The organism is Phormidesmis sp. 146-33, from assembly GCF_052939515.1.
This window is the reverse complement of the sequence record NZ_JBJPHU010000001.1, coordinates 115,344-170,433: the sequence shown is the minus strand read 5'-3', so window position 1 is coordinate 170,433 and position 55,090 is coordinate 115,344. Positions and strand designations below refer to the sequence as shown.

Annotated in this window: 65 protein-coding genes (2 of these 65 only partly in view); 39 read left to right on the top strand and 26 right to left on the bottom strand. The window is 48.2% G+C overall.

The window, feature by feature from the left end; all coding sequences use genetic code 11:
- Positions 1-694: the 3' portion of a diaminopimelate epimerase gene (gene dapF / locus ACJ2PR_RS00800; RefSeq protein ID WP_446875567.1), read on the top strand. The gene continues 149 nt to the left of window position 1, outside the view; only the last 694 of its 843 coding nucleotides appear in the window; its start codon lies beyond the left edge, outside the window; its stop codon occupies positions 692-694.
- 69 nt (positions 695-763) lie between these two features.
- Here the strand turns inward: dapF and ACJ2PR_RS00795 are convergent, their stop codons facing one another.
- Positions 764-985, bottom strand: a complete 222-nt coding sequence (locus tag ACJ2PR_RS00795) for a DUF4327 family protein (RefSeq protein WP_446858809.1) — start codon at positions 983-985, stop codon at positions 764-766.
- A gap of 275 nt (positions 986-1,260) precedes the next feature.
- Positions 1,261-2,304, bottom strand: a complete 1,044-nt coding sequence (pdxA, locus tag ACJ2PR_RS00790) for a 4-hydroxythreonine-4-phosphate dehydrogenase PdxA (RefSeq protein ID WP_446875566.1) — start codon at positions 2,302-2,304, stop codon at positions 1,261-1,263.
- Between the two features lie 222 nt (positions 2,305-2,526).
- Between pdxA and petM the strand changes: the two genes are divergently transcribed.
- Positions 2,527-2,631: a cytochrome b6-f complex subunit PetM gene (petM, locus tag ACJ2PR_RS00785; RefSeq protein WP_446858807.1), complete on the top strand. Its 105-nt coding sequence runs from the start codon at positions 2,527-2,529 to the stop codon at positions 2,629-2,631.
- Between the two features lie 36 nt (positions 2,632-2,667).
- Here the strand turns inward: petM and ACJ2PR_RS00780 are convergent, their stop codons facing one another.
- A complete protein-coding gene (locus tag ACJ2PR_RS00780) occupies positions 2,668-3,084 on the bottom strand; it encodes an ArsR/SmtB family transcription factor (protein ID WP_446858806.1) in 417 nt (138 codons plus the stop codon).
- A gap of 245 nt (positions 3,085-3,329) precedes the next feature.
- Between ACJ2PR_RS00780 and ACJ2PR_RS00775 the strand changes: the two genes are divergently transcribed.
- From ACJ2PR_RS00775 to ACJ2PR_RS00720, 12 genes are all read left to right on the top strand, one after another.
- Positions 3,330-4,322, top strand: coding sequence for an SDR family oxidoreductase (locus ACJ2PR_RS00775; protein WP_446875565.1), 993 nt, complete (start codon positions 3,330-3,332; stop codon positions 4,320-4,322).
- 117 nt (positions 4,323-4,439) lie between these two features.
- Complete coding sequence (locus ACJ2PR_RS00770) at positions 4,440-5,342, top strand: NAD(+) kinase (protein ID WP_446866263.1); 903 nt, start codon at positions 4,440-4,442, stop codon at positions 5,340-5,342.
- Between the two features lie 156 nt (positions 5,343-5,498).
- Positions 5,499-6,191 (top strand): response regulator transcription factor NblR, encoded by a 693-nt coding sequence (gene nblR, locus ACJ2PR_RS00765; protein ID WP_446858803.1) that lies wholly within the window; start codon positions 5,499-5,501, stop codon positions 6,189-6,191.
- A 9-nt stretch (positions 6,192-6,200) separates the two neighbouring features.
- Positions 6,201-6,737: a DUF192 domain-containing protein gene (locus tag ACJ2PR_RS00760; protein ID WP_446875564.1), complete on the top strand. Its 537-nt coding sequence runs from the start codon at positions 6,201-6,203 to the stop codon at positions 6,735-6,737.
- A 382-nt stretch (positions 6,738-7,119) separates the two neighbouring features.
- The gene (locus tag ACJ2PR_RS00755) at positions 7,120-7,317 is read left to right on the top strand and encodes a DUF2949 domain-containing protein (RefSeq protein WP_446858801.1); all 198 of its coding nucleotides are present in this window, start codon (positions 7,120-7,122) and stop codon (positions 7,315-7,317) included.
- Positions 7,318-7,372: 55 nt separating this feature from the next.
- Complete coding sequence (locus ACJ2PR_RS00750; protein WP_446875563.1) at positions 7,373-8,527, top strand: glycosyltransferase; 1,155 nt, start codon at positions 7,373-7,375, stop codon at positions 8,525-8,527.
- A 199-nt stretch (positions 8,528-8,726) separates the two neighbouring features.
- Positions 8,727-9,878 (top strand): glycosyltransferase, encoded by a 1,152-nt coding sequence (locus ACJ2PR_RS00745; RefSeq protein ID WP_446875562.1) that lies wholly within the window; start codon positions 8,727-8,729, stop codon positions 9,876-9,878.
- Positions 9,878-10,972 carry a glycosyltransferase family 4 protein gene (locus ACJ2PR_RS00740; protein WP_446875561.1) on the top strand — a complete coding sequence of 365 codons (1,095 nt, stop codon included), beginning with the start codon at positions 9,878-9,880 and terminating at the stop codon, positions 10,970-10,972. Before ACJ2PR_RS00745 ends, ACJ2PR_RS00740 begins: the two co-directional genes overlap by 1 nt.
- Positions 10,969-12,378 carry an SLBB domain-containing protein gene (locus ACJ2PR_RS00735; protein ID WP_446875560.1) on the top strand — a complete coding sequence of 470 codons (1,410 nt, stop codon included), beginning with the start codon at positions 10,969-10,971 and terminating at the stop codon, positions 12,376-12,378. The genes ACJ2PR_RS00740 and ACJ2PR_RS00735 overlap by 4 nt, the downstream gene beginning before the upstream one ends.
- A gap of 544 nt (positions 12,379-12,922) precedes the next feature.
- Positions 12,923-13,087 carry a hypothetical protein gene (locus tag ACJ2PR_RS00730; protein WP_446875559.1) on the top strand — a complete coding sequence of 55 codons (165 nt, stop codon included), beginning with the start codon at positions 12,923-12,925 and terminating at the stop codon, positions 13,085-13,087.
- A gap of 29 nt (positions 13,088-13,116) precedes the next feature.
- Positions 13,117-14,094 (top strand): pentapeptide repeat-containing protein, encoded by a 978-nt coding sequence (locus ACJ2PR_RS00725; protein ID WP_446875558.1) that lies wholly within the window; start codon positions 13,117-13,119, stop codon positions 14,092-14,094.
- A 291-nt stretch (positions 14,095-14,385) separates the two neighbouring features.
- Positions 14,386-15,750 carry a hypothetical protein gene (locus ACJ2PR_RS00720; RefSeq protein WP_446875557.1) on the top strand — a complete coding sequence of 455 codons (1,365 nt, stop codon included), beginning with the start codon at positions 14,386-14,388 and terminating at the stop codon, positions 15,748-15,750.
- A gap of 176 nt (positions 15,751-15,926) precedes the next feature.
- Here the strand turns inward: ACJ2PR_RS00720 and ureE are convergent, their stop codons facing one another.
- Positions 15,927-16,385 (bottom strand): urease accessory protein UreE, encoded by a 459-nt coding sequence (ureE, locus tag ACJ2PR_RS00715; protein ID WP_446875556.1) that lies wholly within the window; start codon positions 16,383-16,385, stop codon positions 15,927-15,929.
- 104 nt (positions 16,386-16,489) lie between these two features.
- Between ureE and ACJ2PR_RS00710 the strand changes: the two genes are divergently transcribed.
- Together ACJ2PR_RS00710 and ACJ2PR_RS00705 are read left to right on the top strand one after the other, a co-directional pair.
- A complete protein-coding gene (locus tag ACJ2PR_RS00710) occupies positions 16,490-17,158 on the top strand; it encodes a TVP38/TMEM64 family protein (RefSeq protein WP_446866255.1) in 669 nt (222 codons plus the stop codon).
- Positions 17,151-18,680 (top strand): mercuric reductase, encoded by a 1,530-nt coding sequence (locus tag ACJ2PR_RS00705; protein WP_446875555.1) that lies wholly within the window; start codon positions 17,151-17,153, stop codon positions 18,678-18,680. Before ACJ2PR_RS00710 ends, ACJ2PR_RS00705 begins: the two co-directional genes overlap by 8 nt.
- 2 nt (positions 18,681-18,682) lie before the next feature.
- Here ACJ2PR_RS00705 and ACJ2PR_RS00700 read toward each other — a convergent pair whose 3' ends face one another.
- The gene (locus tag ACJ2PR_RS00700) at positions 18,683-19,552 is read right to left on the bottom strand and encodes a DUF6671 family protein (protein ID WP_446875554.1); all 870 of its coding nucleotides are present in this window, start codon (positions 19,550-19,552) and stop codon (positions 18,683-18,685) included.
- Positions 19,553-19,699: 147 nt separating this feature from the next.
- Here ACJ2PR_RS00700 and ACJ2PR_RS00695 point away from each other — a divergent pair, with 147 nt between their 5' ends.
- The 3 genes from ACJ2PR_RS00695 to ACJ2PR_RS00685 are packed head-to-tail and all read left to right on the top strand — an operon-like array spanning position 19,700 to position 21,048.
- On the top strand, positions 19,700-20,593 hold the full coding sequence (locus ACJ2PR_RS00695; RefSeq protein ID WP_446875553.1) for an MBL fold metallo-hydrolase: 894 nt from the start codon (positions 19,700-19,702) through the stop codon (positions 20,591-20,593).
- A gap of 21 nt (positions 20,594-20,614) precedes the next feature.
- Entirely contained in the window at positions 20,615-20,893 is a 279-nt protein-coding gene (locus tag ACJ2PR_RS00690) for a DUF2358 domain-containing protein (RefSeq protein ID WP_446875552.1), read from the top strand.
- Positions 20,878-21,048, top strand: a complete 171-nt coding sequence (locus ACJ2PR_RS00685) for a hypothetical protein (protein WP_446875551.1) — start codon at positions 20,878-20,880, stop codon at positions 21,046-21,048. The genes ACJ2PR_RS00690 and ACJ2PR_RS00685 overlap by 16 nt, the downstream gene beginning before the upstream one ends.
- On the opposite strand, the gene ACJ2PR_RS00680 is transcribed toward ACJ2PR_RS00685, so the two are convergent.
- Positions 21,037-21,309, bottom strand: coding sequence for a hypothetical protein (locus ACJ2PR_RS00680; RefSeq protein WP_446866249.1), 273 nt, complete (start codon positions 21,307-21,309; stop codon positions 21,037-21,039). The genes ACJ2PR_RS00685 and ACJ2PR_RS00680 overlap by 12 nt on opposite strands.
- A 63-nt stretch (positions 21,310-21,372) precedes the next feature.
- Between ACJ2PR_RS00680 and ACJ2PR_RS00675 the strand changes: the two genes are divergently transcribed.
- The gene (locus ACJ2PR_RS00675; RefSeq protein WP_446866248.1) at positions 21,373-22,158 is read left to right on the top strand and encodes an SAM hydrolase/SAM-dependent halogenase family protein; all 786 of its coding nucleotides are present in this window, start codon (positions 21,373-21,375) and stop codon (positions 22,156-22,158) included.
- 271 nt (positions 22,159-22,429) lie between these two features.
- Here ACJ2PR_RS00675 and ACJ2PR_RS00670 read toward each other — a convergent pair whose 3' ends face one another.
- The 3 genes from ACJ2PR_RS00670 to ACJ2PR_RS00660 all read right to left on the bottom strand — a co-directional run bounded on the left by ACJ2PR_RS00670 (position 22,430) and on the right by ACJ2PR_RS00660 (position 25,212).
- The gene (locus ACJ2PR_RS00670; RefSeq protein ID WP_446875550.1) at positions 22,430-22,636 is read right to left on the bottom strand and encodes a hypothetical protein; all 207 of its coding nucleotides are present in this window, start codon (positions 22,634-22,636) and stop codon (positions 22,430-22,432) included.
- 514 nt (positions 22,637-23,150) lie between these two features.
- Positions 23,151-24,365 carry an AAA family ATPase gene (locus ACJ2PR_RS00665; RefSeq protein ID WP_446866245.1) on the bottom strand — a complete coding sequence of 405 codons (1,215 nt, stop codon included), beginning with the start codon at positions 24,363-24,365 and terminating at the stop codon, positions 23,151-23,153.
- A 304-nt stretch (positions 24,366-24,669) separates the two neighbouring features.
- Positions 24,670-25,212, bottom strand: a complete 543-nt coding sequence (locus ACJ2PR_RS00660) for a cyclic nucleotide-binding domain-containing protein (RefSeq protein ID WP_446875549.1) — start codon at positions 25,210-25,212, stop codon at positions 24,670-24,672.
- 184 nt (positions 25,213-25,396) lie between these two features.
- On the opposite strand from ACJ2PR_RS00660, the gene ACJ2PR_RS00655 reads away from it, so the two are divergent.
- Positions 25,397-27,085: an ABC transporter substrate-binding protein gene (locus ACJ2PR_RS00655; protein ID WP_446875548.1), complete on the top strand. Its 1,689-nt coding sequence runs from the start codon at positions 25,397-25,399 to the stop codon at positions 27,083-27,085.
- Positions 27,086-27,377: 292 nt separating this feature from the next.
- Here the strand turns inward: ACJ2PR_RS00655 and ACJ2PR_RS00650 are convergent, their stop codons facing one another.
- Together ACJ2PR_RS00650 and ACJ2PR_RS00645 are read right to left on the bottom strand one after the other, a co-directional pair.
- Positions 27,378-27,548, bottom strand: coding sequence for a hypothetical protein (locus ACJ2PR_RS00650; protein ID WP_446875547.1), 171 nt, complete (start codon positions 27,546-27,548; stop codon positions 27,378-27,380).
- A gap of 159 nt (positions 27,549-27,707) precedes the next feature.
- Entirely contained in the window at positions 27,708-28,244 is a 537-nt protein-coding gene (locus ACJ2PR_RS00645) for a GNAT family N-acetyltransferase (RefSeq protein ID WP_446866242.1), read from the bottom strand.
- A gap of 388 nt (positions 28,245-28,632) precedes the next feature.
- Between ACJ2PR_RS00645 and ACJ2PR_RS00640 the strand changes: the two genes are divergently transcribed.
- Positions 28,633-29,673, top strand: coding sequence for a serine hydrolase domain-containing protein (locus tag ACJ2PR_RS00640; protein WP_446875546.1), 1,041 nt, complete (start codon positions 28,633-28,635; stop codon positions 29,671-29,673).
- A 119-nt stretch (positions 29,674-29,792) separates the two neighbouring features.
- On the opposite strand, the gene ACJ2PR_RS00635 is transcribed toward ACJ2PR_RS00640, so the two are convergent.
- The 5 genes from ACJ2PR_RS00635 to ACJ2PR_RS00615 form a co-directional block, all read right to left on the bottom strand.
- Positions 29,793-30,896, bottom strand: a complete 1,104-nt coding sequence (locus tag ACJ2PR_RS00635) for a serine hydrolase domain-containing protein (RefSeq protein WP_446875545.1) — start codon at positions 30,894-30,896, stop codon at positions 29,793-29,795.
- Positions 30,897-31,209: 313 nt separating this feature from the next.
- Positions 31,210-31,431, bottom strand: coding sequence for a hypothetical protein (locus tag ACJ2PR_RS00630; RefSeq protein ID WP_446862325.1), 222 nt, complete (start codon positions 31,429-31,431; stop codon positions 31,210-31,212).
- 182 nt (positions 31,432-31,613) lie between these two features.
- Positions 31,614-32,438 (bottom strand): class I SAM-dependent methyltransferase, encoded by an 825-nt coding sequence (locus ACJ2PR_RS00625; RefSeq protein ID WP_446875544.1) that lies wholly within the window; start codon positions 32,436-32,438, stop codon positions 31,614-31,616.
- Positions 32,439-32,648: 210 nt separating this feature from the next.
- On the bottom strand, positions 32,649-33,968 hold the full coding sequence (locus ACJ2PR_RS00620) for a GUN4 domain-containing protein (protein ID WP_446875543.1): 1,320 nt from the start codon (positions 33,966-33,968) through the stop codon (positions 32,649-32,651).
- 122 nt (positions 33,969-34,090) lie between these two features.
- On the bottom strand, positions 34,091-34,345 hold the full coding sequence (locus tag ACJ2PR_RS00615; protein ID WP_446875542.1) for a hypothetical protein: 255 nt from the start codon (positions 34,343-34,345) through the stop codon (positions 34,091-34,093).
- 563 nt (positions 34,346-34,908) lie between these two features.
- Here ACJ2PR_RS00615 and ACJ2PR_RS00610 point away from each other — a divergent pair.
- Both ACJ2PR_RS00610 and ACJ2PR_RS00605 read left to right on the top strand, forming a co-directional pair.
- Positions 34,909-35,133 (top strand): phage integrase N-terminal SAM-like domain-containing protein, encoded by a 225-nt coding sequence (locus tag ACJ2PR_RS00610; RefSeq protein WP_446875617.1) that lies wholly within the window; start codon positions 34,909-34,911, stop codon positions 35,131-35,133.
- 197 nt (positions 35,134-35,330) lie between these two features.
- Positions 35,331-35,702: a hypothetical protein gene (locus ACJ2PR_RS00605; protein WP_446875541.1), complete on the top strand. Its 372-nt coding sequence runs from the start codon at positions 35,331-35,333 to the stop codon at positions 35,700-35,702.
- Positions 35,703-35,874: 172 nt separating this feature from the next.
- Here ACJ2PR_RS00605 and ACJ2PR_RS00600 read toward each other — a convergent pair whose 3' ends face one another.
- From ACJ2PR_RS00600 to ACJ2PR_RS00570, 7 genes are all read right to left on the bottom strand, one after another.
- Positions 35,875-37,128, bottom strand: coding sequence for an MFS transporter (locus tag ACJ2PR_RS00600; protein ID WP_446875540.1), 1,254 nt, complete (start codon positions 37,126-37,128; stop codon positions 35,875-35,877).
- 230 nt (positions 37,129-37,358) lie between these two features.
- Positions 37,359-37,781, bottom strand: a complete 423-nt coding sequence (locus ACJ2PR_RS00595; RefSeq protein ID WP_446866234.1) for a fasciclin domain-containing protein — start codon at positions 37,779-37,781, stop codon at positions 37,359-37,361.
- Positions 37,782-37,978: 197 nt separating this feature from the next.
- Entirely contained in the window at positions 37,979-38,746 is a 768-nt protein-coding gene (locus ACJ2PR_RS00590) for an Rpn family recombination-promoting nuclease/putative transposase (RefSeq protein WP_446875539.1), read from the bottom strand.
- 119 nt (positions 38,747-38,865) lie between these two features.
- A complete protein-coding gene (locus ACJ2PR_RS00585) occupies positions 38,866-39,429 on the bottom strand; it encodes a GNAT family N-acetyltransferase (protein ID WP_446875538.1) in 564 nt (187 codons plus the stop codon).
- Positions 39,430-39,508: 79 nt separating this feature from the next.
- Positions 39,509-40,489 (bottom strand): ABC transporter ATP-binding protein, encoded by a 981-nt coding sequence (locus tag ACJ2PR_RS00580; RefSeq protein ID WP_446875537.1) that lies wholly within the window; start codon positions 40,487-40,489, stop codon positions 39,509-39,511.
- An 86-nt stretch (positions 40,490-40,575) separates the two neighbouring features.
- The gene (locus ACJ2PR_RS00575; protein WP_446875536.1) at positions 40,576-41,460 is read right to left on the bottom strand and encodes a Uma2 family endonuclease; all 885 of its coding nucleotides are present in this window, start codon (positions 41,458-41,460) and stop codon (positions 40,576-40,578) included.
- A 98-nt stretch (positions 41,461-41,558) separates the two neighbouring features.
- Entirely contained in the window at positions 41,559-42,392 is an 834-nt protein-coding gene (locus ACJ2PR_RS00570) for a Uma2 family endonuclease (protein ID WP_446875535.1), read from the bottom strand.
- Positions 42,393-42,460: 68 nt separating this feature from the next.
- Here ACJ2PR_RS00570 and ACJ2PR_RS00565 point away from each other — a divergent pair, with 68 nt between their 5' ends.
- Positions 42,461-42,658, top strand: coding sequence for a hypothetical protein (locus ACJ2PR_RS00565; RefSeq protein ID WP_446858536.1), 198 nt, complete (start codon positions 42,461-42,463; stop codon positions 42,656-42,658).
- Here ACJ2PR_RS00565 and ACJ2PR_RS00560 read toward each other — a convergent pair.
- On the bottom strand, positions 42,587-44,185 hold the full coding sequence (locus tag ACJ2PR_RS00560) for a YcjF family protein (RefSeq protein WP_446875534.1): 1,599 nt from the start codon (positions 44,183-44,185) through the stop codon (positions 42,587-42,589). The genes ACJ2PR_RS00565 and ACJ2PR_RS00560 overlap by 72 nt on opposite strands.
- A 302-nt stretch (positions 44,186-44,487) precedes the next feature.
- On the opposite strand from ACJ2PR_RS00560, the gene ACJ2PR_RS00555 reads away from it, so the two are divergent.
- From ACJ2PR_RS00555 to ACJ2PR_RS00520, 8 genes are all read left to right on the top strand, one after another.
- On the top strand, positions 44,488-44,859 hold the full coding sequence (locus tag ACJ2PR_RS00555; RefSeq protein ID WP_446875533.1) for a hypothetical protein: 372 nt from the start codon (positions 44,488-44,490) through the stop codon (positions 44,857-44,859).
- Positions 44,860-44,929: 70 nt separating this feature from the next.
- Entirely contained in the window at positions 44,930-45,673 is a 744-nt protein-coding gene (locus ACJ2PR_RS00550; protein WP_446875532.1) for a GUN4 domain-containing protein, read from the top strand.
- 45 nt (positions 45,674-45,718) lie between these two features.
- Positions 45,719-45,868 carry a hypothetical protein gene (locus tag ACJ2PR_RS00545; RefSeq protein ID WP_446866225.1) on the top strand — a complete coding sequence of 50 codons (150 nt, stop codon included), beginning with the start codon at positions 45,719-45,721 and terminating at the stop codon, positions 45,866-45,868.
- Between the two features lie 4 nt (positions 45,869-45,872).
- The gene (locus tag ACJ2PR_RS00540; RefSeq protein ID WP_446866224.1) at positions 45,873-46,079 is read left to right on the top strand and encodes a hypothetical protein; all 207 of its coding nucleotides are present in this window, start codon (positions 45,873-45,875) and stop codon (positions 46,077-46,079) included.
- 168 nt (positions 46,080-46,247) lie between these two features.
- The gene (locus ACJ2PR_RS00535) at positions 46,248-46,568 is read left to right on the top strand and encodes a hypothetical protein (RefSeq protein WP_446875531.1); all 321 of its coding nucleotides are present in this window, start codon (positions 46,248-46,250) and stop codon (positions 46,566-46,568) included.
- Positions 46,569-46,643: 75 nt separating this feature from the next.
- Positions 46,644-46,871 carry a DUF433 domain-containing protein gene (locus ACJ2PR_RS00530; protein ID WP_446866223.1) on the top strand — a complete coding sequence of 76 codons (228 nt, stop codon included), beginning with the start codon at positions 46,644-46,646 and terminating at the stop codon, positions 46,869-46,871.
- A 4-nt stretch (positions 46,872-46,875) separates the two neighbouring features.
- Positions 46,876-47,175 carry a hypothetical protein gene (locus ACJ2PR_RS00525; protein WP_446875530.1) on the top strand — a complete coding sequence of 100 codons (300 nt, stop codon included), beginning with the start codon at positions 46,876-46,878 and terminating at the stop codon, positions 47,173-47,175.
- A gap of 232 nt (positions 47,176-47,407) precedes the next feature.
- A complete protein-coding gene (locus tag ACJ2PR_RS00520; RefSeq protein WP_446875529.1) occupies positions 47,408-47,932 on the top strand; it encodes a DUF937 domain-containing protein in 525 nt (174 codons plus the stop codon).
- Between the two features lie 58 nt (positions 47,933-47,990).
- Here the strand turns inward: ACJ2PR_RS00520 and ACJ2PR_RS00515 are convergent, their stop codons facing one another.
- Positions 47,991-48,287 (bottom strand): RNA recognition motif domain-containing protein, encoded by a 297-nt coding sequence (locus tag ACJ2PR_RS00515; RefSeq protein WP_446858521.1) that lies wholly within the window; start codon positions 48,285-48,287, stop codon positions 47,991-47,993.
- Between the two features lie 591 nt (positions 48,288-48,878).
- Between ACJ2PR_RS00515 and pstS the strand changes: the two genes are divergently transcribed.
- The 5 genes from pstS to psb27 all read left to right on the top strand — a co-directional run bounded on the left by pstS (position 48,879) and on the right by psb27 (position 53,400).
- Entirely contained in the window at positions 48,879-49,958 is a 1,080-nt protein-coding gene (gene pstS, locus ACJ2PR_RS00510; protein ID WP_446875528.1) for a phosphate ABC transporter substrate-binding protein PstS, read from the top strand.
- 84 nt (positions 49,959-50,042) lie between these two features.
- A complete protein-coding gene (gene pstC, locus ACJ2PR_RS00505; protein WP_446858519.1) occupies positions 50,043-50,993 on the top strand; it encodes a phosphate ABC transporter permease subunit PstC in 951 nt (316 codons plus the stop codon).
- Between the two features lie 53 nt (positions 50,994-51,046).
- Complete coding sequence (gene pstA / locus ACJ2PR_RS00500) at positions 51,047-51,922, top strand: phosphate ABC transporter permease PstA (RefSeq protein WP_446858518.1); 876 nt, start codon at positions 51,047-51,049, stop codon at positions 51,920-51,922.
- 66 nt (positions 51,923-51,988) lie between these two features.
- The gene (pstB, locus tag ACJ2PR_RS00495; RefSeq protein ID WP_446858517.1) at positions 51,989-52,795 is read left to right on the top strand and encodes a phosphate ABC transporter ATP-binding protein PstB; all 807 of its coding nucleotides are present in this window, start codon (positions 51,989-51,991) and stop codon (positions 52,793-52,795) included.
- A gap of 203 nt (positions 52,796-52,998) precedes the next feature.
- Entirely contained in the window at positions 52,999-53,400 is a 402-nt protein-coding gene (gene psb27, locus ACJ2PR_RS00490; protein WP_446875527.1) for a photosystem II protein Psb27, read from the top strand.
- Between the two features lie 142 nt (positions 53,401-53,542).
- Here the strand turns inward: psb27 and ACJ2PR_RS00485 are convergent, their stop codons facing one another.
- Positions 53,543-54,565 carry an adenosine deaminase gene (locus ACJ2PR_RS00485; RefSeq protein ID WP_446858515.1) on the bottom strand — a complete coding sequence of 341 codons (1,023 nt, stop codon included), beginning with the start codon at positions 54,563-54,565 and terminating at the stop codon, positions 53,543-53,545.
- A 238-nt stretch (positions 54,566-54,803) separates the two neighbouring features.
- Here ACJ2PR_RS00485 and ccsB point away from each other — a divergent pair, with 238 nt between their 5' ends.
- On the top strand, positions 54,804-55,090 hold the start of the coding sequence (gene ccsB, locus ACJ2PR_RS00480; RefSeq protein ID WP_446875526.1) for a c-type cytochrome biogenesis protein CcsB. It continues 703 nt past the right edge of the window; only the first 287 of its 990 coding nucleotides appear in the window; it begins with the start codon at positions 54,804-54,806; the stop codon falls past the right edge of the window.

The following is a 55,090-nucleotide window of genomic DNA, read 5'->3' as shown; positions in this document are numbered from 1 at the left end:
TGCGCTTCCGGGGCAGGATGGCACCGATTACAGCATGAGAATTTTTAACTCTGACGGTTCAGAACCAGAAATGTGCGGCAATGGAATTCGCTGTCTGGGCCAATTTTTAGCAGATTTGGAAACCTCAGACCACGGAACCGCCCGCGCAGAATATCGCATTCAGACGCTGGCAGGCGTGATGACACCCAAGCTAGAAGCCAACGGTCAAGTGACCGTGGATATGGGAGTGCCTCACCTTTTGGCCGCAGAAATCCCCACCACGATCGTCGCCCCTGACCAAACTGCAATCGATCAACCCTTAGAAGTCGCAGGTCAAACTTGGCGCGTTACTTGTGTGAGCATGGGCAATCCGCACTGCATCACTTTTGTAGACGATGTAGCAGAAATTCCTTTAGAGCAAATTGGCCCAAAATTTGAGCATCATCCAGCGTTTCCACAACGGACAAACACCGAATTTATTGAAGTGGTGCGATCGGACTATCTTAAGATGCGCGTGTGGGAAAGAGGCGCTGGAATCACGCTGGCCTGTGGCACAGGGGCTTGTGCGTCCCTGGTTGCTGGAGTGCTTAACAAACGCTGCGATCGCCGAGTAACAATCGAACTGCCCGGTGGATGCTTAGACATCGAATGGGCAGTCAATGACCGCCTCTACATGACCGGGCCAGCAGAGCGAGTGTTTGTGGGCAAGCTTTGAGCCTGTTTCAGAGCTTTGGATCGATGGGGCTGCAAAACTCAGAACTGAAAACTTCCCCACACAGCCCGTTTAATCGTTATCCCAAAGCTCGCTGCCCATCAAGTCACCAATGCGATCGCGCAGCAAAAAATCACACTTTTCTAGCTCACACTCAATGCAGACCCATTCGCGGGCAGGAATATGCTTGCAGAGTGTATAAATCGGTTGCTGACGATTCACCACTCCCTTTTCGACCAGTTGACGTACTTCGTCTTGAATCATGGTCAGGGAGTATTGGATTGTCTGAATCATGTCACCCTCCTGGGAGTCCTTAAAATTGTGCGCGTTAAGAATTAAAAGATTTTGCAAAAAGCATTTTGTTCGTGCCTCGAAGAAAACAGCTTTGTAGTCAGATATACTGAATGTTTTCTATTCTCAGGCTACTCCTTTAGGAATTATATTAAGAAGTGTTGCTTTTGTCAGCAAGGCTTGACATTGTTTCCATTCCTGGTTCGCCCCAAAATTCAAAGTGAGTCAGGTTTGTGGTCTGGATCACATTGTAAAAGTTTGTAATAGTGCAAGTTTGTCTAGCAAACCGATGAGGCCGCAAGTTGATGTTCTGATAGTTCGATCGCTAGATCGATCGCCGCTTTCAAACTAGTCGCCTCTGCAACTCCTCGCCCTGCGATGTCGAAGGCCGTTCCGTGGTCAGGAGAAGTCCGAATAAAGGGCAGCCCGATCGACGTATTTACGGCTCGATCAAATGCCATCAGCTTCACCGGAATTAAGCCCTGGTCATGGTAGAGCGCCAAGTAGCCATCGTGAGCCATTCCCTGACTGCCATACCAACATTGTCCCGGCTTCACCCAGAGCGTATCCGGCGGAATTAAGCCATCTAGCTGAGTGTTGGGAAAGCGAACACACATTTCTTCTAACCACGTTACCATCCAATCCTGTTCTTCGCGACCGAGTTGTCCCTGTTCTCCACTGTGCGGATTCAGGCCCGCGATCGCGATTTTCGGACGGTTGAGGCCAAAATCTCGCTGCAAGCAGTCGATCAGTAATTCTAGTTTGAGGGTCAACAACTCTGGAGTCAGTGCGTCGGCCACCTGGCGTAGAGGAATGTGAGTCGTCGCTAACAGGGTTCTCAACATCCAACCAGTGTGAGGCGATCGAGCGACAAACAACATGCCAAATCGAGTTACACCAGCCCGCTCTGCCAGCAGTTCGGTTTGCCCTGGGTAAAAGTGTCCGGCCGCTTTCCAGGCAGATTTGGCGATCGGCGCGGTGACAATTCCCTCAAAGTTGCCTGCCAAGGTTTGAGTGATCGCCGTTTCTAAATATTGAAAGCTCGCTTCGCCACTGGCCGCATTACCCTCGCCTGGGATAATTTGCGACTCTAATGCTGCTGTTAGCGGCACCTCCAACACATTTAAGCGATCGGGATGCGCCAGCAAACAAACAGAATGAAGGCGATCGTAGGTTTTTTGAAGTTGAGACCGGGTGCCCACGATCGTGACAGACGCTTTTTGGGCAACCGTATCGTCGGCCAGCGCCTTTAACACAACTTCAGCACCAATTCCAGCAGGGTCGCCAACCGGGATTACCAGACGAGAGCGTTTCAGAACCATAAAAAATTAGAAACTAAAAAACAAGCCCCAGGAAAATGTCTATTCTCACCTTCGACAGCGTGGCGCAAAGACGACCTTTATTCCTGAGAAGGCACTACTCAACTGGTTTACAATACTTTTGTAGGGATTTAGATATTACTAGGTAACCATACTCATTTGACAAGAGTAAAGTCTTCCCGGTGACAATCGTCCCGTCCCCATCAATTTAGGAGAATTGAATTCATGGCTGGAGAAATTTTTACAACGGCTTTCTTCGCATTTACGCTAATTTTAGTCGGTCTGAGCCTGGGCTTTTTACTGCTCAAAATTCAAGGCGGCGAAGAGTAGCCAATAGGGGACTGAAGAATCTGGACATTCTAGCCTTCAGTCTTCTTCATCTAGATGCTCGGCGACTTCTCGATACAGATTAAACACATGGCTGTCTTTGAGGTAGTAAAAAACGTTGCGCCCTTGCTTGCGGTAGCCGACCAGACGCATCGATCGCAGGGCCCGAAGTTGGTGAGACACGGCAGACTCACTCATTTTGACAGCCGTTGCCAGATCACACACGCAAAGCTCATGAGTTGCCAGCGCTGAGAGAATTCTCAACCGATTGGCATCTCCCAACAGCGCAAAAAACTCTGCCATTCGCTGGGCTTTTTCGACACTGACAATGCTGCGATTGAGTTGGCGAACATGGCTCAGATCTACCGGGTGCTGGACTTCACAATTCAACCTTTCTGTCGCCTTTGGTTGGTCTTTGTCAGGCGCACCCATCGAAAGGGAGTTGAGATTCGACATAACATTCAACCCAAATCGCTCAACAACTTAGTCCTATTCCAGGGTAGCGTAATTGACCTCGAAACAACTTAGAGCAGAGCGGCTTTGGACTCAGCGGCTTTGGATTCAGCGAGTGACCCTGCAACAGATCGGGTAGGATTGTAAACACTTACCTGAGAATCTAATCTGCTTTGGGAAAAAACCAATTTTGACGATAATTTCTGATAAGATTTGACAAAAAGTTAACAATTCGTCACGAACTCCTCATGACCTTATTAATTGTGGGTGCCACTGGTACCTTGGGAAGACAGGTGACTCGTCGCGCTCTAGATGAGGGTTACGAAGTGCGCTGTCTCGTTCGTAGTCTCAAAAAAGCGGCTTTCTTAAAGGAATGGGGCGCGGAGTTAGTCACGGGTGATCTGTGTAAGCCTGATACCCTACCCGCGGCCTTGGAGGGCGTAAGCGCGATCGTCGATGCTGCTACCGCACGAGCCACCGACTCTCTCAGCATCAGACAGGTGGATTGGAACGGTAAGGTCAACTTGATTCAATCTGCCAAGACCGCAGGCATCGATCGCTACATTTTCTTCTCCATCCTGGACGCGGAAAAATTTCCGGACGTACCGTTGATGGATATTAAAGCTTGTACAGAAAAACTTCTGATTGAGTCAGGGCTAAACTACACGATTTTGCGACCTTGTGGCTTTTTGCAGGGTTTGATTGGTCAATACGCCATCCCGATTCTCGAAAGTCAAGCAGTCTGGGTGATGGGAGACACGTCGCCGATCGCTTATATGGATACGCAAGATGTCGCCAAATTTGCCGTTCAAGCGCTCAAAGTGCCTGAGACTGAGCAAAAATCTTTTCCCGTTGTGGGCGCTCGTGCTTGGGGCGCTTATGAAATCATTCGGCTGTGCGAACGGTTGTCTGGTAAAGAAGCGAGAGTCTCCACGATGCCGATCGGCTTGCTGCGGGCCATTCGTCGATTTGCGCGATTCTTTCAATGGACTTGGAATATTGCCGATCGACTTGCCTTTACCGAAGTCGTGGCCACCGGAAAGTCCCTCGATGCCTCAATGGGGGATGTCTACAAAACCTTTGGGCTGGAGCAGTCAGAAATGACGACTCTGGAAGCCTACATGCAGGACTATTTTGGACGCATCCTCAAAAAGCTGAAGGAAGTGGAATACGCCCAGGAAAAAGCGAAAAATAAGAAAAAGAAAGTCGCCAAAGACGGGAGAACTTATCCAAAGTTTTAAGGTTTGAGCAATGAGTTTTTGAGTTGTCTCTAATTCAAAGCTCATTGTCCAGAACAGATTGCTGAATTGGAATGTTATATTCCGAAATACCCGATTAATTAGATACGGACTTTTTTTGTGCCCAAGGCTGGCATCATTTACAACGACGACAAACCCATCGCTTGTCAAGCTGCGGCTGCACTAAAAGACAAGCTAAATTTGCGCGGGTGGGAAGTTATTGTGGCCACCGGAAGTGGGGGAATTTTGGGCTATTCCAATCCTTCGAGTCCAGTCTGTCATACGCCGATCGACACCATTTCACCGCCAGGGTTTGATCCAGAAATGAGCTTCGCGATCGTGCTGGGCGGCGACGGAACCGTTCTCTCGGCATTTCGTCAAGTCGCACCAAGTGGCATTCCGCTATTGGCCGTCAACACAGGACACATGGGGTTTCTCACTGAGATTTTGCTTGATAAGATGTCAGAAGCGATCGAGGCGGTGCTCTCTGGCGACTACGAGATCGAGGAACGCACCATGCTCAAAGTGCAAATTCTCCGAGATGAGGTCTCACTTTGGGAAGCGCTTTGTTTGAACGAAGTCGTGCTGCATCGAGAACCGCTGACCAGTATGTGTCATTTTGAAGTGGCGATCGGGCGACATACCCCGGTTGACATTGCTGCCGATGGGCTGATTTTGGCGACTCCGACCGGATCGACTGCCTATTCGCTTTCGGCGGGTGGCCCAGTCGTAAAGCCGGGGGTTCCTGTACTGATTTTGGTGCCGATTTGCCCACACTCTCTGGCATCTCGCGCGCTGGTGTTTGCCAATAGCGAGCCTGTGACGATTTTTCCGGCGACTCCCAATCGGTTGGTGCTGACGGCGGACGGTAATGCGGGTTGTTATGTGTTGTCGGATGATTGTGTGCGGGTGGAGCGATCAGACTATCCGGCTCGATTTGTGCGTCTGCGTCCGCCAGAATTTTTTCATGCGCTGCGTGACAAGCTCGGCTGGGGGTTGCCACACGTTGCTAAACCGACTTGAGAAAAAATCGAGAAGGCTGTGCAGAACTTTGCCCACCATCAGGGCCAGGCGCGAAACTCAAAATTCAAATCGCTTCGAGACGTGCTAAAACAATGGGGAACCTCACTAAAGATACATTTCAGTATAGAAAATCCTCTGTCCCCCAGGCATTCTCTTATGAGTACCACTCTCGAACTCAACCCCTGCGTGCTGATCATCGAAACGGATGAAGCGCTGGCCCAAAGTGTCAGTCTAGATCTGCAAGAATCGGGCTATGACACGATCGTTGCCCACGATTCTCCCAGTGGTTTGCGTCATGCGACAGAACGGCACCCGGCTTTGATTGTGGTCGATCGACTGCTCAGTGGAGACTCAGGACTGACCTTTTGCAGTCATCTTCGCAATACGGGAGCGCGGATTCCGGTGCTGTTGATGATGGCAAAAGATAGCGTTGAAGATCGGGTAGCTTGCCTAGAAGCGGGAGCCGACGATTATTTTCTCAAGCCCTATCGCAGCGATGATTTTCTCAAGCTCGTCAAGCTTTATCTACAACCTGAAACCCCTGGCAATGAGCAGTTGAGATTTGGAGATCTGATTTTGGATCTTTCAACTCGTCAGGCTTTAAGAAATGGACGGGCGATCGACCTGACGATGAAGGAGTTTGAGTTACTCAAGTATCTGATGGAGCACCCCCGCGAAGTTCTGACTCGTGAGCAAATTTTGGAAAATGTTTGGGGATACGATTTTGTGGGCGAGTCCAATGTGATTGAGGTTTACATTCGCTATCTACGTCTAAAAATTGAAGACGAAGGCGAGAAGCGGCTGATTCAAACCGTGCGCGGGGTTGGCTATGTGTTGCGTGAAGCTTGAGGCGAGAGAATGGGAAAGCGGAATTTTGTTCAAACCAGCGTGATGGGACTTGGGTTAAGTGTAGTGCTGATGGGTTGCGCTCTCTCGACGGCGGACACTTCAACTCAGGCTTCCGATGTCCCGATTGTGCAGGCGGCGATGGCTCAAGACTTACCCATTACAGCGATCGCTGACGTTGCCGGAAAGAAGATTCAGCTAGAAGTCGCCAATACCCCTCAAGAGCAAGCGACTGGATTAATGGGTCGCACCAGCTTGAGAGACGATCGCGGCATGTTGTTTCCCTTTAATCCGCCTCGCCCGGTGCAATTTTGGATGAAAAATACGCTGATCAGTTTAGATATGATCTTTGTGCGTCAAGGGGTTGTCAAAGCGATCGCGGTTGATGTGCCTCCCTGCAAGTCTGACCCCTGTCCTGTGTATGGCTCAGGAGATGAAGTGGTTGATCAGGTCATTGAGGTGAGCGGCGGACGATCGAAAGCGCTGGGTTTAAAGGTGGGCGATCGGCTTCCCGTTCAGTTTCTCAAATCGGACTCCAAAAAGCCTTAAAAATCGTACCGCATTAGTCGTCTCGCTCCCTTCAAAAATTTCTGTCTCGTATAAATTTTTCGTGCAGATATTTTTTAATGGAGCGGAATGATGGATACTGAAATTTAGAGGATTTCGCACGTCATATTTGATACTTTGAGCAGCCGCCCTGAAGCCGAATCACTCTCAAGATAGAGGACTCACATCAGAGAAGGGTCTATTCTTGATCCCCAAGCAATCTATATCGGGGATCATCTCTGAGCCTTGATTGAGCGCGATCGTGACGAGGTGTGAGTGTGGGTCGATTTGCGTAAATAGTCCAGATCAAAGAGTGGCTACCTGTGGGTGTTCATTAAACGCAATGTTTGTCCACAATGGGACTCACTCAGGAGATGAGAGAAAAATGGCACCTGCAACTCACCTTAAATTTATTCGCTTTTTGCGAGAAGAATTGGCGATTTCTGACTCGTCGATCGCCTTTGCACTGCGCCACCGTGAGCAAAATAACGGCCCGTTGCCGATGATTCTCTGGCAATACGGACTGGTGACATTGGAGCAGCTCGATCGCATCTACGATTGGCTAGAATCAGCCGTTAGTTAGATAAATAATTTTCTAACTCAAGATTGAATAGCCTGAAAACTCATCTGGCTATCCCGTGAAAATCTTATTTTTGGATCAAAGTGGCAAATCCGGGGGCGCAGAACTCTGTCTGTTAGACATTGCCCAATCGCTTCAAACGCAGTGTCTCGTCGGTTTGCTTGAAGATGGCCCCTTTAAAGACTTGCTTCAAGAAAATCAGATCCCCGTCCAGGTGTTGGGTCGCGAGCCTATACAAGTTCGCAAAGACAGTGGTTGGCGCACAGGGTTGAGGAGTCTGGGGCAGATGATTCCCCTGATCGTAGAAGTCGCCCAGGTCAGCCGCCACTACGATCTGATTTACGCCAATACGCCAAAAGCGCTCGTAGTCGGAGCGTTGGTCAGCTTGATCACTCGGCGATCGCTGGTTTATCATCTACACGACATTCTCTCAACCGAACACTTTAGCCCGACAAATCTGCGGCTGGCGGTAACTCTGGCTAACCGATCAACGCTGGTCATCGCCAACTCTCAAGCCAGTCGATCAGCCTTTATCGCAGCAGGCGGCCGGTCAGAAATCACGCAAGTCGTCTACAACGGATTTCGGCCAGAGCAGTATCGAGGTGAAGATTCTTCTCTTCGCGCAGAGTTGGGATTAGAAAATCGCTTTGTCATCGGTCACTTTAGCCGTCTCTCTCCGTGGAAAGGGCAGCATGTTTTGCTAGAGGCGCTCACTCGGTGCCCCGATGTCACCGCCATTTTTGTGGGAGATGCCCTGTTTGGAGAGCAAGCTTATGTCAAACAGCTTCACCATCAGGTTGAGGAATGGGGACTAAACGATCGCGTCCGGTTTTTAGGATTTCAATCCAATGTGGTACCGCTGATGCAAGCCTGTGATCTGATCGCTCACACCTCAACAGCAGCCGAACCCTTTGGGCGAGTCATTGTCGAAGCGATGCTCTGTGGAAAACCGACGATCGCAGCCAAAGCAGGCGGCGCATTAGAATTAGTCACTCACGGAATCAACGGCTGGCTAGTCACCCCAGGAGACGCTGCCCAACTCGCAGACCTGATCCAGCAGATTCGGCAAGACTGGCAGGGAGCGATCGCCATTGCTGATCACGCCCAAATCCAGGCGGGCGATCGCTTTCACCTTGACCAGACCAACCTGCAAATTCATCAACTGCTGACACAAGTCTTACAAGAGGAGTGCCCTTTGACGCAGGTCGCTTGATCGAGAACAGTTCACAGCAGGCCTGATTGAAAGCCTCTAAATATCGTTCATACAGCCCCCAAATCGGCGAAGAACAACGCTCAAAATTCCGTCAAAAGGACTCAAGAGATAGGCAGATTGATAGAGGCGGTGGTCTTACAAACCCTCAAGCGAGTCTCACTTCCGGGAGAGGTATTTGATCACGAGTCGGGTCATCCTCATGAAGGTTGGCGCATATGAATATATGACACTCAAACAGACTTCGGTAGGTGTGTTTCTTCCAGCTTTAGCAGGAGGGGGTGCAGAAAAGGCAATGTTACATCTGGCACAGGGTTTGGCCGAGCGGGGAATCAAAACTGATCTGGTGCTGGCAGAGGCAGAAGGCGATTATTTGGAGCAGGTTTCGTCGGATGTCAGGTTAGTTGATCTCAAGTCCAAGTTTCCGATCGTACTCTCCAAAACCCTGGCACTCCAACGCTATTTGCAGCGAGAACAGCCAACCGTCTTGTTTTCAGCGTTGGATATTGTCAGTTCTTCTCTCTGGGCAAAGTGGGGATCAAGAGTGCCAACTCGCGTCGTGATGTGTGTCCAAACTTACTTGTCGGAACAGTTTAGACATGACGAATCCAGCACGCTTAAGAAACTCCGCCCTCAGATGGTGCGCTGGCTATATCCACGATCGGACGAGCTTGTGGCTGCCTCCAAGGGCACGGCTGCTGATCTGGCACAGATTATCGATTTACCGCTCGATCGAATTCGCGTCATTTATAATCCCGTCGTCACGCCAGACGTTTTAGAAAAAAGTCAAGCAGCCGTCGATCATCCCTGGTTTGCGCCTGGAGAACTGCCCGTGATTTTGGGTGTGGGTCGTCTGGTTAACCAAAAGGACTTTTCTAATCTGATCAATGCTTTTGCCCAAGTGCGAAGAGTGCGCCCGGCGCGGCTGATGATTCTAGGCGAAGGAGAGCAGCGCCAACTATTAGAAGATCTGGTTCTCAAACTGGGTTTAGAAAACGATGTAGCCATGCCGGGATTTGTGGACAACCCTTACGCCTACATGTCCAAAGCGGCTGTGTTTGCGCTGTCTTCTAAATATGAAGGATTTGGCAATGTGGTGGCTGAAGCGATCGCCACGGGTACGCCTGTCGTCTCGACCGATTGCCCCAGCGGCCCCGCCGAAATTTTGGACAACGGCAATTATGGAAAACTGGTGCCTGTCTGCGATTCGACCGCTCTGGCTAAGGCCATTTTAGAAACGCTGGATCATCCCATTGACCGAGGAATCTTGAGGCGACGATCGCTAGACTTTTCAACCGATTGTGTCGTCGATCAGTACATGGAAGTTTTAGAACGCATCACCCAAAACAACTGATGAGAATCCTGCATGTCCTCAACGATATTGAAAAGCTGGGTAACGGCATTATCAACGCAGCGATCGATCTGGCGTGTTTGCAGTCTCGATCGGGGCATGAGGTGGCGATCGCATCCGGTGGCGGTGAATATGAAACGTTGCTCACTCAGTTTGGCATTCAGCATTTTAGGTTTGACCAGCGCAGACGGCCGATTCCTTTGATGAAAGCGATCGGGCGGTTTGGAGAGATCATTCGCAGATTTGAGCCAGAAATCGTTCATACCCACATGATGACGGGCGTGGTCTTGGCCAGACTGCTCAAGGGAACTGCAAACTACTTGATCGTTTCTACGGTTCACAATGAATTTCAGCGCAGTGCAATTTTGATGGGGCTGGCTGATCGCGTGATTGCTATTAGTCAAGCCGTTGCGATTTCGATGCAAAAGCGAGGAATTTCACCTGACAAACTGCGCGTCGTCGCCAACGGAACGCTAGGCAGTCCTCGGATTCCTCCCCTTCCAACCATCGAACCTGTAGCCTTGCAGCATCCTGCGATCGTCACTGTAGCCGGAATGTTTCGTCGTAAGGGCATTACGAATCTGATTCAGGCGTTTGGTCAACTGGCAAACCGCTTTCCAACCGCTCATTTATATCTAGTCGGAGACGGGCCAGATCGACCTGAATTTGAACAACTCGCCCGTCAAGCCCCCTTTGGCGATCGCATCCACTTTGAAGGCTTTCAACCAGAACCTCAGCGTTATCTATTGGCGACCGACATTTTTGTGCTGGCTTCGCACCGAGAGCCGTTTGGTTTAGTTCTGTCTGAAGCGCGGGAGGCCGGATGCGCGATCGTCGCCAGCGATGTAGACGGCATTCCTGAAGTGCTGGAACAGGGACGCAGAGGGCTTTTGGTGCCGCCAAGAGACGAGATGGCTTTGGCCAACGCACTGTCTCAACTGTTGTCAAACCCAGAAAGCCTACGAAATTGGCAATATCAGTCTCAGCAAAATCTAGAGTGGCTAACCGTCGATCGCGTGCATCGAGAAACGCTAAAAATTTACCAGGGGGCGATCGCTCCCGTTGGGCTATCTGTTCTCAAAGGAGAAGCGCGATGATCAAAAAAACGGCACTCTGGCTGACAGTGACGATCGGATGGGTCAGTCTAGCGACTCCAACACTTGCTCAAACCGCTCCCACAGCTCAACCTGCCGCGCCCGTTATGGCAGACGAAGGTTATTTATTAGGAGCGGGCGATCGTCTCAAGCTCGACATTTTTAGCGTTCCAGAGTATAGCGGCGAATATCAAGTGCTGGCAGATGGCACCTTAAATCTTCCTTTAGCTGGGAGTGTAGCAGTCCGAGGATTGACGCTCAAACAGGCTTCTGGTGCGATTTCTAGACAATATCAAGAATGGCTGGCCCGTCCGGTGATTACCGTCAGTTTGCTGGCTTCGCGGCCGATTCAAGTCTCTGTCGCGGGAGAAGTGCCTCGTCCCGGTTCTTACACCACAACGCTCACTGAATCGGGCATTCCCACGCTGACCAAAATGGTGCAACTGGCAGGCGGAGTCAACCAATCAGCCGATCTGCAACGAGTCCAAATCATTCGTCGCAAACCCGGACAAAATGCGGGCACCCAGACCTTGAATGTGGATTTGCGGCAACTGCTGCGATCGGGCGACATTAGTCAAGATTTACCGTTACGAGATGGCGATCGCATTCTCATTCCCGCAGCGACGGCGATCAATGTAGACGAAGCGAACCTGATTGCCAACTCCAGCATTTCGGTCAGCAATGATCAGCCGCTCAGTATTATCGTCGCAGGCGAGGTCAACCGTCCCGGCCCACACAGCATTCGGGGAGAAGTCACCCCTCAAACTGGAGCAGGCGGCCCAACGACAACCGTGAGCCAAAAGATTCAGGTGCCCACCGTGACCAGAGCGCTACAACTGGCAGGAGGCATTACGGGAGCCGCCAACATTCGTGATATTGAGGTGCGCCGAAGAACGAATTCTGGAGGCGAACAGGTCGTGAGAGTCAATCTGTTTCAACTGATTCAGGCCGGGGATGCGCGACAGGATATTCCTTTACAAAATGGCGATCGCGTCATCGTTCCCACAGCGACCGCGTTGACTCCCCAGGATGCCGCCACGATCGCCAGAGCCAGTTTTTCGCCCGACTCGATCAATGTGACGATCGCGGGAGAAGTGATCAAGCCTGGAACGCTCCAGTTGCCCACCAACACAACTTTGAATCAGGCACTTCTGGCCGCTGGGGGCTTTAATCCTCGTGCCAAGAAGCGATCGGTCGAATTTCTCCGCCTCAACCCCAATGGAACCGTCGAACGCCGCTCGATCGCTCTGGACTTTAATCAAGGCATTAACGACCAGACCAATCCACCATTGCGAAATAACGATACGATCGTCGTCGGCAAATCAGGTCTCGCTGGGGTTGGGGACGCTTTGGGCACCGTCTTTTCTCCGCTCACAGGCATTTTGGGTATCTTTAATTTCTTCCGTTAATTCGTAAAACTCAACCTACAAAAGTCGCTAGTGCAGGTGGTTTCGTCGCTCAGAAGCGGAACCTCTGCGCTAGGATCTTGTTATGCAGATTGTCTCAATAGAAAGCCAGGGAATTCAGAATTTGGACTTTAGACAGACGTGAATTCGATGAGAGTTTTTTCGCTTCGTTGTTCACCGCTTCTGCCCCCCAACCCCCCAATTTTGGGGGACTTTCAGAGAGGAACTCTGGTTCAAAGTCCCTCACTCGTGGGGGATTTAGGGGGCGTTCCCGGATCTAAAAGCGAAGCGTTCATCGAACTGACGTTAAACAGAGACAGATTTCAGTCTTTAGTCCAATGTCTAACGTCTAACGCCCAGCATCTTTCTACTTACTTTTCTAGACTGATTATTCTCTCTTATCTATTTGATTTGCCAAACCTATTAAATCAGTCTTTACTTCCAGCCAACCCTGTGAAGTTGGGACTACACTGTGTAGACGGACAAGCCTACTCGTTTGTAGGTTCAGAATGAGAAATCGGAATTGGCTCAGAGACGCAGAAAACTCATGAATCACGACCCTTCTATCCATCCTTCTAAACGACTTGACTATCCTTTTGGTGTGGGGGCATTCTGGCATTTTCGCGTCGGTTTCAACTCAGTCAAGCCGACTACTTCACTGGGGAGCGTGCGCGTTGACCCCTTGAGAAACTGCAAAACAGCCGCTCTGTAGATGATCGAATGGTATAGGGGGTGAAGTAGATGAGCGAGTTAGACCGTTGTTATCGAATTTTGGGACTTGAGCCTGGCGCTTCGACCGAAGAGGTGAATCAGGCGTACAAAGACTTGGTGTTTATTTGGCATCCCGATCGTTTGCCAAAAGATAATTCTCGCCTGCTGCAAAAAGCGGAAGAAAAGCTAAAGGAAATCAATCACGCAAGGGATACGTTGAGATCTCAGGGGCGCGATCGCAAACCTCAACCCCAGCCCGCTCAGTCTCGTCCTCCAGCTTCCAGCTATTATCAGTCTTACTATTACCGTCCGCCTCAAGCGTCACAAACGCATCAAAACGCGCAACATTCGACCAACGGGCATTCCACTCAGTCTAAAACTCACACCAACGGACATTCTGCCTCAAGCCATTCTCAAAACCATTCGCAAAACCATTCCCAGAGCCACGCTCAGAATGGTCACACCAAACACGAGCAAAAACCTCACCAATCAACGGAGCAGAGTTACTACACCCAGTCTCACTATCGAGCGGAATATCATCGCCCCCAGACACCGCCCCCACCATCCCCTGCGCCTCACCCGCCTCAGTCTTACTATTCTCAGCAGTATTATCGCCAGTCTCAGACACCGCCCCGGCCCAGTACGCCCGACTTGAGCGGCTCTGATTTACATGGGGCAAACCTGCAAGAAAAAGATCTGTCAGGTCGCAATCTCAGCCACGCCAACTTGAGCAACGCCAACCTGAGTGATGCCTTTTTACACAAGGTCAATTTAGAAGGTGCCAATTTGTTTAAGGCCAACCTGTTTCGGGCAAATCTGTTGGGGGCCAATTTGAGCAAAGCAGATCTACGAGAAACGAATTTAATTGGCGCGGATTTTAGTGGAGCCGACTTACGGGGAGCCGATTTGCGTGGGGCAAAGATTGGGTTTGACGATCGCATTATGGTCAAACTCACGGGAGCCTTTCTCACCGGAGCCATCATGCCCAACGGCAAGGTTCACGAGTGAATTTTGACACCAAACTCCATACCAAACTCTACGGAATTGCGCTCAAAGATCTGTAGGTGTTAGAGATAAACATCAGGGGAATCCTGAGACTAGTCTTTTAACGTGAATTCGATGAAGTTTTCTCGCTTCGTGATTCAGCACTTCTGCCCCCCAACCCCCCCAATTTTGGGGGACTTTGAGACAATATTTCTCGTTCAAAGTCCCTCACTTGTGGGGGATTTAGGGGGCTGAAGCCGATTGAAACGAAGCGAGTCACTCTCATCGAACCGACGTTCTTTTAACATCTGACCTATGCCGCGTCTGAACGATCGAGCCTTTACCCTTTTGCAAGTCGAAATTCAGAACTCTTTTAGCGATTCGGCTCTACAAGTCCAGCGAGAATTAACCCTGAGACGGCTCGAAAGATTTCGGACGCAGGAAGGATCGCCGCTCAGTTATGACGAAATTCGAGGGGCGATCGTAGACCTTTTACCCGATTTCCCCGAAAAAGTTCTGAAAGCGGCCGCCAAAGCCAATGGTTCACCTAGAACTACAAAACCGTCAGCAAAACCTTCGTCAAAGTCCTCCTCAATTCCGTGGGGTGCGATTAAGCTGTCGTCAGTTGCCCTGCTGCTGATAGCTGGCGGACTTTATGTGGTCAATCTCCCGATCCCGGCGCTGCGGTGGTCTGTGGCGCGATCGATGCCCATTCTCTTAATTCCCAGCTTTATGAGTATGGACAGCCACTATCGAGGCGCGATCGATGCCGTTGAGCAGGCTGACCAATTGATCAATCAAGCGACCGCCCCCGAAGATTTTGAGTTGGGCGGCACCAAAGTAAAGGAAGCACAACAGCATTTGGAGGCGTTGCCCGTCTGGTTTGTCGGCTATTATCCGCGTCAGTATTGCAGTTTTGTGCAGTGCCGTTGGCGATTTACGCTGGATGAGTTTCGGTCTGCCAGAGAGAATGTGGCTCGCATGGAGGCGAAGTTGTTTCAAGAAGGCAACGCCCGTACGCAACTCGAAGAAAAAGAGCAGGCCCTTGACGAAGCGAAACAGGCTTACAGTCAGGCAAAAGATAATAGTGGTCGTCAGAAAGCGATCGCTCAATGGCAGACGGCGATCGATGCGCTCAAAAAAATTCCTGAGCAAACTTTGGCAGGTCGGATGTCACAGAAAACGATTGAGGCGGCCGATCGTGATTTTCAGCAGGTCGTTGGATTCGCCGCAGACAACACGCGCACAGGCAACTGGATGCAAGCCGCAAAAGAATTCGCTCAGGCCGCCAGTCAAGGGAAATCACCCAAAAATTTGACCGAGTTGCAGGAAACGAAAGGATTGTGGGAAGAAGCCATCGATCGCCTCGAAAAAATCACCGTAGACGATCCCGATTTTAGAGAAGCCCAAAAGCAACTGGTTGCCTACAAACAATCTCTCAGCGCGGTTGAAATTCAGATGCAGGCAGAGAGAGAGTCTGTACAGGCGTTTCAAGAAGCCCAGCGGCTGAGGCAGACTTTACTTGCGATTACGATGAACGATCCAAATGGACTCGATCGCGGTCGTGCGGCCCGTTCTCTCCAAGAAATCGTTGACGAACTTCAAAAGGTAAAGCAGGGAACTACCGTCTATGCCGAGGCTCAAAACTTGATGAAAGCCGCCGAAAAGCGCCTCAAATAAATTAACGTCAGTTCGATGAACGCTTCGCTTTTAGATCCAGGAACGCCCCCTAAATCCCCCACGAGTGAGGGACTTTGAACCAGAACTCCTCTCTTAAAGTCCCCCAAAATTGGGGGGTTGGGGGGCAGAAGCCGTGAACAACGAAGCGAAAAAACTCTCATCGAATTCACGTTAAATTAGTGATGGCTGTGTGACCCGTAAGCACCTGTTTCTGGCTGAAAGGGGGCGATTTCCTCAATGACTTGCAGCCTGCGATGATGAAGTAGATCCTGTAAAACCGAGTCTGGAGAAAGTCGCAAATAGGCTTCGGTAATCTCGATCGCCACATGTCGATTGCCCAAATGATAAGCCGCTTGTAGCAGATCGATCGGATTGCTTGCCGTTACCGTGATCACTGGTTCAGGTTTGGCACAAATTTCAGCGATCTCACCGGACTCAGATTGCAGGCGATCGCCATTTCTCAACGTCGTGCCTCTGGGCAAATTGAGATACACTGCTTGACCTGCGTCAGTTTGAAATAGGTGGCGCGATCGCGATCGTTCTTCAGCCATTAGAGAAAGTCGGTGTTGCACTGCGCCATGATGATGAATTCGCTGAGTAAAGATGAGGGTTGCGCCGCTCGTAGAAGGGATCATGAGAAAAGTCTACTGTTAAGAATAATTTTTTGAAGGGTGAATTGCGGCTGAGGAATCATTCTAAGCTAATGTAAATCCAGCCAAGTTAGAACGGCATATTTTTAATGTTTACTCTAGACTTTGTTTCAGTGATTGCTGCATTGAATATTCAAGAGGGGCTGCAAGAATCATTAACCTGGATTCAAAGTTTGGGCGCTGTAGGTGCAGTTGTATTCATCGGGCTATACATTCTAGCAACTGTTCTATTCATTCCCGGAACGATTCTCACTTTAGGCGCAGGCGTTGTCTTTGGTGTTGTATTTGGATCAATTTATGTATTCATTGGGGCCACTCTAGGAGGAACGGCGGCGTTTTTGATCGGACGATATCTAGCGCGGGGCTGGGTTTCTCACAAGATTGCAGACAATTCTAAATTTAAAGCGATCGATCAATCCGTGGCGCAATCCGGCTTCAAAATTGTGTTGCTGACTCGCTTATCTCCGATCTTTCCATTTGTTTTGCTCAACTATGCGTTAGGGGTGACACAGGTTTCACTTAAGGATTTTGTGTTGGGGTCGATCGGCATGATTCCCGCGACCGTTTTATATGTTTACATCGGGTCTTTAGCTGCAAATTTAGCCACCCTGGGCACCCCCAATCAGACGGCTCAAACGGCACAATGGATCTTTAGAATTGTCGGGTTGATTGCCACGATCGCCGTGACAGTTTACATTACCCGAATCGCCCAAAAAGCCCTCAACGACAGTGTTTCATCAGGAGAATCCGATGGTTAATCCAGTGACAATCGCCCCAATGGATGTGCATAATCAGCTTTTGATTTCGCAGGTTCACCCCAATGATTGGATCAATCCTGAACCCGTCGATCGCTACGATCTGGTTGTCATCGGTGCGGGAACTGCCGGATTAGTCGTCGCTGCTGGAGCCGCCGGATTAGGATTAGGGCTGAAGGTGGCGATCGTTGAAAAGCATTTGATGGGCGGTGATTGTTTGAATGTGGGCTGTGTGCCGTCCAAAACGATGATTCGCTCCTCTAGAATTGCCGCTGAGATGCGAAATTCTCACCCGTTTGGCATTCATTCATCAGATGTTGAGGTTGATTTTGCGGCTGTGATGGAGCGGGTTAGACGGATTCGAGCCGGAATTAGTGATGTTGATTCTGCCCAACGATTTCAAAAATTGGGGGTCGATGTGTTTTTGGGTGAGGCGCGGTTTGTGGATGGTCAAACGATCGCCGTTGCAGACAAATTGCTTCGCTTTAAAAAGGCAGTGATTGCAACCGGGGCAAGAGCGTCCCAACCAGACATTCCGGGGCTTACAGAGGTGGGATACTTGACCAATGAAACAGTTTTTTCGCTCACAGAGCGGCCTCGACGGTTGGGAATTATTGGCGGCGGTGCGATCGGCTGTGAGTTTGCCCAAACATTCCAACGACTCGGCTGTGAAGTGGTTTTGTTACATAAGAATGATCACATTCTCGATCGCGAAGATAATGACGCAGCGGAGATCATTCAACGAACATTCATTAAAGAAGGCGTAAAGCTGTTTTTACAATGCACCGTGGAACGAGTTGAGAAAACCTCCGAAGGCAAAGTGATTCACTTTAGGAACGCGAGTGGAAATGATATCGTCACCGTCGATGAAATTCTAATTGGAGTCGGGCGATCGCCCAATGTCGAAAAATTAAATCTGGAAGCGATCGGCGTTGAGTACGACAAACGAGGCGTGAAAGTCAACGATTATCTACAGACGACGAATCCCAAAATCTACGCTGCGGGAGACATCTGCATGAATTGGAAGTTTACTCACGCCGCCGACGCAGCCGCCCGAATTGTAATCAAAAACACGCTCTTTTCACCCTTTGGTTTGGGGCGTTCTAAATTAAGTAGTCTGGTCATGCCTTGGGCAACTTACACCGATCCAGAAGTCGCGCATGTAGGACTGTATGAGCACGAGATCCGCGCTAAAGGATTAGAGTTTGACACGATTAAAATTCCGTTTGAGAAGGTCGATCGCGCGATCGCAGACGGCGAAACCGATGGCTTTGTCAAAATTCTGCACAAAAAAGGCTCCGATCAAATTTTGGGAGCTACGATCGTGGCTCGTCATGCGGGTGATTTGATCAGTGAGGTGACGCTGGCGATCGTCGGTAAGCGCGGTTTAAATACTTTGTCTGGCGTGATTCACCCTTATCCTACGCAGGCAGAAGCGATCAAAAAAGCAGCCGATGCCTACCGTCGTACTTTGTTAACGCCCAACTCAAAGCGCATTTTGGGATTTCTCACCAAACTGTCCTAAATTTAAGGATTGCAAAAGGGACATTGGGCAGGGTCAGCTGATCGCACCCCTTGAGGAAACAGAATTTCTTCTTGAAAACCACATTTCTGACAACGATAAAGATGAGACAGCGTTTGATTTGTAGGCGATCCGCACCAGTCACAGAGTAATCCTGATTTGTGTTCTATTAATTCAAACCCAGGAGTCAAACAGCGTGTGCACGCATGATTAATCTTCTGTAATAAATCTTGTGTAGCTTGTGTGATCACTTTCATTCGAGTTGGATTGTACATCGCTCTCATATCCGTTTCAAGATGAATTGTGTTCGTGGTTAACGTTGAGAATTTAGCGATCGCTTCCTCTAACTTCTCCAGCGTTGTAATTCCCTTGCTCATTTGAGTCGAATTAGCATTCACTTTAGCAATCAGTCCATGTTCAGGAAAGCCAATTTTGAGTGCAAATTCTTTGGCTTCGTCAAAACAGGTCACCGATCGTTGACTAAAATTTGTCTCCATCGAAATCGCTTCCCCCACAATTTCTAAATCATTGGCGCGATCAATCAGCATCACCAATTCTCGATCGCAGGGCAAAATCGGCACCGCAGGATGAGGCGCAAAACTGCCTTCGCTGGCGATCGCTAAGTCTACTCCTGTCAAATCCATTGCCGTGATCGCTTTTTGTCTAGCCGCTTCTCGCTGATCGCCCACCCGTTTCACCTCACGAGTAAACGTCCCAAACACGTCGGTATCAAACGTTTGCGGCACGACGATGTGTATCCCCAACCCCGGTTCTAGAATGGGAGCGATCGCCCATTCCTTGTGATGCATCGTCGCCAAAACTGCCATCCGCCCTGCAAACATCATCCACACCTGACGAAAATTTCCTGCTCCCATTCTCCCAAATTCACAACTCTCAACAGAAACTTTTCCACAAACCATACTCGTTATGACTATGATCTAGATCAGTTTCCTCCCTCCTCCCTCCTCCTTCCTCCCTCCTCCCTTCTTCCCCCTCTCACTCCTCACCCCCCACTTCCCCCAATGGCTCACCTCACCCAACGCCGACCCGAAAATGTAGACGGTGATTTTTACGTCGATCGCACCTGCATCGATTGTGATACTTGCCGCTGGATGGCTCCCGAAATTTTTAGCCGCGAGTCGAGCATGTCTGCCGTTCATCATCAGCCCCAAAACGAGACCGAACGGCTTCGCGCAATGCAGGCGTTATTGTCCTGTCCGACGGCTTCGATCGGTACCGTTGAAAAACCCAAAGATATCAAATTCGCCCAGCAAAGTTTTCCGATTTTGATTGCTGAAAATGTTTTTCACTGCGGCTATCATGCTGAGAATTCTTTTGGGGCTGCGAGTTATTTGATCCAGCGACCTGAAGGAAATATTTTGGTCGATTCACCGCGTTTTTCTCCCCCATTGGTAAAGCAAATTGAGGAAATGGGCGGTATTCGTTATCTGTATTTGACCCATCGAGATGATGTGGCTGATCACCAAAAGTTTCACGATCATTTTGGGTGCGATCGTCTTCTCCACGCTGATGAAATTAATCGCAGTACTGAAAGCGTAGAAATCAAACTGACCGGATCTGATCCCTTTCAATTAGATTCAGAACTGTTGATTATTCCCGTTCCAGGACATACGAAGGGCCACACTGTTTTACTGTATCAAAATCAATTTTTGTTTACCGGAGATCATCTTGCCTGGTCTGATCGATTAAAGCAATTGATTGGCTTTCGAGAAGCCTGTTGGTACTCTTGGGATGAGTTGAAGCGATCGATGCAAGCTCTCTCTCATTACTCGTTTGAATGGGTGCTTCCTGGTCACGGACGACGATATCAGGCTGACGCAAAAACAATGCACCAGGAAATGCAAAAATGTCTTGCCTGGATGGGGTTAAATGTTGACAGTGGGGAATGGGATTAAAGAAGGGATGAGGGATGAAGGATGAGGGATGAACTGCAAGACAATCGAATTATTCAAACACTTGAACAAGACTTGCCAACCTTGTTTGAGAAAGACATTCGGTACGACATTTACACTCAAGATATTTTCTTCAAAGATCCGGTAAATATCTTTAAGGGAAAGTTTAATTACCGAATCATTTTCTGGACGCTGCGATTTCACGGTCGGCTGTTTTTTACACAGCTTTTCTTTGACCTGCACAAAGTTTCTCAAATTGATGAATTGACGATTTGGCAGAGTGGACGGTGCGCGGAACGTTGAGAGTTCCCTGGAAAGGACACGTCTTTTTTAACGGCACTTCAACCTACAGACTCACGCCAGAAGGGTTGATTTACAGTCACCTGGATCAATGGGATCGATCGCCACAAGCCATTCTCAAACAGTTTTTTCAGAAAGCTGAAGATTCAAGAATCTGAGGTAATTTGATCTTTTGAATTTGCCAATCTAAGTTGATGATTGTGGCTGTCAAACATCAGACAAAGCCCAAAATTCACTAACACCAAACTTAAGGTGCCAATCCAAAACCAGCCGTCACCGTTGATTTTATAAATCAGCGCCTCACCAAACACACTCAAACCAGCGCCGATCGCCAACAATCCACTCACCCCTTTCACCAACCACAAAACTTTTTCTCGCTGCATTTCTAAATCCTCTGATCGCGTAGCGAATTCTACCATTCAGGGCAGACTTCCTTTCGATAAAAGTCCGAGTATATTGGGCGTGAGGTTTTGGAGCAGCACATGTTTATCTCTCTGATTGCAGACTACGGGACGGGCGATCCGGCTTTTTCTGAAGTGACTCAGCGCCTGTTGATGGGCATTCCCAACGCACAAATTCAGCTTCTCTCAGTGCCGCCGTTTAGCACTTTGGCTACCGGATTTTGGATCGCGCAGTTGGGGTTGAATCCAGGGCCCGCCGATCGCTTGATCTACCACAATTGTGCGCCTCGCAAAGATGACCTGGAAGCTCGCCAAAACAACGAAGGAGAAGGCTTGACTTATGCGTTGCTGCCCAATGGGGTGAAGGTGGTCGGCGTGAATGCGGGCTATACGCTTTCGTTTATCAAGCCCTACGCCAAACAGTTGCAGATGATTAATGTGTCGCGGGGCGGTTCGCAGTTTCGATCGCGAGATGTCTTTCCCCCGGCGGCGGCGGCGATCGCAAACAATGATTTCAGCTTATTGGGCGAGTTGTTGAATTTGGATCAGATTGCAGATGCACCGAGCGATCGGGTCGCCTGGATTGATGGCTATGGCAATATCAAAACGACGATTCCCTCTCACACGGTCAAGCTTGCACCAGAGGCAAAAGTGGTGATTCGGATTGGGGATGTGGTCAGCGATGCCATTTATTCAGACGGGAGTTTTCGAGTTCCTGAAGGGACGCTGGCTTTTTCTCCGGGCAGTTCTGGCTGGAATGTTGACGGTCAAGAGATTCGCTGGATGGAGTTGTTTTTGCGCGGCGGCAACGCCTGGGAGCGATTTGGCAAACCTCGGATCAATCAACCCGTGACGCAATTAGGGTAAGCAAAATGGGCGTTGCTGATTGGAGGGATGAATCTGTGGGAAGTGTCCATCTTTTCGCCCCCTAAATCCCCCAAAATTGGGGGACTTTGAACCTTGGGGTTCCCGCCGCTTTGGGGCAATTCATCCCCTGATTCAGCAACGCCTTTTCGTAGGTTGGTGTTGAGCAACGCGAAACCCAACAGCAGCCTTTCTACCGTTGCTAACGTTGGGTTTCACCAGGTTCAACCCAACCTACCTGAAAAGATTTGTCAGTCCATCAGGACTTGCATCTCTAATCTTCTATCAGTTGCTTTAATTCATCAATGCTTGAGGAAAACTTCAATTCACCATTCTGCTCTTCGACTATGCTCGTCTGGTAGTTTTGGTATAATTCTCCCCGTCGCTCTTCCCTCAGGTATTGAGCTAAGAGAGTTTGAATCTCTTGTTTTTCTTCAAATGAGAGGACTTTGATTGCTTCCACCACGTCGCTAAAGCTCATGATTCGCCAGATATCCTTTAGTCTCTATGCCATTAATCTAACATGTCAAAAAAGGTACGATCGTCACCAAGCGATCGACCTCAATTTCTCAAAAACTCAAAACCAGCGTTCCACTAACAACTACAGCTTGAATATTGGAATATTGATAGATGAATTTGCGATCGTATCTCCACTAATAATTGAAGCTGTATCTAATTGAAGCTGTATCGTCGAACGTTTCAAATTTGTCTTCTGGTATAGACAAACCATCCTCTAAGGCAGCAATATAACCTACGATCGCTTCTCTAATATTGAATAGCGCTTCTTCTTTTTCCCTGACTGATACATCCTTTCAAGCTTGGACATTCTACAATCCAAATTCCATCTTCGTCTCTGTACAAAATTACTTGTCTCACATTTTGATTCAAATTAATTGATTAACCCGCATCTATGTTCATAAATAAATTACATCCCAATTGTGCCCTCATTAATTACTGGTAGAACAATCCTTCTAGCATCGGTTCGACTAGATTTCTTAGACAAAGCGGTGAATAAACTCGCAGATTAGATCGACTCGACCTTTGCGTAAGACTGCGGAATCGAGACGTTCAGTAGTATTGCAGGTCATCAAGACGACTAACTTCTGTTCTAGTTCGGAATGCAGATTGGAGCCGACGCTAATCACACTCTGATATAACGTGCCATCTAATAAACTCAGAATGTGTTCGGTTTTGCTGCTGCTTTGGGCGATTTCGGTAGAACGATCGTGCGCCAGATTATCCGCTTCATTGATAATCAGACAAATCCGTTCGAGATAAGACGGGGGCACAAAATTTTCAACCGCATCGTGATCCAGAATGAAAATTACATATCCTAGTGGAACGAGAACTTCTTTGGCGATCGCCTGCGTCCACGCAGTTTTTCCCGTCCCCGGATCGCCATGCACCACGACGGCCAACCGTCCCTGCTCAATCACCGCCTGCTGAACGGCATCCGTAAAGCTCTGCACTTCTGCCGGAAAGCTGCGAATTGGATATTGAGCATGAATTTTTCCGACACGGCTTTGATACCCACTCAACATGACAGCTAATCCGTAGGTGGCTTTGCTGATTAGAGGGGTTAAATCCTTAGCCATTAGCGTGTAGAAGCGACGACCCCGATCGAGATAGTCAATCTGCAACCAAACTTCATGTGCTGCCCAGTAAGAATAGGCACTGGTAATCACATCTAGCCGCTCCCAACTGACAAACCGATCGGGCGGAAGATAAAAGTAGCGATCGAGATAATATTGCGTCACCAGATCGGGACGACCCAGAAATTCGAGAATTTGGCGAATGGTGGTTTCTTGAAGACGATTGAGAACGAAGTCGATCGGAATGCTGTTACGACTGACAATCTGACGCACGGGCATTTCGACGGTTAGCGCATCGGCATAGCGGTAATCAGGCGCAGGCGGATCGGGCGTGATGTAGTTCCAAAATTCGTCCAGATCGTAGCGATTGTTTTGAGAAAATAAGCTCGTCAGATTGGCCCACCATGCGTAATTGGTGCGTCCCAGCGTATCGGCGGCGTTGCTGACAATTCCCATGATCCGACGATTCAATTCTGACGTGTCGTTGGCGAGTAGCTGCGTGATGTGGCTCCAGTCAAACTCGCGATACAGCGGCCGCCAACCCGACGCAAGTAGCCCTTGCCCTTTGAGCTTGTTTTGGTCAGAGTTGCCAAAGTTGAAAAAGTCGGGTTGAGTCATGAGAAGTCGGGATGAGGGAGGAGGGAGGAGGGATGAAAGTATTGATGAGTCACTTCATCCGGTTCCAGTCATGCACAATACCAGTCATGCACAATACATTAGCGTAAATTTGATGAATGCCTTCGCTGTGGTTGCAGATTCAGGGTGCCTCCTAAATTCCCTATCAATAAAGGACTTTGAACCGCAATTCTTCTCTGAAAGTCTCCCAGAATGGGAAGTTGGGGGGCAGAAGCGCCAAGCAACGTCGCGAAAAATTTCATCGAATCGACGTTACATTACACATACTACAACTATACTACATCTACTAGTAGCCTCGCAAGCGTCTGAGGAGAAATTCAAATCGGCTGCGGGCGAGGGGGAGATGTTCGACAACGGAGGGGCTGAGATCATCGACGAGACTCTCTACCACCTCAGTGGGAAGCTCTTTGCCATAGCCTAACAAACCCACCGTATTGCGGAGGCGATCGGACAGCGACAAGGCGATCGCTTGATAAAATCGGGAAGCAAACCCGTCATCGTCAATTAATTTTTTGATCAATCGCTGACGCGGCACCGATAAGACCAGCGTTTCCTCAGTCGCGGTGACCGTGGCCGACGGCGGCCGAGTATCGACAAACGAGATTTCGCCAACCACTTCGCCACTGGTGAGATGGGCGATTTTTTTACCCGCAAGGGCTTCGATCGACACCGTGAGCGATCCGGTTAAAACAATATACACCGCGTCTACTGACTTCCCTTCTTGAATCAGGACGGTTCCCGCTGCTAATTCTTCTCGACGGCCGACATAAAGCAGCCAATCTACATCAGCATCCGTTAACACCCCTAAAATAAACAAAATCTTTTTCATAGCGCTGCAAAATGGGGTGAAAAATGCTCAAACTGGCAAAGATCAAAGCATCTGTTTCATTGTAGAAACGGGCGATCGTTTTGTGGAATAACGGATGATCTCTTCAAGCTACTTACAGAGTCCGCCACTCAAAGTCAACGTTTACCGACATACTATTTTCATGAGTTTTGAAGGACGAGAGGCCATGGAGAAGCAACACTCTGTAAAACGAATTTTTGCACAAAAACGAAATACTTGGAGAATTGGATTTTTGGCGGCGTTGTTTGCGATCGCGTTTACGCTCTCTAATTGCAGCAATGCGTCTAATCAAAACAGTTTGACGACCGCTAAAACTGGCTCCCCAATTCAAGCTGGCGTGTTGGTCTATGGTTCGGTGGGTCAGCCTGTCAATTTAGAATCAGGCAACATCACGGACGGCAATTCGGTGGTTGTGCAAAATCAAATTTATAACCGTCTGATCGGGTTCAAACCCGGAAGTACTGATCTGGAGCCAAGTCTAGCCACCTCCTGGACAGTTTCAGCGGATGGCAAAACCTGGACATTCAAGCTGAGATCGGGCGTTAAGTTTCATGATGGCACTGAGTTTGATGCAAGTGCGGTTAAATTTAACGTCGATCGCTGGTGGGACAAAAACGATCCATTTGGCTATCGCAATGCAGGCAAAACCTATGAGATTTGGGATCAAACCTTTGGTGGCTCAAAAGGCGAGTCGGCATCTTTGTTGCAATCTATTACGGTGCCCGACAAATCCACGATTCAGTTTGGGTTAAAGCAACCGTTTGCGGCCTTTCCGAGCGCGATCGCCTCTGGGTTTTTTGGCATTGCTAGTCCAACTGCAATCAAGAAAGTGGCTGCAAATTATGGAACGCCTGCGGGTGGAGCAGTGGGCACCGGAGCCTTTGTGTTTAAGGAATGGCGATCGGGCGATCGCATTGTTCTCGAAAAAAATCCCAATTACTGGAAGCCAGATCTGCCCAAAAGCAATCAATTGGTAATGCGATTTGTCACCGATCCGGCCGCACGATTGGCCCAGCTACGCGCCGGACAGCTTGATTTCACCGTCGATCTGGCACCCGATCAAAAGGCAGAAGTCGATCGCGATTCCAACATCACCGCCACGTCGCGCCCTTCGTTTAATGTGGGATATTTGGCGTTAAATCCTAGCCATAAACCTTTGTCTGATGTGCGAGTTCGGCAGGCGATCGCTCATGCGATTAACCAACAGGCGATCGTCAAAGCGTTTTGGGGCGACCTTGCCGAAAATAGTCCCAATTTTATTCCCTCCACACTGTCCTGGGCACAGGCACCTGATCTCAAACCTTACGAGTTTAGTCCCCAAAAAGCGAAGGAATTGTTGACTCAGGCGGGCTTTCCCAACGGTTTTGACTTAGAGCTTTGGTATATGCCCGTTTCGCGTCCCTACTTTCCGACTCCCAAGCCGATCGCCGAAGCTTTTTCCGCAGATCTCAGCGCTGTGGGCATTCGCGTCTCGCTCAAGACCAAAGATTGGGCTGCTTACCTTGCCGATCGCCTCAAGCCACCAGGATTTCAATCCTTTATGCTGGGCTGGACGGGCGACTACGGCGACCCAGACACCTTCTACTATCCGCTGTTTGGCGCAGGCAGCACAAAAGATCTGGGCAACTGGAAAAACGATCGCCTTCAACAACTGCTCGATCAAGGAAGAGCGCTATCTGACCAGGCTGGACGCTCCAAAATCTACGCCGAAGTCGATCGCATTCTGCATCGAGAAGTTTTGAGGTTACCGATCGTCCATTCAAAACCTTTATTAGTTCAGCGCAAAACGATCACAGGTTGGGTTCCCAGTCCGCTTGGCACTGAGCCATTTGAAGGGATTGAGAAGCGATCGTAAGCTCTAGCTCTGGTATTCTACAAAGTTCGCTTTCACGTTTCTGAGTAAGCTGATTGGAATACTCGATCGCTGGAAAAATTGTTTTTATACCAAGTTGAAAATAAGCTGCAACCAATCAATCAGTCAAACTTAGTCAAAGTCCCCTAGAATTGGGGGATTTGGGTGGCGAGGATCTGTAGCAAGTAACCGTTGATTTGGTATTAGATGTCGATCATAAAGCCAAATTGTGAAGCTTCCAAGTGAGAAGACAGCGACTAAACCCTGCTTAACTCTTGATCACGAACGGGGCTTGTCAAGCTGCAAGCAAAACCCCTGCAAATGCAGCCCACAGCAAAGTCAAAATTTTCCATAACTCGGAGCGGTACCACACAATTTGATAAGCAGATTCATGCAGATAACAAGCAGTATCTAAAGATGATTCACAACTTCTTGAAATTACTTGGCCTTCTTCATTTGCACTCACTACCCCTATCCTCAACGCCACTTAACTCATAACCAACAAGCAATGTTTAACATGTCACTACCTGCAACTGAAGCCAACTAACGTTCCCAATCACCCGACGCAAATAGCCTTTGAAACTCAATCAACCAATTCCGAACGTTCTCCAGTGCAGCGCGATCGTTAGGTTGCTGGTAGGTTCGCACTTTCTTCTCTTCTCCAAGTTTGAATTTCATAGTAAAGCAATGGACGTTCATTCACGATCGCTCTCTGAGTTCGGGTCATCCCCAACGCCTCAAGCACTCGAATCGACGCTTTGTTAGGCTCATCAACATCTGCCTCTACTTTCTCCAATCTCAGCACATCAAACGTGTAGCGAAGTATAGAACCTGTAGCTTCCTTGGCATAACCCCGTCCCCAGAGTTGAGGTCGTGTGCCGAAGATTAGACTTGGTGATCCTTGTAATGAATGAAGCAGACCTGAAAACCCCGCTACCCGATCGCTTTGATGCTCAAAAAAGAGCCAAATCCCATAACCATGACTCGCAAAGCTCATCACACTTGTTTCGATAAACGATTTTGCTTCCTCAGTAGAGACTTGTCGATCGTCGAAGAGAAACCGTCGGACATCAGCCTCAGTCCATAACTGGTGTACAGCATCTAAGTCGCTCATCTGACAGGAGCGCAAACTTAACCGTTCGGTGCAAAGCAAATGCGACATAATTCCGATGGCTTGCTTTATGATTGCTCTCAACAAATCCGACGTAGCACTAAGTGACTAGTCGTTCACTCCCAGGCACCGTCTCAACCTAGAGATGAAGTGACCTAACGATGCCCATCACCCGCTGCACATCACCTCTGCATCGTAACAGTCAACTCTCGACAGTCGATGTGTCTGGGTGTTGTTAGGCTGGATCTCAACAATCCCCGCTCTAATTCAAGGCTCCAATCATAACAGTGCCCACCTAAGCCGCTTCAATCTGAATGTTATACCATTCCACAGAAAGCATGTAGCTTGCTTCAATCTAATCTACAAGATCTGCTATTCAAGGACTACAATCAATAGAGAAAGCAATAGAGAAAAAACTCTACCGATGAGGCTCGTCCTTATGGTAATTCACATCGTAGAACTTGAGCGCGCGATCGCCAAACAGCATGAAAAATCACCGTTCTCTGGTGTAATTTGGGTCAAAGAGAAAAGCAAAATTGTTTTTTCTAAAAGTTATGGTTTCGCAAATCGCGCTGAAGCGATACCCAACACCCTTAATACCCGGTTTGCCACAGCCTCTGGCACCAAAACATTCACCAGTGCAGCAATATGCCAACTGGTCGAGAAAAATCTACTCACATTTGATACCCTTCTCAAAGATTGTTTGAATATTCCCTTTCCCACCTTCGATCCAGCGATTTCAGTTCATCATTTGCTAACCCATAGCTCAGGTATTCCAGACTACTTTGATGAGGCAGTGATGGACGACTATGAGGATCTGTGGAAAGAGCGATCGATGTACAGCATTTGTACTTTGAAAGACTTTTTGCCAATGTTTCAAGATCAGGCGATGGTATTTGCCCCAGGAGAAAGATTCTCTTACAATAATGCGGGATATATCCTATTAGGGTTAATCGTTGAGCAGGTTAGCAAATTGAGTTTTCAGGAGTACGTCGAAGCTAATATATTTGCAATTTGTAATATGACGGATAGCGGGTTTTTCTCAATGGATTGTCTGCCACCCTGCACTGCCTATGGTTATATCCAAAAGTCTGATCAAGAATGGCGAACTAATATCTATGCTCTGCCTGTTATCGGTGGCTCAGATGGTGGAGCCTTCACAACGGTTGGAGACATGGAGAAATTTTGGCAGGTGTTGATGACCCATCAACTTTTATCTGAAACGATACTCAAGCAAATGCTAACTCCGCACATTCTAACCGGAGAGCAATGGAGCAATGGAGCGAATATTTACTACGGATATGGCCTATGGATAGCGAAGCAAGAAGATGCGTTGTCTTATCACATGTTGGGTGGCGACCCTGGAGTCTCTTTTTATTCAGGAATGTACGCGGATCTGAACATTCAAATAACGCTTATGGGGAACATCGTTAATCCATTTGATGAGATGCATAATTGCGTTACAGCTTTTCTTAATTGATGGAGAAGTGCGATCGCCTATTTTCCATAAGTTGAGTGTGTAAACTCCAATCTCCAAATAACCTGTTACAGACGGATCGCCTTTAAGCGGTCAGTATGCATTGGCGTTATTAGCTGGCGCTACGGCGAAGATAGTTCTATTAATATTCTAATTGCCATTTCATCGACGGAACTATCATTTGCAAAGGCATCCCCATAGTTTGAGAGAATCACGATTCCGGTTTGCTTTGCTCTGTCAAAACCAATGAAGCTAACGTAACCGCCTGTACCACCATTATGCCAATGTACCACTTGCCCATTGGGTAGAGTTGAGATATGCCAAGCCAGACCGATGCTAAGAGTATCACCCATTTCAAAGTAGCGTGCTTGCGATCGCGCTAAGATAGCTGCTCTTTGAGGATCGGACTCACAAAGATGAGCTTGCAAGAACATCACCAAATCTTCGGCGGTTGAACGAAATGCTCCCGCAGGAGCCATCACATCAAAACCCCAGTTTGAGGTTAGCGTTCCATCGGGGGAATGACCTGGTGTAAAGCGTGACTGCTGTTCTAATGTGAGATGAATTGTCGTATTAGTCATGCCAAGCGGTTGACAAATAATTCCTTTCACCAAATCCTCGTAAGGTTGAGATGTTTTTAGACTCAATAAATGTCCTAATAAGCCCATGCCAAAGTTGGAGTATTCATAGCGTTGACCGGGTTCACTGAGCAACGTCAAACCGACCAATGCTGCATACATCTCCGACGCTGCGTAGCCGAGATAAGGATTGGTTGGATCTTTTATATTGGTCAGGAAACTGTCGGGTAGTTTGGGTAGTCCAGAGGTATGAGTTGCTAACTGGCGCAATGTAATGGATTGAACAGAAGTAGGCAACTGGCTAACGACCTCTTGGGGAAGATAAAGCTGAATGAGATCGTCTAAAGCAACCGTTCCCCCATGCACCAATGCAGCGAGAACTGTCCCTGTAAAAACCTTGGTGACGGAACCGATTTCGTAAATTGTTTGATCATCAGGAAGGGAACAACTGTGATCACTAACTTGACCCAATCCTTTTGTATAATGATGCCCTTGCTGAATTACTCCAATTGTTAAAGCAACCTTTTCTCTTTTGCTCACGTAATCATTCGTGATTTGATTAATTTTATTTTCTAAATTTTGACTATCCATAATCATTAAGTTGGGCTTAATTTTGACTTGAGCGATCGCTGTTGAGTTATAGGTCAAAGCAATATGCACAATTATGAGGATAAGCTAACGTTCCTGTTGAGCGACTGTCAGCAGTCTTTCAGTGCAACCAAGATTTCTATTCAGTCCACTTTAATAGAGTTGTTAGCCCAATGTAACCAACACTTACAAACCCTGCCACTGGAGTAAAAATTAACCTGCTTCTGCTAATGGGCGAACGGACAAGACTTCATCGGGGTGCAAAACTTCTACACTAGACAAGTTCCTCCCGCCAATATTGACTTGAATCAACCAAGTGTAACTTTGTCCAAATCAGTCAAAACTTTTTCTCTTAACTTACAAGTAAGCACAATTAAAGTTTTTCTAGAAGGACAGCAATCCAACCAGAACCATGTGGATTGACAGAATCACCAGCACCTCCACCTCCTGCACCTGTGATTGATTTAATTTCCCAACCAGCAGCAAGATAGTCCTCTAAATGTTCCTGTACAGTACCGTGGCTTTGTTCCGGTGAACGCTTCCCTGGTATCCGATAGCCTTCTCGGTCTAGATAAATCGTGACTAATTTCTGCATAGATGATTCCCTCCACCACGGTTGCTTCTGTTACGAACGTCAACAAATAATTCATTAGTTGCTCCCACAGAGAACTTAGGGGCTAACGGTTCGCTTGAGCGGCTGTAAATAACCTCGAACTAGCACCAGCGGATTCCTTCAGTCCGCTCCAAGCGAAGGTTAGCTGGATTCCGCCTCCAAACTTATTTTTTAGGCTCAACGTCAATCTTGTTTGCCTTTACTAAAAAAATTCTCATTACGTTGGGAACTTCACGAGGAGGTGACGGCTCAACATAGCGCCCGAAGTTTGCACCTTCATCACCAGGCTGCGTAACTTCGGCTTGCCAGCCATAATGGGATAGCAGCTTTTCTGGAATATCAGTCCCAAACTGAAAGTAACCTTTGTAAGGTCCATACTCCAGACTTTTAACATTAATCAGATCAACACCAAGCTGACTTCCATGAGTTGATAGATTAGAGACTGATTCGAGTAGATGATGAGCTTGCGCTTCTGATAAATACATGAGTAAGCCTTCAATCAACCAAACTGATGGAGATGTGGGAGAATATCCCGCTGACAGTAACTTCTCTTCCCAAGGCTGGGTGAGGTCAGCAGCAATTATGTGATGTTTACAGGACGGGTTCGTATTTTTGAGCAAGTCAGCTTTGTAAGCCAACACTTCCGGATGGTCAAGTTCGTATACTTCAACTTCTGGAGTCCAGGAAAAGCGATAAGCTCGAGTATCTAACCCAGATGCCAAAAGGACAACTTGACCAATTTGAGAGCCAGCGAGAAAGTCATCAAAAAACCGAGTCCGAACAGCAACATAAGCTTGATCTTGTGAAGTGAGCTGTAGATCAACTCGTTGAAACGCTTCTTCTCCTGCTAATTTCGCGGCAAAAGGGTCATTAAATAATCGCTCCTCTCGATTAGTCTCACGTGCTCTCATGGCTGCCATCATCCGTGCCGTGAAAGGAACGAATTTGCTATAGTCTTTAGCTACATAGAGGGGGTCAATTTCGCTCATATTTGTTGAAGAACCTATCGCTTCCTGGGTATTTTCAGACTCACCGATCGCTCTCAACCACGAGTGCAAGATCTCTGTACGGAGCCAGCTAACGTTCCCGTTCACCCGCCGCTAGCAACCTTTTGCACTCCGCCAATCAAATTGATGCGGTCGGTGTGCAACGGGCTTGTTATGGCATTTAGTCTATGCTTGTGAACCTGATTTTAAAACTTACATTAGAGTAAATTTTCTTTGCAGCATAGATATCCAATAAAACTTTGCAACTGCTCCATTTTTAAACCAATAATAAATTATAAATGCTTGCAAAACAGGTATGCTGAGCACAAGAAACTTATAAGCCAAACCGCTTGGTGTCAGAACAAAAGACATTAGAGGGATAATACACATTAAGCAAAAAGATAAAAAGGGCATAGAATATAAACCGATCTCCGATGATAGAGTAGGTAGATGGCCATCAGGAGCCGAAATGTCGAAAGTCAAATATTCGTCACGAAGCCAGCTTCCTGCTATTTTCCACCCAACACATGTACCAAAGTAATCCCATTTTTCTTGATTATTTTTTCCTCCCAATTTCAAGCATTTTAAATAGATTTTTTTCTGGATTCCAAAGCCAAATTTACCATCACTATACTTTTCCCATAGTTGATCAATCATCTGTAAATCCTCAGGATTTATTGCCTCTAAAAATGATGGGGTGGCAAAAAATACTACTGAGTTAACACCAGCACTATGTGAAAGCCTGTGCCAAGTTTCTGTATTGGCTTCTCTCCACGCATTAGCCCTCAATAAGGCATCCAATTGAGCAAACTTTAATTCTGCTAAACTAATATCGTCATCATCCTTTTTTCTATTTGCAGAATCAGGAAAAGAGACTGAAGTATAGTCTGAATGGATATGTTCTCGGCGATACTTTAAATCCACTTGGGGTGGAATTGGTAATTCTCGTACAGACTCCTCTCTGTTTTGCAAAATATCTTCTCTAATTTTAAGAACGGGAATCATCTCTTCTGGAATACCGCTCAGTTCAATTGCATTAATACCAAATTTAAATGCATCCTCAATATTTCTCCCTGCACCAATAGCATCATAAAATCCGATTGAGAATTGTATGGCTGAGTGATCGCCAATCTCCTTAGCCATGCCAATTACATACTTAATGTGCTTATTGATTGCTTCAGCTTGATATTTCGAGTAGCAAGCATTTAGAAGAACACATTCAGTTTGCGCAGAGAAAAGCTTGAAGAGATTCGCCAATGGCTCTGATTTTACCAATTTTGTATAGCCAATATCATCTTCTAGAATAATTCCTTCTTCAATTCCATGACCGCAAAAATGAACAATATGCGGCTCTTCATCTAAAAGGGCACGTCTTAAATCCTCTACTCTTGTTGCTAACCGTTTTTCTAGAGAAAAGTGGGAACGATTTTTAGATCGGCGTAAACCAGCATCAACCTCTCGTATTTCTTGATCAAGTCTCAAAGGAGAAGTATTTTTAGGATTTGCAGCTAGGATTAAGATTTTTTTAGTCATTATTCTCTAGCTATTTTTTGAAAATTGACCGTATTTGTGTCCAAGACTTTTGATTTACTTGAGTGGCATAACGGCAAAGGTCAGCGGCTGTAGATCGACCCGAAACGCAGACGAGAAAACTCTCAACAGTCCGCTGCACCGAGTTGTTGGGGAGCACCTTCGCACTCACCGAAAAACGCTACGCGCAACACGACGAAGAACTCTGGTAAGAACGCGATCGACGAACCACCCGCACCGAAGCCAACAGGACGCGAAACCCTCGAACCGACAAACAGGACGAGAGAACCGAGATGCTTTGCGCCCACCGCGAGAGGCTGCCCAACGGCACAGGTCAGCGGCTGTCGATCGACTCGAAACGCAGACGAGAAGACCCTCAACAGTCCGCTGCACCGAGTTGTTGGGGAGCACCTTCGCACTCACCGAGAAACGCTACGCGCAACACGACGAAGAACTCTGGCAAGAACGAGATCGACGCACCAACCCACACCGCAGCCAACAAAACGCGAAACTCTCAAACCAACCAGCGGAACGAGAGAAACCCGTCTCTCTGCGCCCCTCGCGACAGGCTGCCCAACTTATGTTTAGACTGATCTGATCGATTTAACCTCCCTGATTTGGGTGATTAGGCTGAAAATTGTCTGGCTAACCCTCCCAAGGGGGCGATTAGGCTGAAAAACTTTCGGATAACTCCTCAAATCTGAGATTAGGACAGACAAGATTCTGTATAACACCCCAAATTGGGAAGTTAGGCAGAATTACCCTTGCCTCAACATAATATCTTTGGACTAGGAAATAATTCGATAACTTCAAGAAATCTTTGTAGTTGGCACGGTGGTATTTAGTACTTTAATACTATCTAACTTCTCCGGGACTCCTTTATGGAACCGCGCCCCTAAAAAACTGCTTGACCAAGTTCGTGATGCCATTCGTCTGAAACACTATAGACATTGAAGCTTTTCTTAGTCATCTGGCAGTCTCGGAGCAAGTTTCTGCCTCTACTCAAAACCAGGCGCTCTGTGTCTTGACTAAAACGGCAGGTACAAGGAACGAGTCGATTCCCAAATGCCTGATTAACGTTTCTCCAAAAAATGGGGTATTCCAAAAAATCAAAAATCTGTGTAAGATGTTCCGCAGGTGGAGATCACGCCCCGGAAATCTGATTTAGCCGATCAGACCTCCGAGGACTTCCACCTAAGTTACACGAACTAACTTCGGAGGCGTTCATGATTGTACTACGTCTGCTTTGCGATGGGATCTTGAAAGGTTGGAATCAAGATCCTGCATACACTTCATACGATGGGGGAACGTTTGAGCCGTCAGCGTTCCTATCCTCTTTGAACTAAATAGAGAGGATAAAACAACATGGCCGTTAGGAGACACCTTCCTGACTCGGTTTCGTTTAGCTTTGAGTTGCAATGCTCATTAGTTAGGCACTATCAAGTCACCGTTACCTTGGATTTGCAAGAGCGTTTGATTTTTGTACCCTCTGGCATTCTCTCAGATGTCAGGAATTGTATTGAAGAGTTTGTTGAACAATTGAGTGAAGTTGCCTCAAATCAATTCGCTTATCTCAAATGGGATGGCACGAGCGATTTGACGACTGAATATCAAGTGATTCGCGTGTTAGCGGGCTATCAAGTGCAACGATCGTTAATGAAGTTCGATATTGTCATGGGCGCTGGTTCACTTATACACTTGGAGGAATTGCACAACAAAAAGACAATTCAACTTTAGGGAGTCCTTGGGAAGCCCCCTAAATCCTCCACGAGTGAGGGACTTTGAACCGCAAATTGGTCTTAAAGTCCGCCAGAATTGGGCGGTTGGGGGGCAGAAGACTTCAACACCGCAGCGAAAAAGTTTGATCGAATCGAAGCGTTTAGAAAATTCAGAGACCTGGAAGATCGCCCTACAAATCCGTGAGGGTTGATCGAGGAATTGCATATACATCTTTGCCTTGCCCGATCGCAAATCGAACCGACTGCCCCACCGTTTTGCTACACATCGTCGTAAAAACCATCAGTGCCGCGAACGTCAAAATCGTACCCATTCCAAACAAGCCGCGATAGCCCATCTGATCCGCCACAATGCCCAAAATCGGCCCAGCCAACGCAATCCCCAAATCAAAGCCGCCCATAAACAGACCAAAGATTCGTCCCCGCTCGTGAGGCTGACAGCGATCGGCAACCAGCGCAATCATAATCGGCAAAAACGTTCCGCCCCCCATGCCTTCGAGTGCCCCAGCCAACAAAAATGAAGTGCGATCTTGAGCCAGCCACAACAACAACATTGCGACTCCATAACAAGACAGCCCGATCGTGATAAAAATGCCTCGCCCATAACGATCGGACGCTCGACCCGTGACAAATCGCACCACAAAACTCGTCACCGCTGCCGCCGTATAAAACAATCCCGAATTTAGATTAACATCAGCCGCGTCAATATAAAGAGGAATGAAAGTGACAATTGTGCCAAACGCTAACCCGATTAGCAGCATCGTAAGAGCAGGAATGCGAATGCGATCGCTCAGCAACACTTGCCAAAACGAAGCTTCTTTTTCTCCAACATCCAATTGAGAACGCACCGCCAAAGGAGGACTGACAATTTGAACCGCACAAATCAAACTAATCAGACCCAAACCAGAAGAAACCAAAAACACAGGCGCAAATCCCTGCCAAGTCTGCAAATACCCTCCCATTGCCGGGCCTAGCGCCATTCCGATCGGGTTCACCAAACTCATGTAGCCAATCAGTTCACCTCGATTTTGCGGCGGAGAGATATCCACCACCAGCGCACTATAAGCCGTCGTAAACGCTGCAATACTGATGCCATGAAAGACGCGAATCACCATCAGCAACAAGAGCGACTGAGTGAATAAATGGCAAACGGGCGCGATCGCCGCCGCCGAAATCCCAATCAGCAGCACAACCTTACGGCCACGAGTGTCAGACATCTTGCCCAACATCGGCCGAAACACCAGCAACCCGACAGCAAACGCTCCCATGACCAGTCCAAGCTGTTGACTAGAAGCTCCGATCGACTTCACATAAGGCGGCAAAACAGGCAACAAACTCGCCAAACTCGCCCAAAACAGCAGCCCCGCCGTAAACATCCCTCCCAGATTACGCTTGGTCTGCGTGCCGAGAGTTGCGATCGTATTCAATGCTCCAGTCCTTGTGATAGCTGCAAGAGTTTAGGATAACAAGTTTGGAGGGATGAAGGGTGAGGGATGAGGGATGAAAGGGTTTGGTTGTAGTTGTTCAGAAATTTACTTCCGATACATCGTGTTATCTTCGGGTTGCTGAACGATGTCATCAAATCACCTCTCAACTCCAGAAGCCTTCAGAAACACAACCAATCAACGATTCATCCCTACTTCCTACTTCCTACTTCCTACTTCCTCGACATGATCGCAGGCATCAACACGCCATCAATCACATGAATCGTTCCGTTGTGGCTGAGAATATCGGTTTGCAAAACTTTTGTGTCGTTGACGGTCACACCATTGTCGTCATGCTCGATCGCCACAATTGATCCTTCCATCGTTTCGGCTTCTTCGATTTGAACCAGGTCATCCGATCGCACGTCTCCAAACAAGATGTGATAGCCCACAATTTGCTTAAGCGTGTGCAAATCAAGTGATTCCAAAGTTCCTTCTGGCAATTTCTCAAACGCTTCGTCCGCGGGCGCTAACACCGTAAAAAACTCATCGCTTTCTAGCAGAGGCGCAAATCCTGTTTTTTCAACGGCTGCAACCAACGTTTTGAACTTTCCAGCACTTTTAGCAGTCTCTAATAAATTAGGTAAATCAAGCATGGTGTGTTTCGTCCTGTGAATTCCTACTTTGTTAAGAAATAGAAGGAATGGGAGCGATCGCACATCATTCAAAGGAGAGAAGTCCAGATTGAAAGCAAGCCTATTAGCTGTCTTCAGCTACTTTGCAATCATCGATCGTACTGTACATGAGTTTCATTTCAAAATCTTCCTTAGAGATGACTTAATCGCCACACAGATCAAACTTGGCTTTGAGGAGATTCACGCCCAATTTGCTGTTGAAGGTGCCGGACTTCCTCAACTGATAAACCTGTTGAAGATGCAATGAGACTGATATCTACACCTCCTCGTAAAGGATTGCAAGCGATCTCCCTTATCTTTTCGTCTTGAATCGAACGGTAAATCACAGATTCTTGCATGACATCCCTCCGCACTAATCGATAAATTACATCCTTCTCCAATCGTAACCCAGCTAGAATCGCTGAAGCTGCCATCAGATTTGCTTGAGTCGTAGGTTCTTCAATCTGATCCACAATTTGAGTTGCCTGACGCAACATCTCTGCTGGATCAGCACTCTGCCCTAGTGCCGCAAAGGGAAGCAGTCCAGGATACTGAAGAAACCGTGAGACGGGTTGCTCCCACAGTCGAATTACCTGAAAATCGTGACGGGTGCTTTCTAGAGTAAAGCTAGTTTGATAGGCGAGTTCTGAGGCGGTGGACTTTAGATAGATCACCACTTGCTGCATGGTTTTGTCGTCATAGCGCCGATGTCCGCGAACGCGATAATCCAACATCCGAAATGGAATTTTTTTCTTTGGTAATGTTTGAAACTCGATGTGGAGGCTGGATTGATCGGACTGAAGCAGAATCATGGCATCTGCTCGAATGGGTTCGAGGGAGAGTTCAGAAGGTTTCAATTCTGCCATCGCAATAGGTTCTCCTAGCAGCCAACTAGCAAAATCGGTGGAAAAGTGTTCAGCAAGAAATCGGCAGGTGTCATCGTACATGGAGGAGATTTTACACCTGACTATGCCAATTTGATTTTGGAAAGAGTCCAAGTTTGATGGAGGCTCATTACGAGCGATCGCACATCATTCAAAGGAGAGAAGTCCAGTTCCAATTCAAACTACGCCATTTCCTCGGCTGACAGATCTTCCCATCGCTTCCGCAAAAGTTGCCACTCGATTTGGTGCCATTCTTTCTCGTGCATCCAATCTGCGCCTGGATGGGATTTGACTGCTACAAATCCATATCGACGTGCCAAGCGGGTTACTCGCACATTGGCATCGATAGAAAAGCCTACAATCTCTTGCAGCTCTAAATGACAGAAACCAAACTCAATCAAACGACTGGCAACTTCAATAGCATAACGATAACGTCCCCAATATTGGGGTGCTAACTCAATGCCCAATTCTGCTTTTGTCTCATCATCGCCCACCTGACGCAAACCACAGCAGCCAATTAACTCCTGCCGATTTTTGAGAGAAGCGATCGCAAGTTGATAATTACGGCGAGGTTGTTCTTCTGACCACTGAATAAACAGACGAAGTAACGCTCTTGTATAATCAGGTTCTACTTCTGTAGGCGCACAGAATTGTGCATACTGCGGATCAGCATGATAGGCGAGAAGGTTAGGCTCATCTTCTAGAGAAAAGTCACGTAACAGAAACCTTTTGGTGATGATTTCCATATTCAATAGAAAAGTTTATTAAAGAAGTAGATATCCAGGACTACCACTTCCTAATTTAATTATTGTCTCAATTTATTGTCTAACTACTTGAATGAATGCCTCTTTCTTTTAACTGCTGCACAAAGTATTCCTCTAACGAAGGACGGGCTAAATGAATTGAAATTAACTGCGCCTTCATTAGTCGTAAACTAGCAATAAAATCTTGAGGTTCGCCGCGCAAATGCCCCACCCAGTTGCCTTCTTGAAATTCTAGATTTGCCAATCGCTGCTTGAGAATATCGGGATTTCCGCCTTTGACGACGACTTGGTAAGTATCAGCAGTTCCCAACAGATCTTGGAGCGACCCGATCGAGATCAATTCACCCTGAGCTAAAATCGCCACGCGATCGCACACCTTCTCAACATCCGACAGCACATGACTGTTAAAAAAAATCGTTTTGCCCTGCGCCTTGAGCGACAGAATAATTTCGCGAATTTGGTAGCGTCCGAGCGGATCGAGTCCTGACATTGGCTCATCCAAAAACACCAGTTCAGGATCATTAATCAACGCCTGCGCCATGCCAATTCGTTGCAGCATTCCTTTGGAATATTGACGGAGTTGCTTTTTTTTGGCGGCAGATTGCGCGAGTCCGACCAGATCCAGCAGTTCGGGAATGCGTTTTTTTTGGATCGATCGCGGCACTCCAAACAGTCCCGCCGTAAATTTGAGAATCTCCCATCCCGTCAAATAATCGTAGAAATAAGGATTTTCGGGCAGATAGCCCACTCGTTGCTTGACGGATCGATTGCCCAAAGGTGCGCCCAGCAAGGTGGCTCGTCCCGATGTCGGTCTAACAATCCCCAGCAGCGTTTTTAAGAGCGTGGTTTTTCCAGCCCCATTTTGACCGAGCAATCCAAACGTTTCGCCTTGATAGATTGTCAGACTCACTTTCTTGAGCGATCCGATCTTCTGGTTGAGCCAAAACCCTGTGCGATAGACCTTGCTCAACTCAAACGTCTGAATCACGATCGAGCGATCGTTTTCAGCAGGTTCGCTCAGTAAATCCACAGCAGTATCCATCGTCTCTCGTCTCATTGGCTAGGTGATATTAAAACACTTTATCGGATGTCCTTCTCACTAGATTTTGCAGTCTTTTTTGCAGTCTTCTAAGTTAGGAAACTGAGTTCTGAGCATTTACTCTGGTAGTTGGTTGGGGTCGATGCCCTGCGATCGCAGATAGTTCTCCAATCGCTCTTTCGCCTGACGTTCCTGGTCTGCTCGTTGACGTTCCTGGTTGCTCGTTGACGTTCCTGGTCTGCCTGCTGGCGCTCTGCCTCTTCGGGCAGCGGAATCAAGTCTCCTTCTGCGGTGAACCAGCGCAACTTTTGGTCGTGAATGCCCAACTCTAATCCCAATTGCTCACTGGGCAGTCTGCCGCTCTCGGTCGGTACAATCGGGACATAAACCCCACCTAATAACTGAAATCCTGCAAATTCCATTGTCTGGGGATGAAACCAGTAATACTCTGGCACCCGCCACACGTCTTGATACAAGTCTTTCTTTTTGCCCCGATCGACCGTGGCCGTCGAACTCGACAATAGCTCAATCACCACATTCGGATACTTGCCGCCTTCTTCCCAAATTGCCCAACTGCGTCGATCGCGCTTCTCTGCTCCCAACACCACAAACACATCGGGGCCACGAAAGTCTCGCTTTTTGAGCTGCTGCTCGTTGTAGTAGACCGTCAAGTTTCCAGAAATGTAGAAGTCGGAACGATCGCCCCACCAGAATTCTAATAGTCGAATCAGCAGGTCAATTTGGCGGCGGTGAAAGTCGGTTTCCAAGGGCGGCTCATCGCTGTAGAGGTTGGTGGGCGGAAAGGTCACATCGTCGGGCCAATCCATCTCCGCCTGAAGTTCAAGCGTGGTGTCCTCCAAAAGAGGCTGAGACGTATCCTGGATAGGCGGTTGGATGGGAGTAGCATCGAGACGAACCATCGCGGTAGGCTCCAATAGTGCTGCTTTTAGTTTAGCGGTTGAGGGATGACGCATTTGTCTGGAATCTAAGTATCCAGTTCTTTGAGCAGTACACCCAGAAATGGCGCGAAAAATGGCGCGAAGTTCCTATCTCATCTCACAGGGGCGATCGTCTACTCTGGCAGTTGGTTGGGGTCGATGCCCTGCGATCGCAAATAGTTCTCCAATCGCTCTTTCGCCTGACGTTCCTGATCTGCTCGTTGTCCTTCTGCCTCTTCGGGCAAGGGAATCAAGTCACCCTCTGAGGTAAACCAGCGCAACTTTTGGTCGTGAATACCCAACTCTAATCCCAATTGCTCACTGGGCAGTCTGCCGCTCTCGGTTGGAATAATTTCCACATAAGTGCCGCCAAACAACCGAAACCCTGCAAACTCCATTGTCTGGGGATGAAACCAGTAATACTCTGGCACCCGCCACACGTCTTGATACAAGTCTTTCTTTTTGCCCCGATCGACCGTGGCCGTCGAACTCGACAATAGCTCAATCACCACATTCGGATACTTGCCGCCTTCTTCCCAAATTGCCCAACTGCGTCGATCGCGCTTCTCTGCTCCCAACACCACAAACACATCGGGGCCACGAAAGTCTCGCTTTTTGAGCTGCTGCTCGTTGTAGTAGACCGTCAAGTTTCCAGAAATGTAGAAGTCGGAACGATCGCCCCACCAGAATTCTAATAGTCGAATCAGCAGGTCAATTTGGCGGCGGTGAAAGTCGGTTTCCAAGGGCGGCTCATCGCTGTAGAGGTTGGTAGGAGGAAAAGTAACATCGTCGGGCCAATCCATCTCCGCCTGAAGTTCAGGCGTTGTGTCCTCCAAAAGAGGCTGAGACATATCCTCGATAGGCGGTTGGATAGGAGTAGCATCGAGACGAACCATTGCGGTAGGCTCCAATAGTGCTGCTTTTAGTTTAGCGGTTGAGGTTACTTTAGCCGTTAATCTACAATCCATAAATCTGGATGCGCTGGCTCACTAATTTTGCTTAAACTTTGAGTGTTCCTTTTTTAGCAGTGACACCAATGGATCGATCGAAGTTTGTCGCCTATCTCACAGGGGCGATCGCCCTCTTTTTGGGCATCGGCTATCTCGTTCTCGTACAACTGCTCGATTTTCGCGGTGAAATGCTGCCTGCGCCGATCGTCGAACTAACGCCAATCGTCCACGGTTTCCTCAAAGGGTCGCTTGTGCAACTCTTCGGCGACGGACTCCAGTTCTAATGGCTGTGGCTCGTCGTCAAGGTGGGCATCGAGTTGCAGCGGTCGAACCACTTTAGCGATCGCATCTTGCACAAACGATTTGATAAATTCATCGCGCCGATTGAGTTGAAACTGACGCTGCACGACTTCGGTAATGCCCCCGTCGCCCCAGTCCTGGTTTTGCCGAAAGTATTCAATAAAGCTTTTGCCTGCAATTCGCGTCAGATAAGCCGCACTCACACCCTGAATCGCCCGACCGACCAAAAAGCCGCCCACACTCAATTGCAACGCTCTGGAGACTAGCTCGATCGCCCCTCTCACCACACCCAAACTCACCAGCGTCTTTGCGAGAGAAAACGCCAACTCTCGTCCTCGTTCTAGATTAATTTCACAGCCATACACCTTGCCAATCTCGACCACCATTTGAGCATGAACGGCCGCTGTCGCCAACAGATCCACTACAGGCAAAGGTGTCACCGCGACCACTCCCGCCCCAACCCACTGAAAGCGATCGACGATTTTGTCCGCCTGTTTTCGTCGTTGCTCATCGATAAGATCTCGTGCATCTTCTCCGAGCCGCTGAGACTGCAAGAGGATGTTATCTGCTAACAGATCGTCGCCCTCCGATCGCAAAATCTCCGCCATCCGCCGAATCAACGGCATGATCTCCTGATCCATCTGCACCGTTTCCCCTGTCACCAGTCGGATCGGTTGAGGATTCGCAGCGATCGCCATTACATCCCCAGAAGGAACGATGCCTCGAACTCGCTCCCGCAACCGCGCCAAAATCGCTTCTAAATCTTCTTCAGGAAACAGATCTGCTTTATTTAAGACAATCATCGATCGCTTGCCAATCTCCGCCAACAACTTCAACGGATCGTATTCTGACTGACGCAAATCGTTGTCTAGAACAAACACTAACAAGTCGGCTTCAGCAGCCCAGCGACGGGCTAACTTTTCGCGATCGCTGCCTCCCGCTCCCGCTTCCAAGATTCCTGGAGTGTCAGTGATTAGGATCTCGCGATCGACTCCATTCAAGGGCAATCGGTGAGTTTCGCCCACCTCCGTCGTCCCCATTGGTGCCCCCACTTTGCCCACTATTCGCCCGATCAGCGCATTCACAACCGACGTTTTGCCCGACGAACCTGTACCAAAAACCACAACTCTGATTTCGCCACGAGCCAGATTTTGCTCGATTTCTCGCGATCGACTCAGCAGTTCTCGCCGCACCACTTCGTCTTGAATCTGCTTTAACTGTCGCCGCACTGCTTTGAGATTTTCTTCTGCCGCCTCTGACTTGATGGGTGAAACGGTAGGAATGGGACGGCGACGCTTCTTTGCCTGTCTTGGTAGCCAAAAAAAGTAATAGACAAACGTACCAATCAAGACCGCCATCAGCACCGTGATCAAGAAGATCAACATCGGCCCCAAAAATGGGTAGTACGACAACTGCCAAGACAATCGAGACAGCGAATCAATTAGCCAAATCATCAGCCCCAAAATGAGCGTCAGACCAATAATCAAAGTCAAAAGACGAGGAAGTGGCATAGCGAAGAGGCGATAGAAATCTTTCTCTATTTTGCGTGATCGATCGCAATCAAAAAGACGCTGAGGAGTGAAATCGATCGTGGTTCAGTTGAAGGATGATTTTCTACGGGCGCTAATTTTTAGCTTCTTCGCTCTGATCAGTAGTTCGATCGCTCCGTTTAACTTAATTGGGTTGGTGAGACTTTAAAAGCTATCTGTTAGTCTTTATGGCAACTTGAAGTTGAAAGCCAAGACACTGAGCAGAAGTTATACTGAACCGAGTTGCTAAATTCGGAAGTATGTTACCTGACTCAAATAACTTTGTGACGATCGCAGATGATGGTCGAATTAATATTTCGGCTCAGTCACTAGCACAAGCCAATATAGCGATCAAGGCGTTGAAGCTCAAGAAAAAAGAATATGCTTTAGTGAAAAGAGAATTGACTCAACAGCAAAAAGTGATCCGCGCAGAATACACTGACCAAGTGCGTCAACAAGGCTCTAAGGTCAGAGGTGGTGGTAGCATTGGTCGCTTTGTACGAACTGTTCAAACTATAAATCGTGATGCTGATCGCCGCGCTTTAGCTCAACAACTTGCACCTCTAGAAGAACAAAAGAATGTGGTTGATGGAATTATTATGGCAATTGACCAAGCAATTCTTCAACTTGAAAAATACATCATCGAAAACTCTTGAATAAATTCTGCTGTAATTTAATTACTGTATCTAGAGCCAAATTGAACTTCATTGGAAAAGGAAACCCTGAATGGGAAATATCGCGCATTACTTCCAAACCCTTGAGATTGAACCAGAAGCAACTCAAGCTGAAATTAAACAAGCATATAGAGACTTAATTCTAGTTTGGCATCCCGATCGTTTTTGCGACAATCCCAGGCTACGACAAAAAGCAGAAGTCAAAATCAAGAAGATTAATGCTGCCTATGAATTTCTAAAATCTCATCAACCTCAAGTCACTCAGGCTGAGGCAGCACCAGCGCCTAAGCATAAACAGCCTGTTGAACCACGTATAAATTGTGAAAAACTCCAGCAACTACTTGAATTAAAAAAATGGAAGGATGCTGACCTTGAGACAAAGCGACTTCTGCTTGAGTTGATGCATAGAGAAAAAGATGGGTGGTTGCAGCCAGATGATATCAAAAATCTATCTCCACAGTCTCTCCTTGCAATTGATAGATTATGGACTCAACATAGTGATGGCTATTTTGGGTTTAGTGTTCAGAGTAAGATTTGGCATAGTCTAGGTTGTAAGTCATCTCCAGAGGTATCTGTCCAGACAATGAGTGAGAATAGGTTTGGCAAAGCCGTGTACTGGTACGTCAATAATATGTGGTTGTCTCCGTGGGATGCTTTTAATTACGAGGCTCAAAATGTCAAAGGTAGCTTGCCCAGAGAATATATCTTTGCGTTGAGCGGCTGGCGAAGCTATACCAAGGGTTGGACTGGTTACATGCTGTGGAGATTTGACGAGATTTTTCTAAAACTCATCTAAGCTCAAATAATCTGGCAATAAATATCTAATATCTATGGGATTACGATGACTCCACAACTTGAAGCGGCAGTTGCTTTGCAGTTGCGCCTTGCGCTAATCGCTGCCATTCGATCGCTCTCACCCACAGAACGTGAACAACTGCTCCAAATCCTGACTCAAAACGATTCAGCTTCAAATTCTCTAACCCAGCGGTAAAGCAATGCAAACTAAACTTCTAGAACAACTTTCCTCCGGTGATGCTGAAGTGATCTTGGAACGCCTACCCGATCGTATTCGAGCTGCTCTAATCGATCGTGCTGCTGAAATTGAGTACCCGATCGAGGCAGTCATTGAGATGGCGATCGCCAGTTTCCTCGACACAGAAGCATTAGGGTTTGCGGACTGCCAGCCAGGACGTGGACAATAAAATTGTAGGGCAGTCAATTTCAAAGAAGTTGTAGCCATAGGCAAACAAAGTGCGATCACAGCAGTCTGTCGGATCGTTAAATGTATAGGAAGAGAGTAGAAGACAACCCGTTAATAACTTGATTAGAATTACTTCTGAATTCAAATAACCTAGAACTAGATTTTTACGATGACTCCACAACTTGAAGCGGCGGTTGCTTTGCAGTTGCGCCTTGCGCTAATCGCTGCCATCCGATCGCTCTCACTCACAGAACGTGAACAACTGCTCCAAATCCTGACTCAAAACGATTCAGCTTCAGATTCTCTAACCGACCTCAAAACGCTCAATGCTCAATTTCGGCAAGGCACTTCACTTAGCCAGCTACTGGTCACTCAAAACCCTACCACTGTGCATAACCTCAAAGATTTGACTCTTGAATTTTGGTCTGAAGAAGACTCAATTGAAGACTTTTTCACCTTCCTGCGGCAACAGCGTCAAGCAGTAATCTAACCAAACTGGTTAACCGCTTTGCCGGGAATAAATGTTAGTTTAGGACTGGTTGACCCTCCCCTAGAGTTATGTTCTATGACCCCTTTACTACCAGTTGTTCATAGCGATAGAGACATATTGGGAGGAACCCCTGTCTTTGTAGGGACTCGCGTGCCTGTTAAGAACTTGCTTGATTATCTTGAAGCAGGCGATTCTTTAGATCAATTTTTAGATCATTTTCCTAGCGTGAGCCGCCAACAGGCGATCGCAGCCCTAGAGTTAGCAAAAGAGATGCTAATTGCATATGCAAATTCTGCTGGATGAGTGCGTGCCAAGACCTCTCAAGCATGAACTGAGTGATTACGACATTCGCACAGTAGTAGAGATGGGATGGTCGGGTAAGAAAAACGGTGAGTTACTTCAATTGATGAACCAGGAAGGATTCACAGTTTTGCTCACGACAGACCAAAATCTACGATATCAGCAAAATCTACGACAAGCTGGAGTAGCAGTCGTCGTAATGGTTGCCTTAAAAAACCGCTTGCCTGAATTGATACCGTTGATTCCTGACGTTCGCCGAGTGTTGAATACAATTTTAGCAGGTGAAGTCATTGAGGTAATGAACTAAATAATTCTGTTGCAACTGTAAAGCATTGCAAGCTATTTAGAGTTCTCTGCTGAACGAAATTCCTATTCTCACTTGTTTTATACCTATAAAAGTGCAGTTCTGCGGCAGCTTCAACAGCAGACTCATTAAATCAACAGGTAGTTGACTTTAGAATACGAATTTCCTATCTTCTAGAGGTTAACAAGATGTCAGACTCAAATCTGAACGTCCTACCCTAGTTGAGACCAAGCGTATGAGCCTTTTTGACCAAATTTTGAGCGCTGTCAGCAACCCCCAGCAGCAAGCCAGCCCCGATCAGCTAGGCGGCATCCTCAACGTTGCCCAACAACTCGGTAGCGCTCACGGCATCGATCCCTCCATGACCCAAACCGTTCTGTCAGTCGTCGGTGGCTATGTACGATCGTCCCTTCAAGAAAAGCAATCGACAATGGGCGGCGACCAGGTACAGTCACTCGTCAATCAATTTAGTGGATTGGGCGGCAACCCTCAATCCGTGCAGGCGATCTTCTCTCCTGACCAGCAGCAACAAGTCACCAGCGACGTAGCCCAGAGAACCGGACTCAACGCTGGAACGATCCAGGCTATGCTGCCCGTGCTGATTCCGATCGTCCTCAATCTCCTGCAAAGCGGCGCAAACATACAAAACGCGCAAGCCGGAAACCCTGTCCTCAACGCCTTTCTAGACTCAAATCAAGACGGCAATTTGGATGTCGGTGACGTGATGGGTTTGGCTGGCAAGTTTCTCAGCCAGCGCTAACGATCGACCTGTGGGGAATCTTTCGCAACAGGCTTGATTCCCCAGACTGCAACCGACTTTAGTAACGAGCTTTTGTGAACGTCTTAGCAGGTGCCCCATTGCCGCTGCGGGGTTCACGAGGCTTTGCTTTATTGACCTTTAGCTCACGATCTAGCCATTCTGCGCCGTCTAGCTCTGCGATCGCTGCGTCTTCTTGGGCTTCGTCTTCCATTTCGACAAAGGCAAAGCCACGCTTTCTGCCTGTTTCTCGGTCAGTGGGAAGGCTGACTCGACTCACAGTGCCATACTCAGCAAACACTTCCCGAAGATCCTCTTCAGTCGCCTGAAAGGACAGGTTGCCTACGTAAATAGTCACGATTCTCTCCAAACCAGTTGTGAGGGCGAACTCGGTCAGGGCATCGAAGCGGTCAGTCATACCCTCCGGGGCAACTGTAACCGAACTCTTGTTCGCCAACGATTATAACTGAATCTTCCCAAAAATAGAAGCACAGCAAAGGCGTTTAGTCTAGCGATAAAAACAGGAATTCTTATCAGAAATGTGATGAAGTCTTATAAGCTCGCAACGGCTTTGCTGATGAGCAATATGAACTTTGACTTTGAGTCGATCGCTCTCCACAACAGCAGGTTAGACTTCACAAAAATTTATAGCTCTTTCTGTAAATAATTGCTCTAACACAGGTAATCAAAGAAACATGACCGTCCTTTAACCCGCTTACTTCTACAAATTTAGAAATTCTTTAGAATTAGGTGAAACGGTGTCTGAGCGGTCGTTCTGGTTAAACAAAAATTAACTTCATCTCAATACTTACGTAGAGTAAAGCCGAGTTTTTGAACGTCTTAACCTGGTCTTTAAGGTCTAGGTGTACCCTGATGAGGTTATCTCTATAACTGTCTAGACTCTATGGATTTTTCCCTGAATGCAACTCGTTTGAGACGGTCTATCCCTGTGCTCGCCCTGGTCTTGGGTCTAGCGTCTTGCACCTCTCAAACTGCTACCACGCCTACCGCAACAGGTAGCCCAGCGGCAGGTGGTGCGAGTCCTGCGGCTCCTGCGGCAGCGGGTGGTGCATCGGTCTCGATTAGTGGAGCAGGCGCAACCGCTCCTAACCCGCTCTATCAGCGGTGGTTTCAAGAATATAACAAGATTAATCCGAATGTGCAGATCAGCTATGACTCTGTAGGAAGTGGCGCAGGGGTGAAGCGATTCCTTGATCAAACTGTTGACTTTGGCGCAACCGATGCCCCGCTCAAAGAAGAAGAGCGCAAGGCACTGCCTGCCGATCGCGGTCAAGCGATTCAACTTCCCACAACCGGACTGTTTGTTGTATTTGCCTACAACTTAGATGGCGTAGACAACCTCAAGCTTTCTCGTGAATCATTCTGCGGCATCGTGGATGGGACAATCAAAGCCTGGAACGATCCTAAAATCGCTAAAGACAACGCAGGAGTCACCCTACCGAGTGATCCACTCACCTTTATTCACCGCTCCGATGGCAGCGGAACAACTGACATCTTCACCAAACACATTGCCAAAGCCTGCCCCAACTGGAAAGCTGGTTCTGGTAAGACTGTCGAATGGCCGACTGGAACAGGTGCCAAGGGTAACGAAGGAGTCAGCGCTCAAATTCAACAAACCAAGGGCGCGATCGGCTACACCGAATACTCTTACGCCAAAGAAACTAATTTGAAGACTGCAACCCTGGCGAACAAGTCAGGTGCATTTGTCACACCGACACCTGAATCGGCAGCAAAAGCCCTCGAAGGGGCGACTGTCCCGGCTGATTTTGCGCTGCAAGTCTCTGATCCTGAAGGTAAAGACGCTTACCCAATGGTCAGCTTGACCTGGGTCTTGCTGTACGAAAATCCCAAAGATCCTGTCAAAGCCAAAGCGTTGTCAGAGTTCTTACGCTGGGCTTTGAAAGACGGTAGACAATACGCCAGCGAGCTGGGTTATCTTCCGCTACCAGAGGATCTGGCAACAAAAGTGGCCGCAGCCTTGGATACTATCAAAGTAGCGGCAAAGTAGCGGCAAAGTAGCGGCTAAATAACGTTTGTCCTTCACGCTGGTATTGCTCCTCACCTCCACACTGCTTCCCTTTTGGTAGATTTTATGGCTCTGTCAACCAATCCCGCTTCGATGTCTACCGCCCGATCTGATTCGTCACGGCTCATTGACAATAGCTTTGTCTGGGTGACTGGCGTTTTTGCAGTTGGGGTCGGCTTAGTGTTGCTGGCGATCGCCTTCAATGTTGGCAAAGAAGCCATCCCAGCGATCCAGAAGTTTGGTTTGGGTTTTTTAGTCACCAGTCGTTGGAGCGTCAACGATGAAGTCTTTGGTGCATTCACCCAAATTTACGGCACGATCGTCACCTCCTTTATCGCCCTTCTGATTGCAATTCCGATCGGCGTTGGCGTGGCGCTATTTCTCAGCGAAGACTACCTGCCCGATCGCATCAAGCAGCCGATCGTATTTTTGATCGAGTTGTTGGCAGCAATTCCTAGCGTGGTCTATGGACTGTGGGGCATTTTTGTGCTGATTCCTCTACTCAGACCGTTTGGCATCTGGCTCAACAGCACCTTCGGCTGGTTTCCTCTCTTTAGCACCGCTCCCGCTGGGCCGGGCATTTATGCAGCAGGGATCATTCTATCCATTATGATTCTGCCGATCATCGCTGCCATCTCACGAGATGCTTTGGTCGCTGTGCCGTCTGAGTTGCGTCAGGCCGCCTATGGATTAGGGGCGACGCGCTGGGAAGCAATTTTTCAAGTCATCCTGCCAGCCGCGTTTTCAGGGATTGTCGGAGGTATCATGCTGGCACTCGGTCGAGCAATGGGCGAAACGATGGCAGTGACGATGGTCATTGGGAATTCCAACACGGTCAATCCGTCTCTGCTGTCTCAAGGCTCAACCGTTTCCTCGCTGTTGGCCAACCAGTTTGCTGAAGCCAGCGGACTCCAGGTTTCTTCTCTGCTGTATGCCGCTTTGATTTTGTTTGGCTTGACCCTCGTCGTCAACGTTTTGGCAGAACTGATTGTGCGCCGCTTTAGTCTAAAGCTCTAGTTAGTCATGAAGATGCTTTGGTTTGCTGAATTGGATTGAGGAAAAAATTTAAGATGACAAGTCCAGAGTTTGCAAGTTCTATCCCAAATATGAAGCGATCGCCGACCTCGCCTCGTACCTTATTCGCGTCGGCAATGACCATTCTCACCTTTGTTTGTGCGGCTCTGGCACTGATCCCACTGGTCGCTGTCATCTCCTACGTTCTGATCAAAGGCACCTCTCGCCTCAACTTTGAAGCCTTTACCCAGTTGCCGCCTGCGCCCGGAAGATCTGGCGGAGGATTTGGCAACGCCCTTGTGGGCACCCTCTACACAGTGGGCATCGCCTCTCTGATCAGCATTCCCTTTGGCATCATGGCGGCAATTTCGCTGTCTGAGTTTTATCGAGATACTCGGCTGGCAAACTGGATCACCTTTCTCACCAACGTTCTCAGCGGCGTTCCGTCGATCGTCGTAGGTGCCTTTGCTTACTCGACCGTGGTGTTGGCAACCAAGAGCTTTTCCTCAGTAGCCGGGGGGATTGCACTGGCGGTGTTGATGTTGCCGACGATCGTTCGGACTGCGACCGAATCCCTAGAAGCGGTGCCCAGAGATTTTCGGCAAGCAGCGATCGGGCTAGGCGCAACTCGGATTCAAACGACTTTATTGGTGGTGCTGCCTGCTGCCATTCCAGCGATTATTACAGGCGTGATGCTGGCGATCGCTCGTGCGGCTGGAGAAACAGCCCCAGTTTTGTTTACGGCCTCTTACAGTGGATATTGGGTCAAGTCTCTCTGGGAGCCGACCGCCACCATGTCGCGATTGGTGTTTGACTTTGCGACAGCCCCCTATCCCAATCAACAAGAACTAGCCTGGACAGGCTCTCTCGTACTGGTCGCATTAGTGTTGATCACTAGCATTCTTTCTCGTTGGATCATCAAACGCAAGTAGCCTCGTCCAGAATGATTGGATTCTAGGCACCTCTCACAGTTTCAATCCTCTATCCCACCTGAATCTATGACCTCCGAACTTCAGAGCGCCCGCAAAACCGAAACGGTGTTTCGCACCGAAAATCTCAACATCTATTACGGCAGCTTTTTGGCGGTGAGAGATGTGTCGATCGAGATCCCCAAAAATCAAATTACCGCTTTTATCGGCCCATCTGGCTGCGGCAAAAGTACCGTTCTGCGCTGCTTTAATCGGCTGAATGATCTGATCAAGAGCTTTCACATCGACGGCAAGATTTTCTATCATGATTCTGATCTCTACGCTGCGGACATTGATCCGGTAGCCGTCCGAAGACAGATTGGTATGGTGTTCCAAAAACCCAATCCTTTCCCCAAGACAATTTACGACAACATTACCTTTGGGCCGCGTCTGCTGGGCTTTAAGGGAGACATGGACGAATTGGTGGAGCGCGCACTCAAGCAAGCCGCCCTCTGGGACGACGTGAAGGATAAGCTCAAAGCACTGGGCACTGACCTCTCTGGCGGACAACAGCAGCGTCTCTGTATTGCGCGTGCCGTCGCCGTCCAGCCTGACGTGATTTTGATGGACGAACCCTGTTCTGCGCTCGACCCAATTTCTACCCTCAAAGTTGAAGATCTGCTGCAAGAACTCAAAGAAAAGTACACAATCCTGATCGTGACTCACAACATGCAGCAAGCCTCTCGCACGGCCGATCGCACCGCTTTCTTTAACGTGATCGCCAACGAAAAAGGTCAGCGAACCGGATATATCGAAGAGTACGATCAGACAGAAGTCATCTTCCAGGCTCCCAAAAAGAAAACGACTCAAGACTATGTGAGCGGTCGTTTTGGCTAATTTTTAGACCTTAGACCCCGGACTTGAGACTCTAAAACCAAGACCTTGAATTCTATTGAGTTTGAGGTCTTTTGTCTTGGGTTGTCCAGCCGCTATCCAACGATGGGTAGAAAATGTCAGCGCGATCGCTCCCCAGTGATCCCCTCAACCCTAATCACGGTACGATGAGGAAACTGTATTTTTGTTTACTGCTGGAGCGGCTTATGAAGCGATATTTGTCCCGCCTGCTGGCTCTGGTGTTGGTAGTGGCGATCGGGCTGTCTGGTTGCACTTCTGCTTCGCCAGGTGGCATGACCGGAAACTACCGAGAAGACACCCTTTCCTTGATTGCCAGCCTCAGATCTGCCCTAGAAGTTCCACAGGATGCGCCTGATAAAATTGCAATTCAGAAAGAAGCCCGTACCAAAATCAACGACTTTGCCTCTCGCTATCAGCGCGACACTTCGGTCATTAAACTCAACTCATTTACAACGATGCGAACTGCGTTAAATTCGCTGGCGGGTCACTACAGTTCCTATCCCAATCGCCCGGTTCCTGAGAAGCTCAAAAACCGCGTTGAGCAAGAGTTTCAGCAGATCGAGATTTCTTTAAAGCGCGGGGTCTAAGACTTCCCTAAACGCCGAATAAAGACAATCAAGCGTTCAAGCTTTTCCACCTGTAGATCTTTGATGGATGTAGTGCCTCCGTTCCTAAGAATTGCTAGGCAGCGGGTTCTACAAGTCACCAAAATCTACAGGTGGAAATTCTTTAAACGCTCGCTTCTGTTTTCATGAAGCGATTGAGCATAGAGACGGGCCGCTGCTCGTAATTCCAGGCAAAGGCGTGACGAAAGGCGGCATCTTGACAGGCTTGCAGTTGCTCAAATCCGATGATGTCATGGGTCAGCAAACTTTCATATTCAAAGGGCAACCTCACATCATGCAAGCCAGCATTGTCGGTGCAGATGGCGATATCCACTCCCGCATCAAAGCAGCGATCGAACACGTCCTTGAGTTGCTGAATGTCCTGAAGCGTCCCCGTTTTGAGATAAGTTGTAGGACAGACTTCCAGACATTGCCCTCGTCGCGCCACTTCTTTAAGCAGATTGGGATGCAGCAAAGGAATTTGAATGCCATGTCCAATTCGCATCAGATAAGGCAGCAGTTCGGGATAGCAGCCGTCTTTGGTTTCGTAGACATGCCCGGTGGTTTTGAGGTTGAGCGATCGCGCATAGGCATACAACTCGACCCACTCATCCAACCGCTCTGCATAGTGACTGTCGCCCCCCGCCACATCAACAGCGCACACATAATCAGACTGAGCCGCCAGATCGACGATCGCTCGATTCACTTCATAAGGCAGGCGCGAGTGCATACAGAGAATTTGGCTGCTGACGATCGGGTACTCAACAACCTGACTAGCTTTGCCCACAATTTCGACAATCTCAGCCATTTGATCAATTCGCTGGGTCTGAGTCAACGTATGATCGGTTCTCAGAAACGGCGTGTAGCGCAACTCTAGATACGCCAGATTCTCAAAGATGTAGGCCCCCCGCATTAAGCGATAAATGAAATAGGGTAAGGCTTTCGCCGTTTGTACCCCTTCTACCAGCGTGTGAAGCTCCAGATATTCGTCTAACGTATTGCGAGGGCGCGTGTAAAAGTCTTCAAATTCAGAATAGTCAGGAAAGCGATCGGCTAACTCTGACTGTTCGCGATGCAAGTACCGCCAAAGCACTCTGGGAACCACTGACCCGCCCAGGTGACGGTGAAGTTCTGCATATAAAGCCACAAGGCACCTCTTCTGATGATGTTCGTAATTCCTCCTATTCTGACGTTTGTCTCAAAAGTTGTCTGGCGCTCCACGATACCAATTGGGTGGCAATAGAGTCTAAACCTGTTTGGATGGGCAGTCGATCGCCGCTCTCTTCGTCCTCAGATCAAAAAGCGGCGAAGGAACCTCCTACAATGGACATATTGATTTCAGACACCGCGCACCCGTGTCGCCAGGTAGAGAGGGAGAAAAATTTATGGATTTAGTCGCGCTGCAAGGCGTATTAGATAACGTTTCGTTTGCCGTCCTGTTTGCCACAATGCTGATTTATTGGACGGGCGCGGCATTTCCTCAGATTCCGGTCTTACCTGCTTTGGGGACGGCGGGAATGGCGATCGCCAACCTCTGTATCGCTACCCTTTTGGGCGCACGTTGGCTAGAAGCGGGCTACTTCCCGTTGAGCAACTTATATGAATCTCTGTTTTTCTTGGCCTGGGGCATTACGGCCATTCACCTGTTCGCTGAAAATCGCAGCAGTAGCCG

Excerpts from the sequence above, each read along its gene's own strand:
- ACJ2PR_RS00560 (WP_446875534.1), bottom strand. The coding sequence starts at position 44,185 with ATGCCACTTCCTCGTCTTTTGACTTTGATTATTGGTCTGACGCTCATT.
- ACJ2PR_RS00700 (WP_446875554.1), bottom strand. The coding sequence starts at position 19,552 with ATGGGAGCAGGAAATTTTCGTCAGGTGTGGATGATGTTTGCAGGGCGG.
- ACJ2PR_RS00540 (WP_446866224.1), top strand. The coding sequence starts at position 45,873 with ATGCAAACTAAACTTCTAGAACAACTTTCCTCCGGTGATGCTGAAGTG.
- ACJ2PR_RS00530 (WP_446866223.1), top strand. The coding sequence starts at position 46,644 with ATGACCCCTTTACTACCAGTTGTTCATAGCGATAGAGACATATTGGGA.
- psb27 (WP_446875527.1), top strand. The coding sequence starts at position 52,999 with ATGAAGCGATATTTGTCCCGCCTGCTGGCTCTGGTGTTGGTAGTGGCG.
- ACJ2PR_RS00580 (WP_446875537.1), bottom strand. The coding sequence starts at position 40,489 with ATGGATACTGCTGTGGATTTACTGAGCGAACCTGCTGAAAACGATCGC.
- ACJ2PR_RS00665 (WP_446866245.1), bottom strand. The coding sequence starts at position 24,365 with ATGACTCAACCCGACTTTTTCAACTTTGGCAACTCTGACCAAAACAAG.
- ACJ2PR_RS00795 (WP_446858809.1), bottom strand. The coding sequence starts at position 985 with ATGATTCAGACAATCCAATACTCCCTGACCATGATTCAAGACGAAGTA.
- ACJ2PR_RS00550 (WP_446875532.1), top strand. The coding sequence starts at position 44,930 with ATGGGAAATATCGCGCATTACTTCCAAACCCTTGAGATTGAACCAGAA.
- ACJ2PR_RS00695 (WP_446875553.1), top strand. The coding sequence starts at position 19,700 with ATGGCTCACCTCACCCAACGCCGACCCGAAAATGTAGACGGTGATTTT.
- ACJ2PR_RS00655 (WP_446875548.1), top strand. The coding sequence starts at position 25,397 with ATGGAGAAGCAACACTCTGTAAAACGAATTTTTGCACAAAAACGAAAT.
- ACJ2PR_RS00585 (WP_446875538.1), bottom strand. The coding sequence starts at position 39,429 with ATGGAAATCATCACCAAAAGGTTTCTGTTACGTGACTTTTCTCTAGAA.
- ACJ2PR_RS00710 (WP_446866255.1), top strand. The coding sequence starts at position 16,490 with ATGTTTACTCTAGACTTTGTTTCAGTGATTGCTGCATTGAATATTCAA.
- ACJ2PR_RS00740 (WP_446875561.1), top strand. The coding sequence starts at position 9,878 with ATGAGAATCCTGCATGTCCTCAACGATATTGAAAAGCTGGGTAACGGC.
- ACJ2PR_RS00690 (WP_446875552.1), top strand. The coding sequence starts at position 20,615 with ATGAGGGATGAACTGCAAGACAATCGAATTATTCAAACACTTGAACAA.
- ACJ2PR_RS00760 (WP_446875564.1), top strand. The coding sequence starts at position 6,201 with ATGGGAAAGCGGAATTTTGTTCAAACCAGCGTGATGGGACTTGGGTTA.
- pstC (WP_446858519.1), top strand. The coding sequence starts at position 50,043 with ATGGCTCTGTCAACCAATCCCGCTTCGATGTCTACCGCCCGATCTGAT.
- ACJ2PR_RS00545 (WP_446866225.1), top strand. The coding sequence starts at position 45,719 with ATGACTCCACAACTTGAAGCGGCAGTTGCTTTGCAGTTGCGCCTTGCG.
- ACJ2PR_RS00645 (WP_446866242.1), bottom strand. The coding sequence starts at position 28,244 with ATGTCGCATTTGCTTTGCACCGAACGGTTAAGTTTGCGCTCCTGTCAG.
- ACJ2PR_RS00590 (WP_446875539.1), bottom strand. The coding sequence starts at position 38,746 with ATGTACGATGACACCTGCCGATTTCTTGCTGAACACTTTTCCACCGAT.
- ACJ2PR_RS00780 (WP_446858806.1), bottom strand. The coding sequence starts at position 3,084 with ATGTCGAATCTCAACTCCCTTTCGATGGGTGCGCCTGACAAAGACCAA.
- ACJ2PR_RS00670 (WP_446875550.1), bottom strand. The coding sequence starts at position 22,636 with ATGAGCTTTAGCGACGTGGTGGAAGCAATCAAAGTCCTCTCATTTGAA.
- ACJ2PR_RS00620 (WP_446875543.1), bottom strand. The coding sequence starts at position 33,968 with ATGACTAAAAAAATCTTAATCCTAGCTGCAAATCCTAAAAATACTTCT.
- ACJ2PR_RS00735 (WP_446875560.1), top strand. The coding sequence starts at position 10,969 with ATGATCAAAAAAACGGCACTCTGGCTGACAGTGACGATCGGATGGGTC.
- ACJ2PR_RS00730 (WP_446875559.1), top strand. The coding sequence starts at position 12,923 with ATGAATCACGACCCTTCTATCCATCCTTCTAAACGACTTGACTATCCT.
- nblR (WP_446858803.1), top strand. The coding sequence starts at position 5,499 with ATGAGTACCACTCTCGAACTCAACCCCTGCGTGCTGATCATCGAAACG.
- pstB (WP_446858517.1), top strand. The coding sequence starts at position 51,989 with ATGACCTCCGAACTTCAGAGCGCCCGCAAAACCGAAACGGTGTTTCGC.
- ACJ2PR_RS00720 (WP_446875557.1), top strand. The coding sequence starts at position 14,386 with ATGCCGCGTCTGAACGATCGAGCCTTTACCCTTTTGCAAGTCGAAATT.
- ACJ2PR_RS00605 (WP_446875541.1), top strand. The coding sequence starts at position 35,331 with ATGGCCGTTAGGAGACACCTTCCTGACTCGGTTTCGTTTAGCTTTGAG.
- ACJ2PR_RS00625 (WP_446875544.1), bottom strand. The coding sequence starts at position 32,438 with ATGAGCGAAATTGACCCCCTCTATGTAGCTAAAGACTATAGCAAATTC.
- ACJ2PR_RS00675 (WP_446866248.1), top strand. The coding sequence starts at position 21,373 with ATGTTTATCTCTCTGATTGCAGACTACGGGACGGGCGATCCGGCTTTT.
- ACJ2PR_RS00630 (WP_446862325.1), bottom strand. The coding sequence starts at position 31,431 with ATGCAGAAATTAGTCACGATTTATCTAGACCGAGAAGGCTATCGGATA.
- ACJ2PR_RS00705 (WP_446875555.1), top strand. The coding sequence starts at position 17,151 with ATGGTTAATCCAGTGACAATCGCCCCAATGGATGTGCATAATCAGCTT.
- ACJ2PR_RS00660 (WP_446875549.1), bottom strand. The coding sequence starts at position 25,212 with ATGAAAAAGATTTTGTTTATTTTAGGGGTGTTAACGGATGCTGATGTA.
- ACJ2PR_RS00640 (WP_446875546.1), top strand. The coding sequence starts at position 28,633 with ATGGTAATTCACATCGTAGAACTTGAGCGCGCGATCGCCAAACAGCAT.
- ACJ2PR_RS00570 (WP_446875535.1), bottom strand. The coding sequence starts at position 42,392 with ATGGATTGTAGATTAACGGCTAAAGTAACCTCAACCGCTAAACTAAAA.
- ACJ2PR_RS00520 (WP_446875529.1), top strand. The coding sequence starts at position 47,408 with ATGAGCCTTTTTGACCAAATTTTGAGCGCTGTCAGCAACCCCCAGCAG.
- ACJ2PR_RS00575 (WP_446875536.1), bottom strand. The coding sequence starts at position 41,460 with ATGCGTCATCCCTCAACCGCTAAACTAAAAGCAGCACTATTGGAGCCT.
- petM (WP_446858807.1), top strand. The coding sequence starts at position 2,527 with ATGGCTGGAGAAATTTTTACAACGGCTTTCTTCGCATTTACGCTAATT.
- ACJ2PR_RS00755 (WP_446858801.1), top strand. The coding sequence starts at position 7,120 with ATGGCACCTGCAACTCACCTTAAATTTATTCGCTTTTTGCGAGAAGAA.
- ACJ2PR_RS00595 (WP_446866234.1), bottom strand. The coding sequence starts at position 37,781 with ATGCTTGATTTACCTAATTTATTAGAGACTGCTAAAAGTGCTGGAAAG.
- ACJ2PR_RS00565 (WP_446858536.1), top strand. The coding sequence starts at position 42,461 with ATGGATCGATCGAAGTTTGTCGCCTATCTCACAGGGGCGATCGCCCTC.
- ACJ2PR_RS00725 (WP_446875558.1), top strand. The coding sequence starts at position 13,117 with ATGAGCGAGTTAGACCGTTGTTATCGAATTTTGGGACTTGAGCCTGGC.
- pdxA (WP_446875566.1), bottom strand. The coding sequence starts at position 2,304 with ATGGTTCTGAAACGCTCTCGTCTGGTAATCCCGGTTGGCGACCCTGCT.
- ACJ2PR_RS00775 (WP_446875565.1), top strand. The coding sequence starts at position 3,330 with ATGACCTTATTAATTGTGGGTGCCACTGGTACCTTGGGAAGACAGGTG.
- ACJ2PR_RS00680 (WP_446866249.1), bottom strand. The coding sequence starts at position 21,309 with ATGGTAGAATTCGCTACGCGATCAGAGGATTTAGAAATGCAGCGAGAA.
- ACJ2PR_RS00745 (WP_446875562.1), top strand. The coding sequence starts at position 8,727 with ATGAAGGTTGGCGCATATGAATATATGACACTCAAACAGACTTCGGTA.
- pstA (WP_446858518.1), top strand. The coding sequence starts at position 51,047 with ATGACAAGTCCAGAGTTTGCAAGTTCTATCCCAAATATGAAGCGATCG.
- ureE (WP_446875556.1), bottom strand. The coding sequence starts at position 16,385 with ATGATCCCTTCTACGAGCGGCGCAACCCTCATCTTTACTCAGCGAATT.
- ACJ2PR_RS00535 (WP_446875531.1), top strand. The coding sequence starts at position 46,248 with ATGACTCCACAACTTGAAGCGGCGGTTGCTTTGCAGTTGCGCCTTGCG.